59 protein-coding genes and 1 pseudogene (2 of these 60 running past the window's edge) are annotated in these 55,955 nt (G+C 66.6%); 39 read left to right on the forward strand and 21 right to left on the reverse strand.

The annotated features are described in order from the left end of the window. From K883_RS20035 to K883_RS20045, 3 genes are all read left to right on the forward strand, one after another. Positions 1–240: the 3' end of an NAD(P)H-dependent amine dehydrogenase family protein gene (locus K883_RS20035; protein ID WP_014711564.1), read on the forward strand. It extends 843 nt beyond the left edge of the window; 240 of the gene's 1,083 nt are visible here — the last part of the coding sequence; its start codon lies off the left edge, out of view; its stop codon occupies positions 238–240. A 1-nt stretch (position 241) separates the two neighbouring features. Continuing rightward, positions 242–1,060 (forward strand): mycofactocin-coupled SDR family oxidoreductase, encoded by an 819-nt coding sequence (locus tag K883_RS20040; RefSeq protein ID WP_036455750.1) that lies wholly within the window; start codon positions 242–244, stop codon positions 1,058–1,060. Between the two features lie 111 nt (positions 1,061–1,171). Further along, a complete protein-coding gene (locus K883_RS20045; protein WP_008256406.1) occupies positions 1,172–1,792 on the forward strand; it encodes a hypothetical protein in 621 nt (206 codons plus the stop codon). Between the two features lie 12 nt (positions 1,793–1,804). Here K883_RS20045 and K883_RS20050 read toward each other — a convergent pair whose 3' ends face one another. Further along, entirely contained in the window at positions 1,805–2,434 is a 630-nt protein-coding gene (locus K883_RS20050; protein WP_008256409.1) for a TetR/AcrR family transcriptional regulator, read from the reverse strand. A gap of 92 nt (positions 2,435–2,526) precedes the next feature. Between K883_RS20050 and K883_RS20055 the strand changes: the two genes are divergently transcribed. Then, the gene (locus K883_RS20055; protein ID WP_036455752.1) at positions 2,527–3,750 is read left to right on the forward strand and encodes a cytochrome P450; all 1,224 of its coding nucleotides are present in this window, start codon (positions 2,527–2,529) and stop codon (positions 3,748–3,750) included. 102 nt (positions 3,751–3,852) lie between these two features. Here K883_RS20055 and K883_RS20060 read toward each other — a convergent pair whose 3' ends face one another. After that, the gene (locus K883_RS20060; protein ID WP_179945108.1) at positions 3,853–4,521 is read right to left on the reverse strand and encodes a hypothetical protein; all 669 of its coding nucleotides are present in this window, start codon (positions 4,519–4,521) and stop codon (positions 3,853–3,855) included. A gap of 79 nt (positions 4,522–4,600) precedes the next feature. On the opposite strand from K883_RS20060, the gene K883_RS20065 reads away from it, so the two are divergent. The 5 genes from K883_RS20065 to K883_RS20085 all read left to right on the forward strand — a co-directional run bounded on the left by K883_RS20065 (position 4,601) and on the right by K883_RS20085 (position 9,694). Continuing rightward, complete coding sequence (locus tag K883_RS20065) at positions 4,601–6,118, forward strand: carboxylesterase/lipase family protein (RefSeq protein ID WP_014711567.1); 1,518 nt, start codon at positions 4,601–4,603, stop codon at positions 6,116–6,118. A gap of 18 nt (positions 6,119–6,136) precedes the next feature. Next, positions 6,137–8,140, forward strand: a complete 2,004-nt coding sequence (locus K883_RS20070; RefSeq protein WP_014711568.1) for a DUF7064 domain-containing protein — start codon at positions 6,137–6,139, stop codon at positions 8,138–8,140. Next, complete coding sequence (locus tag K883_RS20075; RefSeq protein ID WP_014711569.1) at positions 8,137–8,631, forward strand: gluconokinase; 495 nt, start codon at positions 8,137–8,139, stop codon at positions 8,629–8,631. The genes K883_RS20070 and K883_RS20075 overlap by 4 nt, the downstream gene beginning before the upstream one ends. 70 nt (positions 8,632–8,701) lie before the next feature. Beyond that, positions 8,702–9,091 carry a TA system antitoxin ParD family protein gene (locus tag K883_RS20080; RefSeq protein WP_008256419.1) on the forward strand — a complete coding sequence of 130 codons (390 nt, stop codon included), beginning with the start codon at positions 8,702–8,704 and terminating at the stop codon, positions 9,089–9,091. Positions 9,092–9,115: 24 nt separating this feature from the next. Then, positions 9,116–9,694 (forward strand): zeta toxin family protein, encoded by a 579-nt coding sequence (locus K883_RS20085; protein WP_014711570.1) that lies wholly within the window; start codon positions 9,116–9,118, stop codon positions 9,692–9,694. 9 nt (positions 9,695–9,703) lie between these two features. Here the strand turns inward: K883_RS20085 and K883_RS20090 are convergent, their stop codons facing one another. Beyond that, entirely contained in the window at positions 9,704–10,771 is a 1,068-nt protein-coding gene (locus K883_RS20090) for a DoxX family protein (protein ID WP_020822441.1), read from the reverse strand. Positions 10,772–10,866: 95 nt separating this feature from the next. Here K883_RS20090 and pncA point away from each other — a divergent pair, with 95 nt between their 5' ends. Together pncA and K883_RS20100 are read left to right on the forward strand one after the other, a co-directional pair. Beyond that, entirely contained in the window at positions 10,867–11,427 is a 561-nt protein-coding gene (gene pncA / locus K883_RS20095; protein WP_014711572.1) for a pyrazinamidase PncA, read from the forward strand. Beyond that, complete coding sequence (locus tag K883_RS20100; protein WP_020822443.1) at positions 11,427–12,227, forward strand: nuclear transport factor 2 family protein; 801 nt, start codon at positions 11,427–11,429, stop codon at positions 12,225–12,227. The genes pncA and K883_RS20100 overlap by 1 nt, the downstream gene beginning before the upstream one ends. A gap of 11 nt (positions 12,228–12,238) precedes the next feature. Here K883_RS20100 and K883_RS20105 read toward each other — a convergent pair whose 3' ends face one another. Next, positions 12,239–12,589: a DoxX family protein gene (locus tag K883_RS20105; protein ID WP_008256426.1), complete on the reverse strand. Its 351-nt coding sequence runs from the start codon at positions 12,587–12,589 to the stop codon at positions 12,239–12,241. A gap of 165 nt (positions 12,590–12,754) precedes the next feature. On the opposite strand from K883_RS20105, the gene K883_RS20110 reads away from it, so the two are divergent. The 6 genes from K883_RS20110 to K883_RS20135 all read left to right on the forward strand — a co-directional run bounded on the left by K883_RS20110 (position 12,755) and on the right by K883_RS20135 (position 18,963). After that, a complete protein-coding gene (locus K883_RS20110) occupies positions 12,755–13,726 on the forward strand; it encodes a sigma-70 family RNA polymerase sigma factor (RefSeq protein WP_020822445.1) in 972 nt (323 codons plus the stop codon). Between the two features lie 12 nt (positions 13,727–13,738). Beyond that, a complete protein-coding gene (locus tag K883_RS20115) occupies positions 13,739–15,064 on the forward strand; it encodes an ABC transporter substrate-binding protein (RefSeq protein WP_020822446.1) in 1,326 nt (441 codons plus the stop codon). Beyond that, entirely contained in the window at positions 15,061–16,029 is a 969-nt protein-coding gene (locus tag K883_RS20120) for a carbohydrate ABC transporter permease (RefSeq protein ID WP_020822447.1), read from the forward strand. Before K883_RS20115 ends, K883_RS20120 begins: the two co-directional genes overlap by 4 nt. A 34-nt stretch (positions 16,030–16,063) precedes the next feature. Beyond that, on the forward strand, positions 16,064–16,858 hold the full coding sequence (locus K883_RS20125; protein ID WP_014711574.1) for a carbohydrate ABC transporter permease: 795 nt from the start codon (positions 16,064–16,066) through the stop codon (positions 16,856–16,858). 2 nt (positions 16,859–16,860) lie between these two features. After that, positions 16,861–17,931, forward strand: coding sequence for an ABC transporter ATP-binding protein (locus K883_RS20130; RefSeq protein ID WP_020822448.1), 1,071 nt, complete (start codon positions 16,861–16,863; stop codon positions 17,929–17,931). A gap of 66 nt (positions 17,932–17,997) precedes the next feature. Continuing rightward, positions 17,998–18,963: a patatin-like phospholipase family protein gene (locus K883_RS20135; RefSeq protein WP_020822449.1), complete on the forward strand. Its 966-nt coding sequence runs from the start codon at positions 17,998–18,000 to the stop codon at positions 18,961–18,963. Between the two features lie 21 nt (positions 18,964–18,984). Here K883_RS20135 and K883_RS20140 read toward each other — a convergent pair whose 3' ends face one another. Next, positions 18,985–19,272 (reverse strand): DUF3349 domain-containing protein, encoded by a 288-nt coding sequence (locus K883_RS20140; protein WP_020822450.1) that lies wholly within the window; start codon positions 19,270–19,272, stop codon positions 18,985–18,987. 222 nt (positions 19,273–19,494) lie between these two features. Between K883_RS20140 and K883_RS20145 the strand changes: the two genes are divergently transcribed. From K883_RS20145 to K883_RS20190, 10 genes are all read left to right on the forward strand, one after another. Beyond that, on the forward strand, positions 19,495–20,328 hold the full coding sequence (locus K883_RS20145) for a DUF3097 family protein (RefSeq protein ID WP_020822451.1): 834 nt from the start codon (positions 19,495–19,497) through the stop codon (positions 20,326–20,328). A gap of 85 nt (positions 20,329–20,413) precedes the next feature. Then, complete coding sequence (gene efeU, locus K883_RS20150) at positions 20,414–21,982, forward strand: iron uptake transporter permease EfeU (protein ID WP_020822452.1); 1,569 nt, start codon at positions 20,414–20,416, stop codon at positions 21,980–21,982. 68 nt (positions 21,983–22,050) lie between these two features. Next, positions 22,051–23,229 carry an iron uptake system protein EfeO gene (efeO, locus tag K883_RS20155; RefSeq protein WP_179945117.1) on the forward strand — a complete coding sequence of 393 codons (1,179 nt, stop codon included), beginning with the start codon at positions 22,051–22,053 and terminating at the stop codon, positions 23,227–23,229. Between the two features lie 2 nt (positions 23,230–23,231). Then, positions 23,232–24,548, forward strand: coding sequence for an iron uptake transporter deferrochelatase/peroxidase subunit (gene efeB / locus K883_RS20160; RefSeq protein ID WP_020822454.1), 1,317 nt, complete (start codon positions 23,232–23,234; stop codon positions 24,546–24,548). A 163-nt stretch (positions 24,549–24,711) separates the two neighbouring features. Continuing rightward, positions 24,712–25,236, forward strand: coding sequence for an OsmC family protein (locus K883_RS20165; protein ID WP_020822455.1), 525 nt, complete (start codon positions 24,712–24,714; stop codon positions 25,234–25,236). A 24-nt stretch (positions 25,237–25,260) separates the two neighbouring features. Beyond that, positions 25,261–25,746: a cyanase gene (cynS, locus tag K883_RS20170; RefSeq protein WP_020822456.1), complete on the forward strand. Its 486-nt coding sequence runs from the start codon at positions 25,261–25,263 to the stop codon at positions 25,744–25,746. Further along, positions 25,743–26,810, forward strand: a complete 1,068-nt coding sequence (locus tag K883_RS20175; protein WP_020822457.1) for an acyl-CoA dehydrogenase family protein — start codon at positions 25,743–25,745, stop codon at positions 26,808–26,810. The genes cynS and K883_RS20175 overlap by 4 nt, the downstream gene beginning before the upstream one ends. Before the next feature lie 10 nt (positions 26,811–26,820). After that, positions 26,821–27,441, forward strand: coding sequence for an RNA polymerase sigma factor (locus K883_RS20180; protein WP_009954520.1), 621 nt, complete (start codon positions 26,821–26,823; stop codon positions 27,439–27,441). Continuing rightward, positions 27,438–27,707: a hypothetical protein gene (locus K883_RS20185; protein ID WP_008256475.1), complete on the forward strand. Its 270-nt coding sequence runs from the start codon at positions 27,438–27,440 to the stop codon at positions 27,705–27,707. The genes K883_RS20180 and K883_RS20185 overlap by 4 nt, the downstream gene beginning before the upstream one ends. Then, positions 27,704–28,618 (forward strand): formate/nitrite transporter family protein, encoded by a 915-nt coding sequence (locus K883_RS20190; RefSeq protein ID WP_020822458.1) that lies wholly within the window; start codon positions 27,704–27,706, stop codon positions 28,616–28,618. The genes K883_RS20185 and K883_RS20190 overlap by 4 nt, the downstream gene beginning before the upstream one ends. Positions 28,619–28,629: 11 nt before the next feature. Here the strand turns inward: K883_RS20190 and K883_RS20195 are convergent, their stop codons facing one another. Beyond that, positions 28,630–29,937 (reverse strand): acyltransferase family protein, encoded by a 1,308-nt coding sequence (locus tag K883_RS20195; RefSeq protein ID WP_020822459.1) that lies wholly within the window; start codon positions 29,935–29,937, stop codon positions 28,630–28,632. A gap of 96 nt (positions 29,938–30,033) precedes the next feature. Between K883_RS20195 and K883_RS20200 the strand changes: the two genes are divergently transcribed. Beyond that, positions 30,034–31,005 (forward strand): aldo/keto reductase, encoded by a 972-nt coding sequence (locus K883_RS20200; RefSeq protein WP_020822460.1) that lies wholly within the window; start codon positions 30,034–30,036, stop codon positions 31,003–31,005. Then, a complete protein-coding gene (locus tag K883_RS20205) occupies positions 31,005–31,982 on the forward strand; it encodes an NAD-dependent epimerase/dehydratase family protein (RefSeq protein ID WP_020822461.1) in 978 nt (325 codons plus the stop codon). Before K883_RS20200 ends, K883_RS20205 begins: the two co-directional genes overlap by 1 nt. Here the strand turns inward: K883_RS20205 and K883_RS20210 are convergent. From K883_RS20210 to K883_RS20220, 3 genes are all read right to left on the reverse strand, one after another. Beyond that, positions 31,979–33,079, reverse strand: coding sequence for an NAD-dependent epimerase/dehydratase family protein (locus K883_RS20210; protein ID WP_020822462.1), 1,101 nt, complete (start codon positions 33,077–33,079; stop codon positions 31,979–31,981). The two genes, K883_RS20205 and K883_RS20210, sit on opposite strands and share 4 nt — an antisense overlap. Before the next feature lie 6 nt (positions 33,080–33,085). Next, a complete protein-coding gene (locus K883_RS20215; protein WP_008256487.1) occupies positions 33,086–33,604 on the reverse strand; it encodes a nuclear transport factor 2 family protein in 519 nt (172 codons plus the stop codon). A 62-nt stretch (positions 33,605–33,666) separates the two neighbouring features. Next, positions 33,667–34,473 (reverse strand): acyl-CoA thioesterase, encoded by an 807-nt coding sequence (locus tag K883_RS20220; protein ID WP_014384661.1) that lies wholly within the window; start codon positions 34,471–34,473, stop codon positions 33,667–33,669. A gap of 125 nt (positions 34,474–34,598) precedes the next feature. On the opposite strand from K883_RS20220, the gene K883_RS20225 reads away from it, so the two are divergent. The 5 genes from K883_RS20225 to K883_RS20245 all read left to right on the forward strand — a co-directional run bounded on the left by K883_RS20225 (position 34,599) and on the right by K883_RS20245 (position 39,046). Beyond that, on the forward strand, positions 34,599–34,988 hold the full coding sequence (locus tag K883_RS20225) for a DUF1801 domain-containing protein (protein ID WP_020822463.1): 390 nt from the start codon (positions 34,599–34,601) through the stop codon (positions 34,986–34,988). 79 nt (positions 34,989–35,067) lie between these two features. After that, positions 35,068–36,315 carry an acyl-CoA dehydrogenase family protein gene (locus K883_RS20230; protein WP_020822464.1) on the forward strand — a complete coding sequence of 416 codons (1,248 nt, stop codon included), beginning with the start codon at positions 35,068–35,070 and terminating at the stop codon, positions 36,313–36,315. Next, complete coding sequence (locus K883_RS20235; RefSeq protein WP_020822465.1) at positions 36,312–37,178, forward strand: hypothetical protein; 867 nt, start codon at positions 36,312–36,314, stop codon at positions 37,176–37,178. Before K883_RS20230 ends, K883_RS20235 begins: the two co-directional genes overlap by 4 nt. Positions 37,179–37,255: 77 nt before the next feature. After that, positions 37,256–38,185, forward strand: coding sequence for a TIGR03564 family F420-dependent LLM class oxidoreductase (locus K883_RS20240; RefSeq protein ID WP_179945109.1), 930 nt, complete (start codon positions 37,256–37,258; stop codon positions 38,183–38,185). Positions 38,186–38,263: 78 nt separating this feature from the next. Then, complete coding sequence (locus K883_RS20245; RefSeq protein ID WP_008256510.1) at positions 38,264–39,046, forward strand: SDR family oxidoreductase; 783 nt, start codon at positions 38,264–38,266, stop codon at positions 39,044–39,046. Between the two features lie 74 nt (positions 39,047–39,120). Here the strand turns inward: K883_RS20245 and K883_RS20250 are convergent, their stop codons facing one another. From K883_RS20250 to K883_RS20275, 6 genes are all read right to left on the reverse strand, one after another. Further along, entirely contained in the window at positions 39,121–42,024 is a 2,904-nt protein-coding gene (locus K883_RS20250) for an MMPL/RND family transporter (protein WP_020822467.1), read from the reverse strand. Continuing rightward, positions 42,021–42,455, reverse strand: a complete 435-nt coding sequence (locus K883_RS20255) for an MmpS family transport accessory protein (protein WP_269147570.1) — start codon at positions 42,453–42,455, stop codon at positions 42,021–42,023. Before K883_RS20255 ends, K883_RS20250 begins: the two co-directional genes overlap by 4 nt. 300 nt (positions 42,456–42,755) lie before the next feature. Further along, on the reverse strand, positions 42,756–43,364 hold the full coding sequence (locus K883_RS20260) for a TetR family transcriptional regulator (RefSeq protein ID WP_008256516.1): 609 nt from the start codon (positions 43,362–43,364) through the stop codon (positions 42,756–42,758). Positions 43,365–43,554: 190 nt separating this feature from the next. Then, entirely contained in the window at positions 43,555–44,481 is a 927-nt protein-coding gene (locus K883_RS20265; RefSeq protein WP_020822468.1) for an alpha/beta hydrolase, read from the reverse strand. Positions 44,482–44,602: 121 nt separating this feature from the next. Beyond that, positions 44,603–45,271 (reverse strand): enoyl-CoA hydratase-related protein, encoded by a 669-nt coding sequence (locus K883_RS20270; RefSeq protein WP_020822469.1) that lies wholly within the window; start codon positions 45,269–45,271, stop codon positions 44,603–44,605. Between the two features lie 38 nt (positions 45,272–45,309). Next, complete coding sequence (locus tag K883_RS20275) at positions 45,310–45,939, reverse strand: TetR family transcriptional regulator (protein ID WP_020822470.1); 630 nt, start codon at positions 45,937–45,939, stop codon at positions 45,310–45,312. A 136-nt stretch (positions 45,940–46,075) separates the two neighbouring features. On the opposite strand from K883_RS20275, the gene K883_RS20280 reads away from it, so the two are divergent. Continuing rightward, positions 46,076–47,083, forward strand: a complete 1,008-nt coding sequence (locus tag K883_RS20280) for a CobW family GTP-binding protein (protein ID WP_020822471.1) — start codon at positions 46,076–46,078, stop codon at positions 47,081–47,083. 26 nt (positions 47,084–47,109) lie between these two features. Next, positions 47,110–47,934, forward strand: a complete 825-nt coding sequence (locus K883_RS20285; RefSeq protein WP_036455903.1) for an acyl-CoA thioesterase — start codon at positions 47,110–47,112, stop codon at positions 47,932–47,934. A 1,357-nt stretch (positions 47,935–49,291) separates the two neighbouring features. Here K883_RS20285 and K883_RS20290 read toward each other — a convergent pair. Beyond that, complete coding sequence (locus tag K883_RS20290) at positions 49,292–49,984, reverse strand: helix-turn-helix transcriptional regulator (RefSeq protein ID WP_020822473.1); 693 nt, start codon at positions 49,982–49,984, stop codon at positions 49,292–49,294. A gap of 21 nt (positions 49,985–50,005) precedes the next feature. After that, a complete protein-coding gene (locus K883_RS20295; protein WP_020822474.1) occupies positions 50,006–50,410 on the reverse strand; it encodes a nuclear transport factor 2 family protein in 405 nt (134 codons plus the stop codon). 826 nt (positions 50,411–51,236) lie between these two features. On the opposite strand from K883_RS20295, the gene K883_RS28625 reads away from it, so the two are divergent. Then, a complete protein-coding gene (locus K883_RS28625) occupies positions 51,237–51,419 on the forward strand; it encodes a hypothetical protein (RefSeq protein ID WP_020822475.1) in 183 nt (60 codons plus the stop codon). Positions 51,420–51,446: 27 nt separating this feature from the next. Next, positions 51,447–52,274, forward strand: coding sequence for a DUF1906 domain-containing protein (locus K883_RS20300; protein WP_020822476.1), 828 nt, complete (start codon positions 51,447–51,449; stop codon positions 52,272–52,274). A 359-nt stretch (positions 52,275–52,633) separates the two neighbouring features. On the opposite strand, the pseudogene K883_RS20305 reads toward K883_RS20300, so the two are convergent. After that, a pseudogene (locus K883_RS20305) lies at positions 52,634–52,874 on the reverse strand (hypothetical protein). Between the two features lie 356 nt (positions 52,875–53,230). Here K883_RS20305 and K883_RS20310 point away from each other — a divergent pair. Continuing rightward, positions 53,231–54,001: an aminoglycoside phosphotransferase family protein gene (locus K883_RS20310; protein ID WP_020822477.1), complete on the forward strand. Its 771-nt coding sequence runs from the start codon at positions 53,231–53,233 to the stop codon at positions 53,999–54,001. 294 nt (positions 54,002–54,295) lie between these two features. Here the strand turns inward: K883_RS20310 and K883_RS20315 are convergent, their stop codons facing one another. The 3 genes from K883_RS20315 to K883_RS20325 all read right to left on the reverse strand — a co-directional run. Beyond that, the gene (locus K883_RS20315; protein WP_020822479.1) at positions 54,296–54,904 is read right to left on the reverse strand and encodes an LGFP repeat-containing protein; all 609 of its coding nucleotides are present in this window, start codon (positions 54,902–54,904) and stop codon (positions 54,296–54,298) included. A 118-nt stretch (positions 54,905–55,022) separates the two neighbouring features. Further along, positions 55,023–55,712: a type 1 glutamine amidotransferase domain-containing protein gene (locus tag K883_RS20320; protein ID WP_020822480.1), complete on the reverse strand. Its 690-nt coding sequence runs from the start codon at positions 55,710–55,712 to the stop codon at positions 55,023–55,025. Then, positions 55,709–55,955, reverse strand: partial view of an SAM-dependent methyltransferase gene (locus K883_RS20325; protein WP_020822481.1) — the 3' end only. 710 nt of this gene lie beyond the right edge of the window; only the last 247 of its 957 coding nucleotides appear in the window; its start codon lies beyond the right edge, outside the window; the stop codon is at positions 55,709–55,711. Before K883_RS20325 ends, K883_RS20320 begins: the two co-directional genes overlap by 4 nt.

Below are 55,955 nucleotides of genomic sequence, written 5' to 3' on the forward strand. Positions count from 1 at the left end.
TTCCCGCCCGATGGCCACACCGGTGTGCACCGCGTCGTCGTGGAGGGCGAGCCGCGGGTGGAGATCAACACCCACGTATCCCACCCCCTTTACGATTCCACCGATGCCGGCTGTATCTCGACCGCCGGCCGGGCGGTCAACGCGATCGACTGGGTGTGCCGCGCGCCCCAAGGGCTGATCGGGGTCGAGGACATCCCATTGTCAGCGACGATGCGCGGGCTGATGTGGAACGAGCACTGAACTGACCACCCCGGCTCCAGGACGCGTTGCCGGTAAACGCATTCTGATCACCGGCGCCGCCCGCGGCATGGGTCGCGGCCATGCGCTGCGCCTTGCGGAGGAGGGCGCGGACCTCATCCTCGTCGACATCTGCCGATCCCTGCCGCAGATTGAATATCCCTTGGCCACCGAGGACGACCTCACCGAAACAGTAAGGCTGGTACGGGCTTTCGGTCGCCGATGCGTGAGTCGCGTTGTCGACGTCCGCGACGAGGCGCACCTGCGGTCCGCGGTCGACGAGGGAGTCGGCGAGCTGGGCGGCCTTGACGGCGCGGTCGCCAACGCCGGCGTGCTGACGGTGGCGCCGTGGGACAAGACCACTGCCGAACAGTGGCGCACGGTGGTCGACGTGAACCTGATCGGCGTCTGGAACACCTGTGCGGCCGCGATACCGCACCTGCTCGAGCAAGGTGGAGGCAGCCTGGTCAACATCAGCTCCGCCGGCGCCATCAAGGGATTCCCGCTCCAGACGCCCTACACGGCGGCCAAGCACGGCGTCGTCGGCTTGACGCTGGCCTTGGCCAACGAGCTGGCGGCGCAGAACGTGCGTGTCAACACCGTGCTTCCCACGGGCGTGCCCACCGGGATGGTTCCGCCGTCGTTCGGGCCTCTCCTGGGTGAGCAGCGGTCCGATCTCATTCCCATCTTCGTCAATGCGATGCCCACGCCGGCTGTCGAGCCCGCCGACGTCAGCAGCGCAGTGTTGTTCCTGCTTTCCGACGAGTCCAGATACGTGACCGGGCTGGAGTTCAAGGTCGACGCGGGCGTCACCATCAACTGAAGCGAAACTGGTCCGATGGCGATTTGCCCGCCGGCCCACATAGTTTGCGTGTTCACGCTGCGGGTGGCCCGGGTACGGGTTACAAATAGCTGACCTCACAAAGGAGGGCTCATGACAAAGGTCCGGACGTCCGCGGTCGGCCTGGCGGCCGCCGCGATGCTGCTCAGCGCCGCGATCGCCGGCTGCGGCGAGGACAAGAACTCGACGGCGCCATCGGGTCCGGCCGCGTCGTCGAGCGCGGCCATCTCGTCGAGCGCCCCGTCTTCACCCGGGGCGCCGGCGAACTACAGCTCCTTGCTCATCCAGGCCTCCGACGTCGGCCCGCACGCCACCGCTGACGGGCCGCCCAGCCAGAATCCGGGCGGCATCGTCGGCGTGGGGCAGGTCTTCAAGAACCCCGACGGCAAGCGCACCATCATCGACACGATCGCGGTCTTTCCCGACGCGGCGACGGCCGACAAGACGGCCGCGAACATGCGCGACGTCGTCGGCAAGAAGGTCAGCGGCGAGCAGCAGCCCATCGACGTCGGCACCAACGGATTCATGGTGATCGGGCAGAGCACCGACCCGGCGAATCCGATGGAGATCTCTGAGGCGGTATTCGTCGAGGGCAGGGCCATGGTCGATATGGAATTCGACTGTGTCATAGGCAATCCCACGCCAGCCGACATCCTGCTCGATCTCGCGCGCAAACAGGACGCCGCGGTCAAGGCGGGTCTGCCGGCCAGCTGAGCGGCCGTTCCTTCACAGAGGCCAGCCGTCCGGCGGCAGCGTGTAGCGCAGTTCGGCCGCCGGGGGCAATGGCCGCCGCTCATCGACCGATATGGCATCGACGACGAGGGCGACGTAGCGTCGCCAGCCGTCGCTGTCGGAATCCATCGTCGAGAGCACGCTGAAGAGCATGGCGATCAACCGAGGCAGGTCGTCGCTGACCAGGTCGGCGCGAATCCTGCCGAGGCGCTGGCCTTCCCGGGCAAGCTCGGCGAGCGCGGCATTGAGCGACATGGAGATGTCGGACGTGAGGGACCCGGCCCGGCGGGCGGCGGCCAGCAGGCTGTGTTCGCGCGCGCCGAGCGAGATCGCCGCTTCGATCAATTCGGTCAGACCGCGCAGAGGATCCTTCGCGCGGCGGGCGCCGTCGATCACCGGCGTGAGATCCTCGGCGATGCTCTGTTCCAGCGCCGCCAGGACGAGATCCGCCTTGGTCGGAAACCTGCGGTAGAGGGTTCGTTCGCCGACGCCGGCCCGGCGGGCGACCGCCTCCACCGGGGCGTCCGGGCCCAACTCGCCGTAGACCTCGCGCGCCGCGCGCAGTATGCGCTCGACGTTGCGCGCCGCGTCCGCCCGCAACGGCCGGTCCTCCACCGCGGTCATCGTGACAGCGTAACCGACAGTTGACTACCGACAACGGTCCCTTTACGCTCTACAACTGGCAGATAACTGACATTTAATGGGAAACGCGGCTTATGTCAATATCTTTCGAGGCATCCGACTCCTGCTCGGACGCGGAGCTTCCTGCACTGCCCGTGCCGCGTCCCGCCCACTGTCCGCTCGCAACGCCGGTAGAGTTCGCGAGCTGGCGGGAAGAGCCCGGGCTACGACAGGCGATGTTCCACGGCAATCCGGTCTGGGTGGTGAGCCGCTACTCCGACATCAGGGCGGCGCTGGTCGATCCGCGGCTGTCCGCGAAGACCATTCCGGACTCCATCATGCCCACCAACGCCGACAACGAGGTCCCGGTGATGTTCGCGCGCACCGACGATCCCGAGCATCACCGGATCCGGCGGATGATGACCGGCAACTTCACCTTCAGGCGTTGCGAATCGATGCGGCCGCAGATCCAGGAGATGGTCGACCATTTTCTTGACGAGATGATCGCGGTGGGGCCGCCTGCCGATCTGGTGCGTGAATTCGCCTTGCCGGTACCATCATTGGTGATCGCGCTGCTGCTGGGTGTGCCGCCCGAAGATCTCGAGCTTTTCCAGCGCAACACCACCGCCGGGCTCGACCAGAAGACGTCCGAGGCGGAAAAGGGACAGGCCTTCGGGGCGATGTACGCCTACATCCAGGAGTTGGTGCAACGCAAGGAGCGCGAACCCGGCGACGATCTGATCAGCCGCATGATCACCGAGTACGTCGCGACGGGTCAACTCGACCACGCGACCGCGGCGATGAACAGTGTGATCATGATGCAGGCGGGTCACGAGACCACCGCCAATATGATCTCACTGGGAACCGTTGCGCTGCTGCAACATCCGAGCGCCTTCGAGCGGCTCGGCCAGACCGACGATCCCGCCCTCATCGCGAACGTCGTCGAAGAGCTGATGCGCTATCTGAGCATCGTGCACAGCCAGGTCGACCGCGTGGCGACCGAAGATCTGGTGATCGGTGGCCAGTTGATCCGGGCAGGGGAGTTCGTGATGATGAACCTGCCCGCCGGAAACTGGGACACCGAATTCGTCGGCGACCCAGAGAGTTTCGACATCGATCGAAACACGCGCGGACACTTGGGTTTCGGGTACGGCGTGCACCAGTGCATCGGGGCCAACCTGGCCCGCGTGGAGATGCAGGTCGCGTTCGCCACCCTCGCGCGACGGCTGCCCGGGCTGAAGCTGGCCGTTCCGCCGGAGGAGTTGCGGTTCAAAGAGGCCGACATTTACGGCATGAAAGAGCTTCCGGTCACCTGGTGAACCCACCACCGCGTCGCACACCACCACCACCGCCGAACGTGGAGTTGTTGGTGTCGAATGCCGCGATTTCACGCAACAACTCGACGTTGGGCAATGAAATCCTCAGCAGCTGAACGCCGCGCCGACCCCGTCGGGCGGCGGCACCGACTTCAGGCAGCCGAACGGCTGAATGCCCGCGGGCGCAAAACGCGCCGCCGACTGATGCGCGTAGTTCACGCAATACAGGCCGGCTTGGTCCGCGCGGCACCGATAGTCGCCGAACGACAGCGAATCCCCATTCGCCAGCTCCGGTCCGTTGCCGTTGACGAAGGGGCCGGGGTCGGCCCGCGCGGCTCCCACCTGCAGGCGCATCCCGTCGAAGGTGACCCAACCGCCCTGCCATTCGCCATACGCGGTCGCGGGCGCCGGCGCCGGAGTCGCCAGGTTCACCAGGCAATTCAGCGCGCCGTCGGTGTGCGCGGCATCCGTCATGCAGGAGACTTTGCCGCCCACCGCCGCCAGGGCGATGTCGCTGCCCAGGGGTGTGGCCACGCCGTCGCGTATAGCCGTGTGGTAGCGGCCAGGATCGGCGGGCCGGGCCGCCTCTATCCACGCGATGACGTCGGAGACCGCGGCGCCGGCGGCCGGCGCGGCGGATGCTCCTGGCGTCTTGCTTCCGGACGGCCCAACGGAGGTCTGGGTGGTACTCGGTGTCGGCTCCGAATGGTTGCCCGTGGTGTGTGAGCAGCCGGCGACCAGTACCGACGCGGCGATCATCGCAGCTATCCGCATCCAGTCAGGCTAACCGCCGCGCCGGGCAAATAACGCGCTGCGCGCGCGTTAACGCCGTCATGTCGGTTACCGTCGGGTTATGCATGACCGGACTGTCCGCGCACGCACGGCCACCGGCACCGTCGAGGGTTTCACCCGCGACGGGGTCCATCGGTGGCGGTCGATCCCGTATGCCCGTCCACCGGTGGGAGACCTGCGCTTCCAAGCGCCGCAGCCGGCGGCGTCGTGGTCTGGGGTGCGGCACTGCCACGGCTTCGCCAATTGCGCACCCCAGCAGCGCCGTTACACCCTGCTCGGCCTGTCGGGTCTGGGCGGCCGCTATCAACCGATGAGCGAGGACTGCCTCACCCTCAACGTCGTGGCGCCCGAGGGTGCCACGGAGGGGCCGCTGCCGGTGATGGTCTTCATCCACGGCGGCGGGTACTTCCTTGGCAGCTCGGCGACACCGCTCTACGACGGCGCGGCCCTGGCACGCCGGGGATGCGTGTACGTGTCGGTGAACTACCGGCTGGGCGCGCTGGGATGTGTGGACTTCTCGTCGCTGTCGACACCCGACATCACCATTGACAGCAACTTGTATCTGCGCGATCTGGTGCTGGCGTTGCAGTGGGTGCGCGACAACATCGCCGGGTTCGGCGGTGACCCGGACAATGTGACGATCTTCGGCGAGAGCGCCGGCGCGTGCATCACCGCCTCCCTGCTGGCGGTGCCCTCCGCCAAAGGCCTGTTCGCCCGGGCCATTTCGGAGAGTCCCGCATCGGGCCTCACGCGGTCCAAAGAGGTTGCCGCCGAGTTCGCGAACCGCTTCGCCGGCCTGCTGGGCGTGCGCAAGCAGGACGCCGCCGACGCGCTGATGCGGGCGTCGGCCGCCCAACTGGTGAAAACCCAGCACGCATTGATCGACGAGGGCATGCAGAACAGGCTGGGTGCCTTCCCGATTGGTCCGGTCGTCGGGGACGACGTGCTGCCGATGGATCCCGTCGAGGCGATGCGGCGCGGTGACGCGCACCCGGTACCGCTGATCGTCGGCACCAACGCCGAAGAGGGCCGGCTGTTCACCCGGTTCCTGGCGATGTTGCCGACCAACGAGTCGATGGTCGAAGAGCTACTGGCCGAGGCGGAACCCGCTATCCGCGAACGCATTACCGCCGCGTACCCGGACTACCCCGAGCGGGCGGCGTGCATCCAGCTCGGCGGTGACTTCGCGTTCGGATCGGCGGCCTGGCAGATCGCCGAGGCCCACAGCGCGCACGCGCCGACCTACCTCTACCGGTATGACTACGCCCCGCGCACGTTGCGCTGGTCGGGTTTCGGCGCCACCCATGCCACCGAGTTGTTGGCCGTCTTCGACGTCTACCGCACCAGATTCGGCGCCCTGCTGACCGCGGCGGCCGACCGGCGCGCGGCGTTGCGGGTCAGCAACCAGGTGCAACGGCGGTGGCGCGCCTTCAGCCGCACCGGCGTCCCGGGCGAGGATTGGCCCCGCTACAACGCCACCGACCGCGCCGTGATGGTCTTCGACCGCAAATCGCGGGTCGAGTTCGATCCACACCCGCACCGCCGGATGGCCTGGGACGGCTTCTCACTCGCGCACTGACCTGGCACGCTAACCCTCATGCACGCCGAGACCGAGCAAGTCATCGAAACCCCGAGTGACCTCACCGCCTCCTGGTTGGCCGCGGTGATCGGCACCGGAACCATCGCCGATTTCTCGGTCGAGCGCATCGGCACCGGCCAGATGAGTGAGTGCTACCGCATCCGGCTCAACTACGCGCAGGCCGACGGCGGGCCCGAGTCGGTGGTGCTCAAGGTCGCGGCCACCGACCCGGTGAGCCGGCAGACCGGGCTGGCGCTGGGACTCTACGAGCGGGAGGTCCGCTTCTACGGCGACATCGCGCCTCGACTGGGCGGGCCGATCGCGCCCTGCTATCACGCGGCGGTCGACACCTCGACGGGCGTGTTCGACCTGCTGCTGGGCGACGCGGGCCCGGCCGTGGTCGGCGATGAAATCGCCGGCGCCACAATCGAACAGGCCCGCCTCGGCGCCGTCGAACTCGGACGGCTGCACGGCCCGCTGCTCGGTGACGTCTCGCTGGCCGAAGCGCCGTGGCTCAACCGCGAGGCGCCGCTGAACCAGGCGATGATCACCCCGCTGTACGCCGGATTCGTCGACCGTTACGGCGACCAGATCGCACCGGAGCACCGCGTGGTGTGCGAGCGCCTGGTTGCCGCGTTCGACGCCTACCTCGACCAGGAGGCCCAGGCGTCCGGGATACAGGGCCTGGTGCACGGCGACTACCGGTTGGACAACATGCTGTTCGGTACCTCGGGCGCCGACCGCGCGCTGACGGTGGTCGACTGGCAGACGGTGTCGTGGGGACCGGCACTGACCGACCTGTCCTATTTCCTCGGGTGCGCGCTGCCCACCGAGGACCGCCGCGAGCACTACGACGCGCTGCTGCGGGCATACCACGAGGCGCTGGGGCCCCAAGCGCCCCTGACCCTGGCCGACGTCGCCGACGGCGTGCGCCGGCAGAGCTTTTTTGGCGTGATGATGGCGATCGTCTCCTCGATGCTGGTGGAGCGCACCGACCGTGGTGACCAGATGTTCATGACGATGCTGCGCCGGCACTGCGATCACGTCCTGGACACGGACGCGCTGGCGACGCTGCCCGCCGCGGTGGCGCCCGAGCCGTTGCAACCCTCGCCCGAGGATGAGCTCGCCCACGATCCCACCGCCGAACCGTTGTGGAGCGAGAGCTGGTACGCCGACTTCGCCGACACCGCACAGGGATTGGGGGGCTGGTTCCGCCTCGGCCTGGTGGCCAACGAGCAGACCGCATGGGTGCACGTGCTGCTGTGCGGCCCCGACGTGCCGACCGTCGCCGTCGACGCGCAGGTTCCGCTGCCGGCGGACCCGTGGACGGTGCGCGCCGACGAGTTCGAGCTCGGCCATTCCGCCGGTACGCCATTGCGGAGCTATCGCGTCGACGTGCGCGCGCGGGGTCAGGCGTACGCCGACCCGGCGGCGCTGTTGCGCGGGGAATCCGGAACGCCGGTCGACATGACCATGAGCCTGGTCTGGGACACCGACGGCACGCCGTACAAGTACGGGGTGACGACGCGGTATGAGATTCCGTGCACCGTCTCGGGCACCGTCAGCATCGACGGGATCGATTACCGCCTCGACGCGGTTCCCGGCCAACGCGATCACTCCTGGGGGGTGCGCGATTGGTGGGGCATGGATTGGATGTGGAGCGCGCTGCACCTGGACGACGGCACCCATCTGCACGGCGTCAACATCCGCATTCCCGGGGCGCCCGCGTTCAGCATCGGCTACACCCAACGCGCCGACGGCCGGGTCACCGAGCTGCAGACCGTCGACTCGCGAGAGTCCTTCGACGGCAACGGGTTACCGCTGGAGGCGACGCTGACGCTCAACCCGGGGGAGATCACCGCCAACGTGGACGTCCGCGGCCAGGCGCCGGTCCGGCTTGTCGCCGCCGACGGGCGGGTCAGCCAGTTCCCCCGCGTCTGGGCCACGATCACCACCGCCGACGGGCGCAACGGTGTCGGCTGGCTGGAATGGAACCGCAACCTCGGCGAACAATCCGGGTGAGCCGAACGGCTCCCGTCGTCGTGATGGGCGTATCCGGATCGGGCAAGTCGACCGTCGGGGCGGCGCTCGCGCAACGTACGTGGGTCCCGTTCGTTGACGCCGACACGCTGCACCCGGCCGCCAACATCGCGAAAATGGCGGCCGGCGAACCGCTCGACGACGACGACCGCTATCCCTGGCTGGACAAGGTCGGCGAATGGCTCGCCGCTCACCGCGACGGCGGGGTGGTGAGTTGTTCGGCGCTGAAACGGACGTACCGCGACCAGTTGCGCGCGCACTGCCCGGGTGTTGAGTTCCTGCATCTGTCCGGTTCGGCGGAACTGATCGCCCGCCGGCTGGCGGCCCGGACCGACCACTTCATGCCGGCCGCGCTACTGCGCTCGCAATTGGACACCCTGGAGCCCCTCGGCCCCGACGAGGTCGGCGGGACCGTCGACGCCGGCGAAGACGTCGAGGCGATCGTCGACGCCGTGCTGCGGCAGCGCGGCTAGCAGGGCCAAACGCGCCGGTGTATCATTCTGCTACAGAACGTAACGACATGCTGCGCCCCAGGAGGAAGTCATGGCCGACGCTCCCGATCGTGTGACCCGGGTGGCGTCCGACCTGATGGACAGCGCGGCCTCCGAAGGCGCCCGCCAGAGCCGTTCGGCCAAGCAGCAACTCGACCACTGGGCGCGTGTCGGGCGCGCGGTGTCCAGCCAGCACACCGCCTCGCGTCGGCGGGTCGAGGCCGCGATGGCCGGCCAGCTGGCGACCGGCGAACTCACCGTCGAGGAAGGCGTGGTGTTCAACGCCGAGATCTCCGCGGCTATTGAAGAAAGCCTGGTGCACGCCAACTACGGGGCGACGCTGGCCGGGCATGGGGTCACCACGGTCGCCCTCAACGAGGACGGCGACATCGTCGAGCACCTGCCCGATGGCGCCGCCGTAATGCTGGCGCGCGGGCGCTGACCCGGCGTTCGCCGGCGCGGTCCGATGCAGCGACTTGACCTGGTGGTCGGGCCGAACGGTGCCGGCAAGTCGACCTTCATCGCGTTCACCCTGGCGCCGCTGTTGCCCGGCAGCCCGGTCGTCAACGCCGACGAAATCGCAAGGCAGCGCTGGCCGGGGGAGTCGGCGGGGCGCGCCTACGAGGCCGCGCAAATCGCCGCCGACACGCGCGCGAAGTTGATCGACCTGGGGCGGTCGTTTATCGCGGAGACCGTGTTTTCCCACCCGTCGAAGCTGGACCTCATCCGCACCGCCCACCGAGCGGGCTTCACCGTCGTCCTGCACGCGATGCTCATCCCGGAAGACCTTGCCGTCGAACGTGTCCGGCACCGCGTGCGGGCCGGCGGCCACGACGTACCGGAAACCAAGGTCCGAGAGCGCCATCGTCGCTTGTGGACGCCAGTCACCGACGCCATCGCGCTGTCCGACGTCGCCACCGTCTACGACAACAGCCGCCTTCGCGGGCCGCGCATCGTCGCCCGCCTCACCGGCGGCACGACGATCGGTTCACCGGACTGGCCCGCGTGGACGCCAGGGGCCTTGCGGTCACGCTGGGCGGACTAACCCGCGCAATTACCAGGACAGCTTGCGCCGACCGGTCTCGACCTGCCCGCCGACGCGCTCGCGTGCGGTGTCGGCCAAGTGGCTGCCGCGCTTGCGCGCGGTCTCGGCGAGTTCCTCGGAGCGCACCCGCGCCGTGTCGGCCAGCTTCTCACTGCGCTTGCGCGCCTTTTTGGCGAGCTTCTCGCTGCGTTTGCGCGCCTTCTTCGCCAGCGGTGCGGCCCGATCGGCGGCCTCTTCGGCCAGTTCTTCGCCGCGCTTACGCGCCTTCTCGGCCAGGTAGGCCGCGCGGTCGGCGGCCTCGTCGGCCCATTCCTCCCCGCGCTTGCGGGCCTTCTTCGCCAGCGGCTTGCTGCGCTCGGCCGCGGTGCTGGCCAGCTCGCGGCCGCGCTCCAGCGCGGTCTCGGCATACGGCGCACCGCGCTGCGCCGCCGTGCTGGCCAGTTCGCGGCCGCGTTCCAGCGCGGCTTCGGCGTAGGGCGCACCCCGTTCCGCCGCGGTGCTGGCCAGTTCGCGGCCGCGTTCGGCGCCGACGTGCAGGCCGTGCGCGATCCGGTCGCCCAGCTCCGACAATTCGCCGTCGAAGGCCGAATCGTCGGATCCGGGCCACGCCGACGACACCCGCTCGGAGAGCCGTTCGGCCGCGCGGCGTCCACGCCACCCCAGCGACGGCTTGCCCGCGGTGTCGGCGGAGGCGATCAACAGTCCGCCCAACAGGCTCAGGTCGGTCAGAAACTGCTGCCGTTTCTGGGCTTTGACCGCCGGATCGCTTTCGTTCCAGAACGAGTGCGCCCCAATGTTGGCCGGTAACACCGTCACCGCCAGCGCGGCCGAAGCGATGCGCGGAAGCTTCCCGCTGGCGAGCAGCAGGCCACCACCGATCTGGACGGCCGCGGTGATTTGGGCGACCGTCTCGGGGTCGCTCGGAATGTTGGCGCTCACCGAATCCGGCAACGCCTGCAAGCCGTCCACTGCCGGCGCCGCCGCCTGGGCCGCCGATTTGGGGTTGAGTAGTGAATTGACTCCTTGCCCGATGAATGCGACTGACAACAGGGGTCGCGCGATTCTCCTGATCACCATGGCCGGTGTATTACCCGACTGCCTGTCGAGCAAACCGTGACGCCGATTTGCGCAGCTAGGGCGGCGCTCTGGCCCAGCGGGATAGTGTGGAGCCCGTGCGAGCGTTGATCGTCGTCGACGTGCAAAACGATTTCTGCGAGGGCGGCGCCGTGCCGGTGGCCGGCGGCGCCGCCGTGGCGCCCGCCATCAACGCCTACCTGTCTAGCGCGCCGGGCTATCGCCACGTGGTGGCCACCCAGGACTTCCACATCGACCCGGGCGGGCATTTCTCCGACCGGCCGGACTATTCCTCGACCTGGCCGCCGCACTGCGTCGCCGGAAGCGCGGGCGCCGAATTTCGGCCCGACTTGGACACCGCGCGCATCGATGCCGTCTTTCGCAAAGGCGCCTACTCCGCGGGGTACAGTGGGTTCGAAGGTGCCGACGAGAACGGCACCCCCCTCCTGGAGTGGTTGCGGCAGCGCGGCATTGACGACGTCGACGTGGCCGGCATCGCCACCGACCATTGCGTCCGGCGGACCTCCGAGGACGCGGCGCGGGCGGGTCTGAGGACCCGGGTGCTCGTCGACCTGACCGCGGCCACAACAGCGGATGCGGCCGCCCAGGCGCTGGCGGAATTGGAATCCGTCGGCGTCGAATTGGTGGGGGGATCGTAATGGTGGTGCCGCTGGACCGGGAACGTCTACTCGCGGCGGTGGAGCGCTCACCGCAGGCGGCCGCCGCGCACGATCGGGCCGGATGGGTGGGGCTGTTCACCCGCGACGGCCGCGTCGAGGATCCGGTGGGCTCGCGGCCCCACGTGGGGCATGAACAGATCGGCCGTTTCTACGACACGTTCATCGGCCCGCGTGACATCAAATTCCACCGCGATCTCGACATCGTCGTCGGCACGACGGTGTTGCGCGATCTCGAGCTCGAGGTCGCCATGGGCCCCGCCGTGACCATGTACATCCCCGCATTCCTGCGCTACGACCTCCGAGAAGCCAACGGCGAGTGGCTGATCGGCGAACTACGGGCGTACTGGGAACTGCCCGCCATGATGGCGCAGTTCCTGCGCACCGGACCGGGCGCGGCGAGCCCGGCGCTGCACCTGTCCAAAGGCCTGCTGACCAATCAGGGATGGCGGGGGACCGCGGGATTCATGGCCGGATTCCGTCGGGCGGGGGCACGCCACCAACGGCTGGTGCGGACATTCCTCGCCGCCGCCGCGCGAGGAGACGCATTCGCCGCGGCACGCGCGCTGTCATCAACGGCCCCAATAACTTTGGGTGATCGCGATCCGCTTGAGCTGGCCGAATTGGTGGAACAACTGGACGGGGCCGGCGCGACCAAGACCAAGAGCGCCGGCCCGACGGTCGCGGTCTCCATCAACTCGGGCCACGGGCGCGCCATCATGTTCGCCGATGTGACCCGGCGCGGCAACGCGATCGAGCGGATCCGGTACTTTCCCGGCTGATCCGACGATGTTCAGTGGGCGACCATCAGCGCCAGCGACGTTGCGGACAGGCACAAGTAGGCCCCGGGGAACGCGATGTTGTACAGGACGCGCGCCTTCACATGCGTCAACACTGCGCCGACGAAAAACAGGACCAGGCCTGCGGCGGCGGCGATGCCCAGTTCGCGTGCGCCCAGCAGCCCGACCACGATCCCGGCGGCTCCGGCCAGCTTCACGGCGCCCAGCGCCGGTAACCACGAACGCGGTACCCCGACTTGGGCGGAGTTCGCCAGCACGAATCGAGCCGGAACGAAATCGGCGATGGCGATCGCGGCGGTGACGGCCGCGGTCGACAGGGTGATCACGACAAGTGCGGTGTTCATGTGGATCAATCCCTTGTCGCGCAGCGAGTTCCGCGGCGAATTGTCCGGTTACTGAGCGCGCCGCGGCGCACAATCGGTAGGGTCATGGTGTTGGTCTCCTTCGCAACAGGAAGTCCAGTGGATGCGGTCATCTCCTTGACGATTCCCGTGCAGAAAAGGTGACCCATGAGCGCAACAACGGATTTGGTGGCTCTCGCGGAGCGTTTCGACGCGGATCGGCGGCACCTGCGATCGGTCGCGTTCCAGCTGCTGGGTTCGGTGGCCGACGCGGACGACGCGGTGCAGTCGGCGTGGCTGAAGGCCAGCCGCGCGGACTTTCGGGCCGTCGACAACCTCTCCGGTTGGTTCACGACGATCACCGCGCGCGAGGCGCTGGACCAGCTGCGGGCGCGCAAGCGCCGCGCCGAGCAACCCCTCGCCGAACCCGACGAGCTGGACCGGCTGGCCGAGGCGGCGTCGGCGCCTGCCGACGAGGACGCGCTGCTTTCGGAGTCGGTGAGCAGCGCCCTGCTCGTCGTGCTCGACCGCCTCTCACCGGCACAGCGCGTCGCTTTCGTGCTGCACGACGTGTTCGCCATGCCGTTCGAGACGATCGCCGCGTTGTTGCATCGGTCGCCGGACGCGGCGAAGAAACTCGCCAGCCGGGCCCGCGGCCGGCTGCAGGCCGCCCCGGCCGCCCAGCCCCGCAGCACGGCCGGCCACCTCGAGGTGGTCGAGGCGTTCCTGGCGGCCTCCCGCGGCGGCGACATCGCCAGCCTGCTCGAGCTGCTCGCACCCGACGTCGTGCGCACGGTTGACCGCTCCCTGGTCCCCGCGGACGTGCCCACCACGGTGCGCGGCGCCCGGCAGGTCGCCGAGGAGACCCGCCGCTTCGCCCGGCGGGCGCGCGCCGGTGCTGTCATGCTCATCGACGGGACACCGGGCATCGTGATCGCCGCCCGTGGGCGCGCTCAGGTCCTGCTGGTGATCGGCATCGGAGCCGACGACCGCATCCACACGATCGACATCACCGGCGATGCCGAGCGCATCCGCCGGGCGGCGCTTACGCTGCCGGCCCGGCCGATCCAGGAACATCACAAGCTCGTCGGGTACCAAGGACGTCAGACACAACCGGCCAACGGCCGGGAACGCGGCTAGACCGGGAGAGCCATGCTCGACAAGCCGTTCGGACGGCGCAGCCTGCTGCGGGGCGCCGGCGCGCTGTCCGCCGTCGCGCTGGCACCGTGGTCCGCCGGCTGCGCTCCCGACGACGACGCGCTGACCTTCTTCTTCGCGGCCAATCCGGACGAGCGAGAGGCGAGGATGCGCATCATCGACGAGTTCGCGCGCCGCCACCCCGACATCAAGGTGCGTGCGGTGCTGTCCGGGCCGGGCATCATGCAACAGCTTTCGACGTTCTGTGTCGGCGGCAAATGCCCCGACGTGCTGATGACGTGGGAACTGTCCTACGCCGAACTCGCCGACCGCGGTGTGCTGCTGGATCTGAATCCTCTGTTGGCGCGGGACAAAGCGTTCGCCCAGCAGCTCAAGGCGGACAGCATCCCGGCGCTGTATGAGACGTTTGCGTTCAACGGAAGCCAGTTCGCCCTTCCCGAACAATGGTCGGGAAACTACCTGTTCTACAACAAGCGGCTGTTCGCCGACGCTGGGGTGCCCGCCCCGCCCACCACGTGGCAACGGCCTTGGGATTTCAGCGGATTCCTGGACACCGCCCGCGCGCTGACCAAGCGCGACGCCTCCGGGCGGGCGGCGCAGTATGGCTTCGTCAACACCTGGGTGTCGACCTACTCGGCGGGACTGTTCGCGATGAACAACGGCGTCCCCTGGTCCAACCCGCGGCTGAATCCGACCCACCTCAATTTCGATGATGCCGCCTTCCAGGAGGCGGTGCAGTTCTACGCCGACCTGGCCAACAAACACCGGGTCGCGCCCAACGCATCGGAGACGCAGTCGATGTCCACCCCCAACCTGTTCGCGGTGGGACGGGCGGCGATCGCGCTGGGCGGGCACTGGCGCTACCAGACCTACCTTCGCGCCGAGGACCTCGATTTCGATGTCGCGCCGTTGCCGGTCGGCCCGGCGCTCGCCAACGGGCGTCCGGCGTGTTCGGACGTCGGCACCACCGGGCTGGGCATCTCGTCGACCAGTCCACGCAAGGATCAGGCCTGGGAGTTCGTGAAATTCGCGACGGGTCCGGTCGGCCAGGCGCTGATCGGTGAATCCTGCCTGTTCGTTCCCGTGCTGCGGTCGGCGCTCAATTCGGAAGGATTCGCCAACGCCCATCGGCGGATCGGCAATCTCAGCGTGCTCACCGAGGGCCCGGCGTATTCGCAGGGTCTGCCGATCACCCCGGCCTGGGAGAAGGTGAATGCGTTGATCGACCGCAACTTTGGCCCCGTCCTGCGCGGACGCCAACCGGCCACGTCCTTGGCCGGCCTGTCCCGCTCCGTCGACGAAGTGCTACGCAGCCCATGACCGCGATTCATTCGGGTGGCGCGGCCACCCCTGCGCCGAAGGCGGGCGCAACGGTCCCGGAAAACCCGAGCCCATGGCGCCGCCACGCGTGGGCGGGCCGGCTGTTCGTCGCTCCCAATTTGGTGGCCGTCGCCCTGTTCATGCTCTTTCCGCTGGGCTTCTCGCTGTACATGAGCTTTCAGCGGTGGGACGTGTTCACACCGCCGAAATTCGTGGGGCTGAAGAACTTCGGGGAGCTGTTCACCGCGGATCCGCTGTTTTTGATCGCGATCCGCAACACGGTGATCTTCACCCTGGGGACCGTGGTGCCCACGGTCGTCATCAGTTTGGTTGTCGCCGGTGTGCTGAACCAGAAAGCCTGGGGCATCGGCATTTTCCGCACCATTGTCTTCCTCCCATTGGCCATCTCGTCGGTGGTCATGGCGGTGGTGTGGCAGTTCGTTTTCAACACCGACAACGGCTTGCTGAACATCATGCTCGGCTGGGTGGGGCTCGGCCCCGTCCCATGGTTGGTCGAACCCCACTGGGCCATGGTCTCGCTGTGCATCGTCAGCGTGTGGCGCAGCGTACCGTTCGCCGCCGTCGTCTTGTTGGCCGCGATGCAGGGCGTCCCGGAGACGGTGTACGAGGCGGCCAAAATCGACGGGGCAAGCGAGATAAGGCAATTCGTCTCGATCACGGTGCCGTTGATCCGGGGATCGATCTCTTTTGTGGTCATCATCTCGGTCATCCACGCCTTTCAGGCGTTCGACATGGTCTACGTCCTCACCGGAGCCAACGGCGGACCGGAATCGGCGACCTACGTCCTGGGCATAATGCTGTTCCAGCACGCGTTTTCGTTCCTCGAGTTCGGATACGCGTCCGCGCTGGCGTGGGTGATGTTCGCCGTCCTGCTGGTGCTGACCGTCGTGCAGTTGAAAGTGAGCCATCGACGTTCTTTGGAGACTTCGCGTGGGCTTAAGTGAGGGGGTCGTCAGGCGCACCGCCTTGCGCGGCGGCATGGTCTATGCCGCGCTGCTCGGCATCGCCTGGTGCGCGCTGTTCCCGATCGCGTGGGCGGTGTCGGGCTCGCTGAAAACCGAAGGCGAGGTCAGCGAGCCCACCCTGCTGCCGGCGCACCCGCGGTGGTCCAACTACACCGAAGTGTTCGCGCTGCTGCCGTTCGGGCGGATGTTCTTCAACACCGTGCTGTACGCGGGGTGCGTCACCGCGGGGCACGTGTTCTTTTGCTCGCTGGCCGGATATGCGTTCGCGCGACTGGATTTCCGCGGCCGCGACGCGCTGTTCGTAATGTATTTGGGTACGTTGATGGTGCCGTTGACGGTGACGGTGATCCCGCAGTTCCTCGTCATGCGGACCCTGGGATGGGTCGACACTCCGTGGGCAATGATCGTGCCGGGCTTCTTCGGTAGCGCGTTCGGCACGTACCTGATGCGGCAATTCTTCCGGACCCTACCGACCGATCTGGAGGAGGCGGCGATACTCGACGGTTGTTCGCCATGGCAGGTCTATTGGCGCATCCTGCTGCCCCACGCCCGGCCGGCGGTCATGGTGCTCGCGGTGCTCACCTGGGTCAACGTCTGGAACGATTTTCTCTGGCCGTTGTTGATGATTCAGCGCAACAGCCTGGCCACGCTGACGCTGGGGCTGGTCCGGATGAAGGGTGAATACGTTGCCCGGTGGCCGGTCCTGATGGCAACCTCGATACTCATCATGCTGCCGTTGGTCGTCATCTACGCGTTCGCGCAACGCTCGTTTGTCCGCGGCATCGCGGTCACCGGGATGGGTGGCTGATCGTGGCCTCGGTGAGCTTCGAGCAGGCGACGCGGCGCTATCCCGGAGCGGATCGCCCGGCGCTGGACAACCTGGATCTCGTTGTCGGCGACGGCGAGTTCGTCGTTCTGGTGGGGCCATCCGGATGCGGCAAGACCACCTCGCTGCGGATGGTGGCCGGGCTGGAAACCGTGGACTCCGGACGCATTCGGATCGGTGACCGAGACGTCACCCGTGTCGATCCCAAGAACCGCGACGTCGCGATGGTCTTTCAGAACTATGCGCTCTACCCGCACATGACGGTGGCCGAGAACATGGGCTTTGCCATGAAGATCGCCAAAACCCCGAAGGCGCAGATCCGTGAACGGGTATTGGACGCGGCGAAATTGCTTGACCTGCAACCGTATCTCGATCGCAAACCGAAGGACCTGTCCGGCGGCCAGCGTCAGCGAGTGGCGATGGGGCGCGCGATCGTGCGCCGGCCGCAGGTGTTCCTGATGGACGAACCGCTGTCCAATCTCGATGCGAAACTGCGGGTGCAGACCCGCAACCAGATCGCCGCATTGCAACGGCGGCTGGGTACGACCACTGTCTACGTCACCCACGATCAGGTCGAGGCGATGACCATGGGTGACCGCGTCGCCGTGCTGTGCGACGGCGTGCTACAGCAGTTCGCCCCGCCCCGGGAGCTCTACCGAAACCCGGCCAACGTCTTTGTGGCGGGTTTCATCGGGTCGCCGGCAATGAATTTGTTCACCCTGCCGCTTGTGGATTCCGCCGTGTCGCTTGGTGATTGGCCCGTCGCGGTGCCGCGGGAGATCGCCGGTGCCGCGGGGGAGGTCGTCGTCGGGGTCCGTCCCGAACACTTCGAGGTGGGCGGCCTCGGTGTCGAAATGGAGGTCGACGTGGTGGAAGAACTGGGTGCGGACGCCTACCTGTACGGGCGAATCACCGGCTCCGGCAAGGTCATCGATGCGCCGATCGTGGCGCGCGCCGACGGACGCAATCCACCGGCAAGGGGCAGCAGGGTGCGCCTGCACCCGGAGCCGGGACACGTGCATTTCTTCGGCGTGGATGGTCGCCGACTGTGTTGATCGTGCTCGCGGTTTTCGGCGTGCCGCGCCGGGACAGCCCCGCCCGGTCCGGCTAGGCTGGTGGCAGTGAGTGACGTGCGTGCCGACCTGGTGTGCGAAGGCGGCGGTGTCCGGGGGATCGGACTGGTGGGAGCGGTGGACGCGCTCGACCAGGCCGGGTACCGGTTTCCCCGGGTCGCGGGAAGCAGCGCGGGCGCGATCGTCGCCTCGCTGGTGGCCGCCCTGCAGGTCGCCGGTGAGCCGATCAGCCGGTTGGCCGACATCATGCGCTCCATCGATTACCGGAAGTTCCTCGACCGCAACCTGATCGGGCGGGTTCCGCTGATCGGCGGCGCCCTGTCCCTGCTGACGTCGGACGGTGTGTATCGGGGGGCCTACCTCGAGCAGCTGCTCGCCGGGCTGCTCGGTGATCTGGGCGTGCGGACGTTCGGCGACCTGCGCACCGGCGAACAGCCCGAACAGTTCGCGTGGTCCCTGGTGGTGACGGCCAGCGACCTGTCACGGCGCCGGCTGGTGCGAATCCCCTGGGACCTCAGCACGTATGGCATCGACCCCGATGACTTTTCGGTCGCGCGCGCGGTCCACGCGTCGTCGGCCATCCCGTACGTGTTCGAACCGGTTCGGGTCGCCGGCGCCACATGGGTGGACGGCGGATTGCTGTCGGACTTTCCGGTGCAGTTGTTCGACCGGCCGGATGGCCAACCACGGTGGCCCACATTCGGAATCCGGCTGTCGGCACGTCCCGGCATCCCGCCCACGCATCCCGTCCACGGCCCGGTGTCGTTGGGGCTCGCCGCGATAGAGACGCTGGTGAGCAACCAGGACAACGCCTACATCGACGATCCCTGCACCGTCCGGCGCACCGTCTTCGTGGCCGCCGACGAAGTCAGCCCGATCGACTTCGACATCACCGTGCAGCAGCGTGAGGCCCTCTACCGACGAGGATTGCAAGCGGGCGAACAGTTTCTGCAGACCTGGAACTACGCCGACTATCTCGCCGCGTGCGGCGGCCCGGTGCCTAAAACAACATGAGGGCGCTGAATTCGGACGCGGCTACCCGCGCGAGCATCGAATCACATGAACGCGACGCTGGACACGCTCGACGTCCTCCGGTGTCGGCAGCTCGTTGGTGATCCGGGTGATCTCCACCCCGATGTCGATCGGGCTGATCGGCCAGACGCGACGCGCGATGAGATCGCTTGCGATGGCGCTGATGTCGTGGCCGCAGAGTCGTCGGCGCGTCAACGCCACCAATGGCACGTGACCGGGGGCCGGCATGCCGGTGGGGTAGCCGGCCCGCACAAACGCGACAATGCTTGTCACCCAATGCGACAAGTCCATACGTCCACCTCGCTAACCGCCGCAAGTTGCGCATGAGCGGCAGTGCTTGCCTTAGCTAGCAACGTACCATCGCCGACGCGATCAGCCAGGTAACGCCACACAGTTAAACGCATGTTTTTGCGGCGTGCCCGCGCTGGTGCCCCGAGAGTGATCTTGCCGACTATCGCCACACCCTGGCGCGCCCTAACACTGTTTGGGCGCAAGGCTTTCTAGGATTGCCGCGTGGTGGATCGTTATGGGAGCGATGTGCTGGCCGCGGGGGGACGCAAGCCGCGCTCGACCGAACACCCGGCCGACCTGGGCCTGGTTGTCGAGGACGTCGAAACCGGCTACGTCGGCGCGGTGGTGCGCGTCGAATACGGTCGGGTGGACCTGGAAGACCGGCGAGGTCATGTGCGCGGCTTTCCTTTGGGCCCTGGGTATTTGCTCGAAGGCCGCCCCGTCATCCTCACCGCGCCGCGACGGGCGGCGCCCGCCGCCGCGACCAGGACGGCGTCGGGCTCGGTCGCGGTGCCCGGTGCCCGCGCACGGGTCGCCCGCGCCAGCCGAATCTATGTCGAGGGCCGTCACGACGCCGAACTCATCGCCCAGGTGTGGGGCGAGGACTTGAAGATCGAAGGCGTCGTCGTCGAGCAACTCGGCGGCGTCGACGATTTGGTGGACATCGTCGCCGAATTCGCTCCCGGGCCGGGGCGGCGTCTCGGAGTGCTCGTCGACCACCTCGTCACCGGCTCCAAGGAAGCCCGCATCGCCGACGCGGTGCGGCGGGGCCCGGGTGGCGCCGACACCCTCGTCGTCGGTCACCCCTACGTCGACATCTGGCAGGCCGTGAAGCCGCAGCGGCTGGGGCTGGCCGCCTGGCCGGACGTGCCGCGGCAGGTGGACTGGAAACACGGCGCGTGCCAGGCGCTGCGCCTGCCGCACGCCGATCAGGCCGACATCGCCCGGGCGTGGCGGCATATCCGTTCGCGGGTACGCGACTGGAACGATCTGGAGCCGGCGCTGATCAGCCGGGTCGAGGAACTCATCGACTTCGTGACGCAGCCGGCCCGCTGACCTCGGCGCCCGAACGGCCAGGCCGCTAGGAGCCTTTCGGGTCGGCTACGCTAAGCCGCAGATCGGCGGGACAGAAACAGGGCGCATGCAGGGCGTATTCGGCGTATTCATAGGCACGTTCCTCATCGGCCTCCGCGAAGGCCTCGAGGCTTCGCTCATCGTGAGCATCGTCGCCGCCTTCCTCAAGCGCAACGGCCAGACGATCCGCCCGATGTTCGCCGGTGTGGCCTCGGCCGTGGTGCTCAGCGTCGCGGTGGGTGTCGGCCTCGACCTGTTCGCCGCGAGCCTGCCGCAGGTCCAGCAAGAGATGATGGAAACCGTCATCAACGCCATCGCCGTGGTGTTCGTGACGTCGATGATCATTTGGATGAACGGCAACGCCGCGCAGCTCAAGGGCGAACTCGAGCGCGACGCCGGGCGGGCGGTCCATCGTGGCGGCGCGCTGGCGCTGGCCGCGATGGCGTTTCTCGCCGTTCTCAAGGAGGGCTTCGAGACGTCGGTGTTCCTGCTGGCCGCCGCCGAGACGTCGCACGGGAACCGGTGGTTCGCCCTGCTCGGCGGCGCCGCGGGTATCGCGGCGGCGATCGGGCTCGGCGTGGGCCTGTACTTCGGTGGCGTGCGACTCAACCTCGGCCGATTCTTCCGAGTGACCGGGGTGTTCTTGGTGCTGATCGCCGCCGGGCTGGTGGTGGGCGCCCTGCGCACCGCACACGAGGCGGGCTGGGTGAGCATCGGCCAGCAGCAGGTGCTCGACCTGTCCGGGTGGATACCGAGCAATTCCGTCCTGGGCGCGGTGACCGCCGGCGTATTCGGCATCCCCGCCGACCCGCGCCTGATTGAGGTGCTGGGCTGGCTGCTGTATACCGTGCCGGTGCTCATCGTGTTCCTGTGGCCCGCCGGCGTCACCGCCGCCCCGCGAGCCCGGAGCCGGCTGCTGGCGACCGCCTCGACACTGCTGCTCGTCGCGGCGGCAGGGCTGGCGATCATGGCGCCCGCCGGTGGCTCGTCGCCGAACGCGCGGCCGCGCACCGTCACCGACCGTTCGGGCCACACCTCCGCGGTGTCGATGGGGACCGGGCCGCACGGACGCGAGCTGACCGTGGCCCCCGCGGGCGCCGCGACCGTCCACAGTGTCGTGCTCGTCCCGGCGGACCACCAAACCGTGGACGGCGTGCCCGTACAGGTATGGCAGGCTTCCGAGGCCGCCGGTGCCGATGGTGCGCCAGAGGTCACGCTGGATCAGTTGCTGAGCATGACGGGGGGTCGGCTGCCCGTTGGTCTCGGGGTCGGCCGCACTCCAGGGCCGTTTCAGGGTCAATGGTCGACGACCACGGTGTACACCGTGCTCGCCCGGGGTGATGTCGTGGTAAGTGCGCAAGCGACGAGCAACCGCACGGCGATCTTGACCGGCGGCGGGCTGACCGGCGCCAAGACCGTCAGTCTGGGCGGGCTGGCGACCGACTGGTCCACGTCCTGCGCCGAAGACCACTCGACCGCGGCCGAGATCGCCACGAGCGGACGCAATCGCGCGGACCGGCAGCTCTGGAATGTCTGGCTTCCGTTGGCGCTCGGCGGTTTCGCCCTGCTCTGCGGTCTCGGCGCTATAGCCTCGATGCGGCGCCGGCACGCCGGCCACACGAGAGGGAACGATTGATGGTGAAGCGTACCGCGAGGCACCACACCTTTGAGATGCGTTTGGCGGCAACGGCTTTGGTAGCCGGCATGCTGTCGGCTACGACCGGCTGCAGCCACCCGGGCACTAACTCGGGCCCCGCGACGCAACCGAGGCCGGGTGGCACCAGCGCCGTCAAGGTCACCATGACCAACGACGCCGGCAAGGACGGCTGCGCGCTGGACACCGCCACCGTGCCCGCCGGCCCGGTGACCTTCACGGTGGCCAACACGAACGCCCCCGGGATCAGCGAAGTCGAGTTGCTCAGGGACCAGCGGATTATCGGCGAGAAGGAGAACCTTGCGCCGGGCCTGGACCCGGTGTCGTTCACCGTCACGCTGGACGGCGGCGCCTACCAGCTCTATTGCCCGGGGGCGAGCACCGAATACCAGACCCTGACCGTGACGGGTACCGCGCCGGCGACGCCGACGGGCACCGTGGCCGGCATCCTCAGCCAGGGCACCAAGGACTACGCGGCCTACGTCGTCAACCAGATCGCCCAACTCAACGACGGCGTGAAGGTCCTCGACGCCGCGGTGCAGTCGGGCAACCTCGACGCCGCGAAGACGTCCTACGCCAAAGCCCGGTTGTTCTGGGAGCGTTCGGAGTCCACCGTCGAGGGCTTCGTGCTGCCAGGCTATGCGGTCGGTGACAATGCCGGCAGCCTCGACTATCTGATCGACATGCGCGAGTCCACCCCGGTCGACGCCAAGGTCGGGTGGAAGGGTTTCCACGCCATCGAGCGTGACCTGTGGCAGGGCGGGGCGATCACCCCCGCAACGAAGGCGTTCAGCACCGAATTGGTCGGCAACGTCGGCAAATTGAACGGCATCGTCACCACCCTGACGTATAAACCCGAGGACTTGGCCAACGGCGCCAGCGACCTGATCGAAGAGATCCAGAACACCAAGATCACCGGCGAGGAAGAGGCGTTCAGTCACATTGACCTGATGGACTTTTCGGGCAACGTCGAAGGCGCCCAGCAGGCGTACGCGTCGCTGCGCCCGGGCCTGGACAGGATCGACGCCAATCTCGTCAAGCAGATCGATCAGCAGTTTCGCAACGTGCTCGCCACGCTCGACGGGTACCGCGACCCCACCGCCCTGGGCGGCTACCGGACCTACACCCCCGCGCTGAGGGCCAGCGATGCGCCCAAGCTGACCGCGGTCATCCAGCCGCTCCATCAGAGCCTGTCCACCGTCGCCCAAAAAGTCGTCGCGGGCGGCTGATCGTGACCGACGACACCACCGGTTTGGCCGACAACGGCCCGGACGGCATTGGGGCACAGCCGGACTCGGCTGCGGTGTCGCGCCGGCGCGCGCTCGGCGGCGCCATGCTGGCCGGGCTCGGCGGCGCGGCCCTCGGCGCCGTCGGGGGAGGCATCGCCGGGCACGCGATGACGGCCGGACAGCGCGGCGGCGACGACGACACCGTCGACCTGCGTCGCAGTTACCCGTTCTACGGGCAGACGCACCAGGGCGGAATCGACACCCCGCCACAGCGTTACGCCATGTTCATGTCGTTCTCCCTGGCCGACGGCGCCGGCCGCGCCGAGCTGCAAACCCTGTTGGCGCGATGGTCGGCCGCGGCCGCGATCCTGCAGCAGGGGAAGCCGGTCGGTACCGTGCAGCCGCAGGTCGATGTACAGCCACCCGCCGACACGGGGGAGGCTTACGGGCTGAGCCCGGCCAGCCTGACCGTCACCATCGGCCTGGGCCCGGCACTGTTCGGTGACCGATTCGGACTGGCCGCGCGACGCCCCACCGGATTCACCGACCTGCCACCGCTCAACGGGGACAACCTCGATCCCCGCCTGCACGGCGGCGACCTGTCCGTGCAGGCGTGCGCCGACGACCCCCAGGTCTGCTACCACGCCGTGCGCAACTTGGCCCGGCTCGGACGCAACATCGTCTCCCCGTTCTGGGCGGTGCTGGGATTCGGCCGCGCCTCAGCAGGTCCGGGCCAGCACACGCCGCGAAACCTGTTGGGATTCAAAGACGGAACCCGCAATGTCGCCACCGACGCCGAATACCACAAATTCGTCTGGGTCGATAACAGCGACCAGCCCTGGATGAACGGCGGGACCTACCAGGTCGTCCGCAAGATCCGGATGCTGCTCGAAACATGGGACGTCGACCGGATCGGCAACCAGCAGAGGATCTTCGGCCGAACCAAGGACGAAGGCGCACCGCTGAGCGGCAAGGCCGAATTCGATACACCCGACTTCACCGCCAAGGGCACCGACGGCAACCCGCTCATCGATCCGATGTCCCACGTCGGCCTGGCCGCCCGCGAAAACAACGACGGCATCATGATCCGCCGGCGGTCGTACAACTACACGGACGGTCTGGACGCCAACGGCCAACTCAATGCCGGTCTGCTGTTCATCTCCTACCAAAACGATCCGCAAGATTTTATCCGCCTGCAGAACCGCCTGGGCGCCCACGACCTACTCAACGAATACATCCGCCACATCGGATCAGCTATCTTCGCGGTTCCTCCCGCGCCCGCTGAAGGCCACTACATCGGGCAAAGCCTGTTCCGCTGAGCAAACTTCGCCGCGCCGTGACGGCCGCTGAGCGCCGCCGCGTTTCACCCATGTGACGTTTCGTGGCGCGCGGGTAAATCAATCCCACCCGCCGTCACGCATCGGTGCCCGCCAAACACTAACTCCGTGAAACCGCACAATCAGCGAGAAACGGAGAACACCCATGACCGACGCGCTCGTCATCGACGCCGAAGGCCTCGACCGGCTGTCGTGTAACGCCAAGGCCAACCCCGAGAGCGGCAAGAAAACGCTCAAGGCCAAGACGGTGTGTGAGACCGGATTTCGCAACATGACCTACGTCCGCGACCTGGCGCCAATGCTGGTGGGGGAGCCGCCCGCGCTGCTCGGCGACGACTCGGCACCCAACCCCTCCGAAACCGCCCTGGCCGCGCTGGGCTCATGCGTGTCCGTGGGACTGTTGGCCAACGCCACACATCGTGGCGTGACCCTCACCAAAATCGAGGTCGAGATGGAAGGCGACATCGACATCTCCGCGGTGTGGGGCGTGGGGGACACCCCCGAACGAAAGCGCCTCGGGTTCAGCGAGGTCCGTTGCACGGTGAGCCTCGCCGGCGACGCCGACGAAGCCACGCTCAAGGAGATCCACGACAACGCCATCGCGTGGTCGCCGGTCGTGAACACGTTTCGCAACCCGGTGAGCCTTGAATCGACGCTGCACACCGGATAAGCATCGCAACCTCAAACCAGAACCATGGCAAAGACATTGAGCAAATCCGACCTTGCCGAGACGATCAGGCTCGCCCGCGTCAAGCGCGGACTGAGCTGGGCGAAAATCGCCGAAATCATCGGCAAGGACCCGGCATGGACCGTCGCCGCGCTGCTCGGGCAGCATCCGCTCTCGGCCGGCGACGCCCGGGCGGTGGCGTCGCTCCTCGGCCTCGACGAGGAGGCGGTGGCCGTTCTGCAAATGATGCCGCACCGGGGATCCGATGCGACCATAGCGAAAGATCCGACGATCTACCGGTTCCACGAGGCGCTGGCGGTCTACGGTCCGGCGATCAAAGAACTCATCCATGAAGAATTCGGGGACGGCATCATGAGCGCGATCAACTTTCAGCTCAGCGTGCAGCGCCGTCCGCACCCCCAGGGCGACAGAGTCGTCGTCACATTCGACGGCAAGTTCCTCGATTACGCGTGGCAACACTCCGCCGAGCAGGCGCAGGAGGTGGCGAAATGACGGCGACCCTGGATCCCGCGGCCGGCCGGCTGGATGTCGGCCTGTTGGAAGACATTCGGGCCCACGCCGCGGCATTGGACGGCGGCGAGCACCGGTCCCGCCGCAGCTTCACCGCGCTGGGGGAGGCCGGTCTGCTCGGCATTGGCGCCCCGGCCAACGCCGACGGCCGGCTCCCGGCGATGGCCGAGGTGATCCGGTTGATCTCGGGGACGTGCATGAGCACAGGCTTTTCGCTGTGGGCCCATCGCATGGCGGTCGAGTATTTGCTCACGGCCGCAACACCGTTCGGCGCGGCCGCCGCCGACCGGCTGCTTTCGGGAACCGTGCTGGGCGTCACCGGCATGGCCGCGGCGTTCAAAGAGGCTGCGGGCTGTGGCAGCGTGGAGTTGACCGCCACACCGGTGGCCGGCGGCTACCGGGTGTCCGGCCCGATCAGGTGGGCCAGCAACCTCTATCCCGACTCGACCATGGTGACGGCGGTGCGCACCGATGCCGGCGAGAGATTGATCGTCGCGTTGACGTTGGACACACCCGGGGTGCTCCTGGGTGAGCACTTCGAGCTGTTGGCCATGGGGAGCACGGCCTCGTCGTATCTGAACCTGGACGCCGCTCACGTGCCCGACGGCCAGGTGCTGTCGCGCGATTTCGAAGGCTTTTTGCACGCGGTCCGCCCGACTTTCCTTGTGCTGCAGTCGGCGATGTGTCTGGGACTGGCCAGGGCGGCAATCGAGCAGGCCAGGCTGGGGCTCGGCGGTGTCAACGCGGTGTTCGGCACCGACGTCGACCGCGTCTCCGAGAGGCTCACCGACGCCGAGGCGACGTTGGCCCACTTAGCCGCCGCGGCGGGCGGCCCCCGGTCGCCGGCCAAGAAGGAGCTGCTGTCGCTGAGGCTCACCGCGGCCGAATTATCCAGCGCCAGCACTGATTTGGAGATGCGAACCGCTGGTGGGAAGGGTTATGCGAGCCGGACCTCGGTGAGTCGCCGCTACCGGGAGGCCGCGTTCATCCCCGTCCAGTCGCCGTCCGAGGGCCAGCTGCGCTGGGAGTTGGCCCGATGCGCCTGAGCATGGACCGATGGTGACCCCGGTGGCGGTGCCGCCCGAGGGCACCCGATCACAGCGGCTGGTCGGCGGGGTTCCGCTGGCCAGCCTGGTGCGCGACTACCACCGCCCCATGGTGAATTTCGCCCGGACCATGGTGGATTCGCCGGCCGTCGCCGAAGAAGCCGTGCAGGAGGCGTGGGTGCAGGTGCTGCAATCGCCGGATTCGTTCCAGGGGCGCTCGTCGGTGAGCACCTGGCTGTTCGGGATTGTCAAGCACACCGCGTCGCGCCACCGGCGCCGGGAATCGCGGATCCGTCATCACGAGATGCTGGCGACCGCGGATGCTGACCCCCTGTCGGGCCGCATGCACCCCGACGGCCACCCCGACGCCGGACACTGGCGCGAGCCGCCGTCGCGGCGCTTTCTGCCGGAAGATCACACGGTCCAAAGCGAACTCGTCGGGTACGTCCGTGCGGCGCTGGACGCCTTGCCCGAGCGGCAACGGCAACTGGTCATCCTGCGCGACATCGTCGGCGCCCCCGCCGACGAGGCGGCCGAGCTCCTCGATCTGACCGCCGAGGCGCAGCGGGCGCTGCTGTACCGCGCCCGCGGAAATCTCCGAAACGAACTGGAAAAGCGGTATCAACGATGACCGTTCACGACAACACCGTCCCCGCCATCGATTGCGTCGACTTCGTCCGCCTGGTCGACGACCTCGTCGACTCCGACCCGCGGCAATGGGGACCGATCGTGGCCAAGCACCTCGACGAATGCCCCCCGTGCCTGGTCTACCTGCAACAGATGCTCGACCTCAAGATCCTGCTCAGCCACGTCTTCGACGGCGAGCGCCTCACCGAGGACCACGTCTCTGGAGTCCTCCACGCGATCAACACCTTACGGAAAGGCGAACACGGATGACCATCAACGCTCCAGCGCAGCCGCTGCCGAGCTCGGCAACGGCGGGCACGGTCACCGCGTTGCCCACCGGCGTCGTCACCACCGACCGCGCGCCCGAGGATCCCTTCGAGCCGCTGACGGTGGGAGCGATGGTGGATCGGGTAGCGGCCATGGCAGTGGAAAAAGCCGCGCATCCGTGGGCCTTTCTGATGCGCTCCCTGGTCGGTGGCGTGATGGTGGCGTTCGGGGCGCTGCTGGCCCTGGTGGTCAGTACCGGCGTCAAGACGCCCGGGGTGGCGAGCCTGTTGATGGGCCTGGCGTTCGGCATGTCCTTCGTCCTCATCCTGGTGTCGGGCATGTCGCTGATCACCGCGGACATGGCCGCCGGTTTCCTTGCCGTGCTCAAACGCACGCTCAGCGTCGGTAACTACGCCCTCCTGGTGACCATCGGACTCATCGGAAACATCGCCGGCGCACTGATATTCGTCACCATTTGCGCCGCGGCCGGCGGTCCCTACCTGGGCGCCTTTGCAGAGCGCGCCGCGACCGTCGGTACCCTCAAGGCCGGCCAGCCCTTCTGGACCGCGCTCCTGCTCGCCGTCGTCTGCACGTGGTTCCTGCAGACCTCGATGTGCATGTTCTTCAAGGCCCGCAGCGACGTCGCGAGGATGACGTTCGCGTTCTATGGCCCGTTCGCATTCGTGATCGGCGGCACCCAGCACGTGATCGCCAATGTCGGATTCCTCGGTCTTCCGTTGTTGCTCAACCTCTTCCATCCGACCGCGCCCCGCGGCGCGATCGGCTGGGGATTCGGTGCGCACGGCTTGCTCACCAACATCGGCATCACCACCGTCGGCAACCTCATCGGGGGAACGGTTTTCGTGGCGCTGCCGTTCTGGATCATCGCGCGGCTGCAGCACCGCCAGATCTGACTGCCGGGTCGTCATAGAGCGTTCGCGCGGCGGGCCGTGGGGCGCAACGCCGCGAAGAGCGCCCCGGCGGCGAAGACCACCGCGATCACCCACGGAAACCGCCCGTCTGGGGCGAAGCCCTTGGCGGCGACCACGGCGAGGGCGTAGGCGGTCATCGCGGCGCCGGCGAGCATCACGGGCTCGGCCCGGCGCTCGCTGAGCGGGACACCGAGCAATGGCAGGGGAGCGGCGAAAATCCTTCGCGCCCACCATAACAGCGCGATCTCGGCTGCCGTCACGACGCTGAGGATGGCCACCCATTCCAGCCGGGCCAGCCACCAGGCGGCGCTTCCTTCCGGGGGCTGCGGCAAGAGTCTGGCCGGATATCCGACGATCGCCACGATCACGACGGGAATCATGTGCCACAGATAGAGGGCCATGATGTTGTTGTTGGCGATGGACAGAGCCCGCTCGACGCGGGCCGCGCGCAGCGCGCGGTTGAGCATGGGCGCGAGCGCCATGACGATGCCCGTTTGTGCGCCACCAAAGGCCATCAGCGCCACGGTAGGCGGTGTCGTGTTGTCGATGGTCTGTCCGGGAACGCCGATCATGCTGACCGGATAGACCCGCAGCCAGATCAACCCCGCCAGCCCCGCCGCCGAGGCACCGGCCAGCAACCAGGGCCTGTGGCCCGTCAATAGACCACCGCGCCAAGCGATTCCGAGCTGATACAGGGCTCCCCAGCCCAACAGGTAGTTCAGCCAGTCGAGGTAATGCACGTGAGTGCTGAGCCTGGCGGCATCGACGACCGCGACCCCCAACACGAGCGCCGCGGGCGCCCGAAGGCCCCAACGGCGGTGTGCGGCAATCCCAATCGGCGTCAACGACACCACCACCAGATACACCGCCAGGAACCAGAGGTGCATCGCCACCGCCCAGCCGGCGTACTCGAGCACCGAACCCGCGACACCGCACGCGTCCAGCACAACCACCGCCACCGACACCAACGCGGTGTATGCCGCGGTCGGCCCGAGCACCCGGGCCAGCCGGTGCTGCAACCAGGTCTGGCGCGAGACTCCGCCGGTGTCGCGCCGATGCGTCCACGACACCGCGCCGGCGTAACCCGCCACCAAAAAGAACGTCGGAACCGCTTGGAAGGGCCAGGTCAGCCACTGGGTCCAGGGCATGTCGACGAGCGGGTTCTGCCGGCCGAACTGTCCGTCGTGGTAGGTCACCGACCCGGCCAGCCAGTGTCCCAGCACGATCAGCACCACTCCGGATACGCGGTAATAGTCAACCGCCAGATCGCGGGCCGGGCGCGGGCTGATTGCGCCGCCCATCAGATCGGGGGAAGCTCGATGCGGGACACAGCGCCACGGTACCGTCCAGCGCTCAGCGAGGCCTCGCTGAACCACGTCAAGAACAGGAGAAGGGCCATGAAACAGGCTCAACTCGGTGAGCTGCGGGTCGGGCGCCTGGGACTGGGCGCGATGGGAATGTCGGTCGCCTATGCCGGCGCCGGAAGCGACGACGCCGAATCGATCCGCACCGTCCATCGCGCCATCGACCTGGGTGTCACCCTGATCGACACCGCCGAGGTTTACGGCCCTTACGTCAACGAGGAACTTCTGGCGCGTGCCCTGCGGGGCCGTCGCGATCAGGTGGTGGTGGCAACCAAGTTCGGTCTCATCTCGCATACCGGCCGTGACGGGCTCGACAGCAGCCCCGCCAATATCCGCCTGGCCGTGGACGGTTCGCTGCGGCGGCTGGAAACCGATTACATCGATCTGTACTACCAGCATCGCCTCGACCGCCAGACCCCGATCGAAGAAACGATGTCCGCGCTGGCCGAGCTGGTTTCCGAAGGAAAGATCCGGCACATCGGCCTTTCCGAAGTCGGCGTCGACACCATCCGCCGCGCGCACGCGGTGCATCCCGTCACGGCCGTCCAATCGGAGTATTCGCTGTGGACGCGCGACCAAGAACCGGCGATCTTGCCGTTGCTGCGCGAGCTGGGCATCGGTTTCGTCGCCTACTCACCGCTGGGCCGCGGCTTCCTCACCGGTACGGTCCGCTCCACCGAGGAGCTCCCCGACAGCGACTACCGTAAGATCAATCCGCGGTTCTTCGACGAGAACTTCCAGCACAACCTGCGATGCGCGGACGAAGTGCGCGAGATCGGCGCTGACGTCGGCGCCACGGCGGCCCAGGTCGCATTGGCGTGGCTGCTCGCGAAAGGGCCCGACATCGTGCCCATCCCGGGCACCAAACGGGTCACCCGCCTGGAAGAAAACGTCGGGGCCGACGCGCTAGAGCTGACCCCGGACCAACTGGCGCGGCTCGACCGCCTCACCCCACCCGTGGGAGGGCATCACGCGCAGGCGCAAATGGCATGGATAGATCGCTAGTGGCCGACAAGAAGCTGGTGATCGGCGCGAGCGGGTTTCTGGGATCGCATGTCACACGGCAACTGGTGGCGGCGGGTGAAGACGTGCGAGTCATGGTGCGCCACACCAGCTCCACCGCGGGCATCGACGATCTCGACGTCGAGCGCTGCTACGGCGACGTGTTCGACGACGCCGCGCTGCGCGCCGCGATGGCGGGCTGCGACGTCGTCTACTACTGCGTCGTCGACGCCAGAATGTGGCTGCGTGATCCGGCGCCGCTGTTCCGCACCAATGTCGAGGGCCTGCGCCATGTTCTGGACGCGGCCCTGGGCGCCGACCTGAAGCGGTTCGTATACACCAGCACCACAGGCTCTTTGGCGATCAGCGACGGCAAGCCGGTCACCGAGGAGGACCCGCACAACTGGGATCAGGGCGGCGCCTACATCGAAGCGCGGGTGGCCGGCGAAGACCTGCTGCTGTCGTACGCGCGGGACAAGGGCCTGCCGGGCGTGGCGATGTGCATCTCCACCACCTACGGGCCGGGCGACTGGGCGCCGACCCCGCACGGTGCGCTGCTCGCCCTGGTCGCCAAGGGCCGTTTTCCGTTCTATTTCGATTACTCGTCCGAAGTGGTGGGCATCGAAGACGCCGCCCGGGCAATGCTTCTCGCCGCCGAGCACGCGCGCGACGGCGAACGCTACATCGTGTCCGACAGGTACATGAGCATCCGGGAGCTGCATGAGATCGCCGCCACCGCCGTCGGAAGGCGATCGCCGCGCATCGGCATCCCGATGTCGGTGCTGCGGGCCGGGGCGCGGGTGAACGACGCGGCGGCTTGGCTGCTGGGCCGCGACCTGCCGTTCGCCTACGCGGGAATCCGGATGGCCGAACTGATGTCGCCGCTGGACCACTCCAAGGCCACCCGCGAACTGGGATGGACGCCCGAACCCGTCGAGGACTCGATCCGTAAGGCCGCCGTCTGGTTTGCGTCGCGCTAGTCGACGCTGGCCAATGCCGCTGTGCCGTACTTCTTTTCGATCAATCCCCAGGGGTCGGCGTAGGGGCCGCGCCCTTCCAGCCGGCGCTGCACCACGAAGACGGCGCGCAGAATCGGCCGCAATAGCGGGCCGAGCAGCCGCAGCACGTTGCGCATAGGGCCCTGCGAGTCGGCGAGCCAGGCCACCGTCTGCTGCCAGTCATGCTCTTGAAACTCGAGCAGCGCCTGCGCTTCGGTGGTGTCGTACCAGCCGGTGAAACTCCAGCCGCGATCGTCGCCCGGGTCGCCGGGCAGGCCGGCCGAGGGGCCGAGCGGGCCCAGGCCCGCCGCGGTCATGAGGTCGTCTTGCAGCCGGTGCTGCAGCATCACATACGTTTCGTTGCCGCCGATGAGCAACACCTTGCCGGAGATGGCCGTTTCGCGGTCGACGCCGTTGGCGAACGCCAGTGCCACGTCGCGCGCATCCACCGCGTGAATGCGGTTATCGCTCGGCATCGACCGCATCAGGACGAGGTAGTCACCGTTGATACCGGCCTGGGTGTCCGGCGAGATGACACCCGCGAGCCGGTAGAGCGCGTAGGGCAGGCCACTGGCACGGATCGCCGCCTCGGCAAGCACCTTGTCCTGGCCGTATTGATCGATGGGATTCACCGGGGTATCCGGGGTGATCCGCTCGGGCTGGCGGAAGGGATTCCGCGATCCGTACACCGCTGCGCTGGACGCCATGAGGAACAGCGGTGGGCGCGGGAGCGTGGCGCAGGCGGCCAAGAGATTCTCGGTGCCGCCGACGTTGACGCGCCGGGCCAATGCGGGGTTGCGATACGACGGCGGGGAGACGATGGCGGCCAGGTGGACGACGGCCCCGGGACGGTGGGCGGCGAGCAGATCGCGCACCGCGTCGGCGTCCAATAGATCGGCGTAGGCGGGGATCAGCGTCCCGGATTGGCCCGCGGCGGCCAGTTCTTTCTCGACGGCCACGGTGTTGTCGTTGCGCAGATCCATCGCAACGACGGTGTGCCCCCGGTCGAGCAGGAGCTGCGTGCAGCGCCTACCGACTTGTCCGAATGCGCCCGTGACCAGAACGGTGTCGACAGCCACGACGCGTCACCGATCCATCAGCCGGCCGGCGATCTTGGCGATCGCCGTGCGGATTCGGGGGGACACGTAAATCGAGAATAGCGGGGTCACGATGTCCTCGCGGAGCCGAGTTAGCTTGGAGCTCTTGATAAGCCATCGGCCCGCGACGTTTTCATAGGTTTCGTGGTAATGGCCGTAGCCGACCAAGGTTGCCCCGGGCCCGAACCGAACGACGTCTTGCAGCGCCCATATCCCACGCGCCGTCGTTGCCGACGTGAGCTCGATTTCGGGGGTGTGCACCTGGTGCGCGGTGGCCTGAGTGGGTCGGCCCAGGGCCTGGCGGGTGAAGGCGACGAAGTCGTCGGCGCCGGCGATCACCTTGCCGCCCGCTTCGGAGGTGTCACTGACGAAGTCGTCGGCGAAGATCGTTCGCCAGGCCGCCCAATCCTTGGTGTCCAGGTAGCGGCAGTAGCGCGCTTTGAGCTGCTTGATGGACTCGATCGCCGGCAAGCCGTCGGTGACCAGGTTTTCCGCGCGCTCTGTCATTGCGGCTCGATTCTGTCCGTAAGGGCCCCGGCGTGACGTTTCACTGGCGAAGTGTAAACCTGTCAGCCTTTGAAGTAGACGATCTGATGTGTGGTGGCCAGCAGCCCGCCCGCCCGGGTCCACACCTGGGCGCTCTGATCGAAATAGCCGTTTGCGAAGCGGTTGGCGTGGGCGGTGGCCAGCACGAAGTCGTCTCCGACGGCCTCGAGTTGCTGCTGATCGGCGTGAAAGTACGTGGTCAGTGAGATCGTTCCGGACGGGAGGAAGCCGCCGTGACGCAGGAACACCCGCGGGTAGAAGATGTCGCACAGCGCCGCGAGCGCCGCGTAGTCGACCGGGCGGCGCGCGCGGTCGCGCACCCACAGCGTGGTGGTCGAAGAGGGGCTGGGGTCCCCGCCTTTGCCGGGCATCGCCCCCTCGACGTAGCGCGTGTCGTAGAGGCCGGTCCATCGCACGAGGCCCGGATCGACGGCGGACAACTGCTCCGGGGCCGGCGCGCTCGGCGGGTGCGCTTCCGTGTCGGCCCAGCTCTCGCGCCGGATCGCGAAGATCGCGGTCGCCGTGGTCTTGACCACCCCATCCTGGCTGAGCTCGACAATCCAATGCTGGTTGGTGCGGTTGGTGCGCGCGGCCCGAAGCGCGATGTCGAAGTCGCCGTCGGCGATCGGTGCGGCGAAGTTGACGGTCAGGGCGAGCGGCTCGCCGATGCGGTCGGGCTGCCCTTCGACGGCGGCCAGCATGACGGCGGCCGTGATCCCGCCGAATGGCCCGACCATGTTGGCCCACTCCGCGTGCGTGCGACCGCGTCGGACGTCCGCGCTGACGGTGTCGAGGCGGACGGCTTCGTCGAAGGGATGTGTGTCGGTCATGTTGGTCGACGGCAGACTACTTGCGGTCGAACTCGCCGCTGGACACGGGGTCGTTGCACCCGACCGGCGATTCACCTCCCCTGATACGGTCCGGCGAGCGACAGCCTGAACGAAAGCGAACCGCGATGACCAACTCCAAGCACGAAGCCGCAGCCAACTCTCCCGCCGAGTTGATCGATGCCAGGATCGAGGAACTGGGGGATTGGCGCGGCGAGACGCTCGCCCGGATCCGGCAACTGATCAAGGAGGCCGTCCCCGACGTAATTGAAGAGTGGAAGTGGCGTGGCGTTCCGGTGTGGTATCACGACGGGATGATCTGCACTGGCGAGACGTACAAGAACGTCGTGAAGATGACCTTCGCGAAGGGGGCGTCGCTGCAGGATCCCGCGAGTCTGTTCAATTCGAGCCTCGACGGCAACACCAGACGCGCAATCGATTTCCACGAGGGCGACACGATCGACGAGAAGGCGTTGACGGCGCTCATTCGGGCCGCGGTCGACCTGAACAGGTCGTAGGGCGCCACCTGTACAGCGCCGTCGCCGTTGCTGTACAGTCGCCCAGCACAAGGACGACGGTCGAGTGAGAGGCCAGCCGGTGACTTCCGAGTCGGTCGAGGAATTTCGGCGCCGGGCCAGGGCCTGGCTCGCCGCGAACATGCCGCGACTCGATCCGGCCGAGGCGGTGTCGCTTCAGCGAGATCAGCTGCCGGCCTGGCACCGGGCCCGCGAATTGCAGAAGCTCCTGTGGGAGGGCGGATTCGCCGGTATCTGTTTCCCGCGTGAGTATGGCGGCCTGGGGCTGAGCTACGAATACAAGAAGGCCTTTGACGCCGAGTCGCTCGGCTATGAGACGCCGCTTCTGCTCAACGTCCCGTCCTTCGCCATCTGCTGCGCCACGATCCTCGATATGGGAAGCGAGGAGCAAAAGCAAACCCACATCCCGGCCGCGCTGCGCGGCGACGAGGTACTGGTGCAGCTGCTCTCGGAGCCCAGCGGGGGATCGGACCTGGCGGGCGTCATCACCCGCGCGGAACGCCGCGACGGCCGGTGGATCATCAACGGCGCCAAGACCTGGAGCACCTGGGCATTCGCCGCCGATTACGGCCTGTGCCTGGCCCGCACCAACTGGGACGTGCCCAAGCACGACGGTCTCACGATGTTCCTGGTGCCGCTTGCCCATCCCGGCATCACGATCAACCGCGTTGAACAGGTCAACGGGTCGATCGAGTTCTGCGAAGAGTTCTTCGACGACGTCGACGTGGGGGATGACGCCGTTGTCGGCGAGCCGGGCAAGGGCTGGGAGGTTGCGTCGCGCCAGCTCTACCACGAGCGCCGCAGCATGGGCGACGGTTCGGAGTACACCAGTGGGCCGGGAATCGCTGAGGCCGAAGATGTTTCGGTCGACCTGCTGGCATTGGTCGACAAGACCGACCAGCACGACAGCGAGCGGGTCCGGGAGACGATCGGTCGGGCCCTGGTTCACCGCACGGTCCACGGCCAGCTCAGCGAGCACGTCTTTCATGCCGTCGCCGGCGGCGTCCTGCCGCCAGCCGCGGGATCGATCATCCGGCTATCCATGGCCGCGGTGCACGACGTCGAAACCGACACCGCCCTTGCCGTGTCCGGGACGTCGGCTGTGGTCGCGGACGACGGTGCACTCCTCGATATCGGGACGCGCTATCTGGGCCGGCAGACCGCCAGCATCGGCGGTGGCACCACCGAGATGGCGCGCAACGTGATCGGCGAGCGGGTGCTGAACTTTCCGCGCGAGCGCGCCGATGACCGGGGCGTGCCGTTCAATCAGGTGCGACGCGGCAAAAGCCCGGGAGGAGAACGGAATTGAGCGACCAGCTTCGTGACATCCGAGAATTGGCCGGGGACACCGACGCCTACCGCGACGAACTGTACCGACGCTGGACGGGCCTGCTGAGCTACCGCTACATCGGCCGCAAACACTCGTCGATGAATCTCGGCGAGACCGACGACACCGTCACCATCCGCCGCGACATGCGCAACGAGGCGGGCGGAATCATGGTGGCGCCGTTGGCCATTTCCTCCCCCGAGGGTTGTCAGACCGACATGGTCGCCGTGCCCAACCCGGTGATCGCGTCGGTACAGATCGTCGACCCCGGCTACGACGTGACGCGGGTGGAGATCGTCGGGTCGGGCATCGTGCACCAGGGCCGCACCATGGGCTACGGGCGCTGCACGATCGTCGACGCCGATAACCCGCAGCGCGTGATCGCCTTCAACGAGGGGCAGGGAGCGATCATCGGCATCCCGCCCGAAGGCCTGGACAGGATGGATGTTTCGGGCACGGAGCTGGTGATCGAGGACTCACCGGATCTGCCGCCGCTGTGGCGGGCCTTCGGCGCCAGCCGTCGCGGCGACGGCCATTGGGTCCTGCCCGAGCTCAGCACCGAACTCGCGTCACCGGATGCGGCCTTGCACATCGGACCCCAGCACGTCGTTCTCGAGACCGCCGCAATCGATTTGGCCGCCGAGGTCGCGGGAAGCAGAAAGCTGCAGGTCGTGAGCTGGCACGTGATGTTCATGTCGCGCGGCAAGGTGGGTCCATTCCGGGTCGAGGGCACCGCGCATCCTGGCGGGCCCGGGCGCGTCGGCGTGCGCATGCTGCTGCACGACGAAGGCAACGCCGACAAGGCCTTCACCTCCGCTGCCGCGGTCTTCGACATCGTCGGCTGAGCCGGCTCGGCGACCTCCGCTCGGGTGCGCCCCGGGGAGGGGCGATAACCTTCCCGAAGGCGACGCGAAGGAGCGTGATGGTCATGCAGATCTCCATGTTCGGGCAACTCAGCGGATCGGGCGGTCAATCGCCGATCGACGCGACGATCGCCAACCTCGAAATGCTGCGCGAAGAGGGCTTCACGCGGGTGTGGATGAGCCAATTGCCCTATGAGCCAGACCTTCTCACGATTCTGGCCATCGCGCTGCACGAGGTCGACACGATCGAGGTGGCCAGCGGCGTGGTGCCGATCCAGAATCTGCATCCGATGCTCATGGCGCAGCGTGCCCTCACGTTGAGCCTCGCCTCGGGTGGCCGGTTCACGCTCGGGCTCGGCATGACCCATCAGGCGGTGACCGAAGGGATGTGGGGCATCCCGTGGGACAAGCCGGTGCGCAGGCTTAACGAGTACCTCGACGGGTTGTTGCCCCTGCTGGCCGGTGAACCCGCCGCCGCGGCGGGGGAGACGGTGACCACCCGCGGTGCCCTGATGATCTCGGGGGCGCCGAAGCCCGACGTGTACATCGCGGCCCTGGGTCCGCAGCTGCTCAAGATCGCCGGCCGGCGCACGTCGGGCACCTGCACCTGGATGACCGGCCCCAAGACGCTGGCCGAACATGTCGGCCCGACGCTGCGGCGGGCGGCGGCCGATGCCGGCCGGGAGGACGAGGTGCGTGTCGCCGCGTCGTTGCCCGTCAGTGTCACCGACGATGTCGACGCCGTCCGCAAGCAGGCGGCCGAACAGTTCGCCATCTACGGCGAGTTGCCGTCGTACCGCGCGATGCTCGACCGCGAGGGCTACGCGGGGCCGCAGGATGCCGCCATCATCGGCGACGAGGACACCGTGCGCGGCCGGCTCGACGAGCTGCGCGCCGCGGGCGTCGACGAGTATGTTGCGGCGGCATTCGATCCGTCACCGGAGGGCCGGGCCCGCACGCGGGCGCTGCTGCGCGCCTACGACTCCTGACCCGGCGTTTGGCTATGGCCATACATTGCCTCCGGAACGTATGGTGCAGAGACGAACTCAGAGGACAGGAGAAGCGCAGTGGCAGAACGGTTGGCGGGAAAGGTCGCGCTCATCAGCGGCGGCGCCCGGGGGATGGGTGCATCGCACGTGCGGTCGCTGGTCGCCGAGGGAGCCAGGGTGGTGTTCGGTGACATCCTCGACGACGAGGGCAAGGCGGTGGCGGCCGAGGTCGGGGACGCGGTCCGCTACCTGCACCTCGACGTGACCAAGCCGCAGGATTGGGACGCGGCGGTGGCGACCGCCCTGGGCGAGTTCGGCCGCATCGACGTGCTGGTCAACAACGCGGGCATCATCAACATCGGCACGCTGGAGGACTACGCGCTCTCGGAGTGGCAGCGCATTATCGACATCAACCTGACGGGGGTGTTTCTCGGCATCCGCGCCGTGGTGAAGCCGATGAAGGAAGCGGGCCGGGGATCGATCATCAACATCTCCTCGATCGAAGGCATGGCGGGCACCATCGCCTGCCACGGCTACACCGCAACCAAATTCGCGGTGCGCGGGCTGACGAAGTCGGCCGCACTGGAACTGGGGCCCAGCGGAATCCGGGTGAACTCCATTCACCCCGGGCTCATCAAGACCCCGATGACCGATTGGGTCCCCGACGACATCTTCCAAACGGCGCTGGGCCGGGCCGCCCAACCCGTGGAGGTCTCCAACCTCGTGGTCTATCTGGCCAGCGACGAGTCCAGCTACTCCACCGGCTCGGAGTTCGTCGTCGACGGCGGCACCACCGCCGGGCTGGGGCACAAGGACTTCGCCAACGTGGAGACCGACGCGCAGCCGGACTGGGTCACGTAGGAGTCATCTGCCGCGCAAGCGCAACTGCCGACGGGCTTCCCGAGTGGGACCGTCGGTAGTTGCACTCTCGAGCGTCAGGCGTCCGCGGTTACGGATTCGCGCTCTTTGGCGGCGGGTTTGGGCCACGGCGAGGGGACCGGCCGTTGACGCACGTGCTGTGGCCACCAGAACCACTTGCCCAGCAGCGCCGCAATCGATGGTGTCATCAGCGACCGCACGATCAGGGTGTCGAACAGCAGACCCAACCCGATGGTGGTCCCCACCTGGCCGATCACCGTCAACTCGCTGACGGCCATCGTCATCATCGTGAAGGCGAACACCAGGCCGGCTGAGGTGACCACCGAGCCGGTGCCGCCCATCGAGCGGATGATGCCGGTGTTCAGGCCGGCGTGGATCTCTTCCTTGAACCGCGCGACCAACAGCAGGTTGTAGTCGGCGCCCACGGCCAGCAGGATGATCACCGACATCGCGAGCACCATCCAGTGCAGTTCGATGCCGATGAGGTGCTGCCAGATCAGCACCGACAGTCCGAAGGACGCGCCCAGCGAGAGCAGGACCGTCCCCACGATGACCGCCGAGGCCACCACACCGCGCGTGATGAGCAGCATGATGATGAAAATCAGGCACAGCGAAGCGATGCCGGCGATCAACAGGTCGTAGGTGTTGCCGTCGCTGAGGTCCTTGTAGATCGACGCGGTGCCCGCGAGGTAGATCTTGGAGCCCTCCAGCGGCGTGCCCTTGAGCGCCTCGTAGGCGGCCTTCTTGATCGCCCCGATGTGCGAAATGCCTTCCTGCGACATCGGATCGCCGTCATGGCTGATGATGAAGCGCACGGCGTGCCCGTCGGGGGAGATGAAGTTCTTCATGCCCTTCTTGAACTCTTTGTTGTTGAAGGTCTCCGGGGGCAGGTAGAACGAGTCGTCGTTCTTCGAGGCGTCGAACGCCTTACCCATGGCGCTGGAGTTCTTCTGCGCCTCTTTCTGCTGATCCTGCAGACCCTTCTGGGTCGAATACATGGTCAGCATCGTGGTTTTCATGGCCTTCATGTTTTCGATCATGGAAGGCATCAGCGCCACCATCTGGGGCATCAGGGTGTCCAGGTGGTCCATGACCGGCAGCAGACTTTCGATGTCATCGGTCATCGTGTCGATGCCGTCGAGGCCGTCGAACACCGAGCGCAGCGACCAGCACGCCGGGATGTCATAGCAGTGCTTTTCCCAGTAGAAGTAGCTACGCATCGGCCGGAAGAAGTCCTCGAAATCGGCCATGTGGTCGCGTAATTCGTTGATGTCGATGGTCATGTCGTGCATCTTCCTGACCATGACGTGCATGTCGTTGGCCATCTGCACGGTGATGCTGGACATCTTCTCCATGCTGTCGATGGTCGTCTGCATCATGTCGGCCTGGTGCAGCATGTCGGCCATCTGATCTTCTTGGTACTTCTGGCTCATCTGCTGGCTGACGCCCTGCATGCTGATCTGGAAGGGAATCGACGTGTGTTCGATCGGCGTGCCCTGCGGGCGGGTGATCGCCTGCACGCGCCCGATGCCCGGGACCCGGAAGACCGTCTTGGCGATCTTGTCGATCACCAAGAAGTCCGCCGAATTCCGCAGATCGTGGTCGCTTTCGATCATCAACACCTCGGGGTTCATCCGCGCCTGCGAGAAGTGCCGATCCGCGGCCGCATACCCCTCGTTGGCCGGCAGGTCCGTCGGTAGGTAGTTGCGGTCGTTGTAGTTGGTCCGGTACCCGGGCAGGGTCAGCAAGCCCACCAACGCCACGCCGATGGTGAGGACCAGGATCGGGCCGGGCCAGCGCACGACGAGCGCACCGACCTTGCGCCACCCGCGAATGCGTTGCGTGCGCTTGGGTTCCAGTGTCTTACCGAAGCGGATTACCACGGAGATGACCGCGGGACCCAGCGTCAACGCCGCCGCGACGACGACCACCATGCCGATCGCCAGCGGGATACCCAGCGTCTGGAAGTAGGGCAGGTTGGTGAAGTGCAGGCAGAAGGTGGCGCCGGCGATGGTCAAGCCCGACCCGAGCACCACATGCGCGGTGCCCTTGTACATCGTGTAGTACGCATCTACTCGGGACTCGCCGATAGAGCGGGCTTCCTGATATCGGCCGATCAAGAAGATCGCGTAGTCGGTGGCGGCCGCGATCCCCAAGGTGACCAACAGGTTCGTGGCGAACGTCGAGAGCCCGATGAGCTGGAAATAGCCTAGGAACGCGACCATTCCGCGCGCGGCCGACAGCTCGAGCACCACCATCACCAGCGTGAGCAGCACCGTGATGACGGAGCGATAGACCAACAGCAGCATCGCGATGATGACGGTGAACGTGGCCGCGGTGATGAGCTGCATGCTGCGGTCGCCGGCCTCGTGCTGGTCCGCCGACAACGCCGCGGGACCGGTGACGTAGGCCTTCACCCCTTTGGGTGGGGTCACACTCTTGACGATGTGTTGGACGGATTCCACCGACTCGTTGGCCAAGGCCTCGCCCTGGTTACCGGCGAGGTAGACCTGGACGTAGGCGGCCTTGCCGTCGTTGCTCTGCGCGCCCGCTCCGGTGAGTGGATCGCTCCACATATCCTGTACGTGTTCAACGTGTTTGGTGTCTGCGTCGAGCTTCTTGACGATCTCGTCGTAGTAGGCGTGCGCGTCCGCGCCCAGCGGATTCTGGCCCTCGAGGACGATCATCACCGAGCTGTTGGACTTGTACTCGTTGAACACCGCGCCCATGCGCTTGGTCGCGACGACCGACTGCGCGTCATCCGGTGCCATCGACACCGAGCGCATCTTGCCGACCTCCTCCAGCTGGGGGACGGAGACGTTGAGCACCGCGATGATCGCGATCCAGCCGAGGATGATCGGTACGGCGAACGTCCGGATGAGCCGGGGGATCTTGTCCCGAACGGGTTCGTCGACAACGGGGATGGTGTCGGTGCGGGAATCGTTGAACGTTGTGCTCATGCGGATTTCACCATGCAGAAGGTCAGGGCGTGTACGCCGTGGGTGAGGTTCTCGTCCTTGACTTCGTCATCGATGGTGATGCGGCAACCGAGGGAGTTGCCGTCGCTTTGTGCCGAGAGGTTCGGGAACACCGAAGGGGCGGTGGTGCTCAGGACCAGCGTCCACGGCAGTGGCGCGCCGTCGATCCGCTTCGGGTCGGCGGACAGATCCAGGTAGTTCACGTTGGCTTGGGCGGCCGAGCCGAAGACCTCGTATTTGACGACCTTGGGCTTGAACGGCTTGGACTCATCGAGTCGCGGGCTGGTCATGACGCCCGTGTCGTGCGCGCCGAAGAACGACTTGACCCGAACGACGGCAAACCCGCCGACCAGCACCACCGCCACGATCAACAGCGGCAGCCAGGCGTTGCGCACAAGTCTCGATATCTGCACCTGGGTGATCCCTTCCTCATCACGCGGACGTGACGCGGATCAGCGTTTGCGCGACTGGAGGTTGTGGACAGGTGAGTGCCCACAGTCGCACCGATCAACAACGAATTGCGTGGATTGCCTTGGTTCGTGCGCGCAAGACCGTCAAACGCGGTGAAAGTCGCCCATCCCCACTGCTGACGTCCCCGGCGGCGACACCCGGCTCACCTTGTTGCTGAAGCCTCCCCGGGTAACGCCACCAGCGCATAGTACATGATGTGCATACCTTGCAGTGTATGCAACATTTGCTGCTGGTGTTTCAGGTCACTTCGTGAAGATGCTGTTCACCAGCGCGGCGGCACGCTCAACATAGGGCATCGGCGTGTCGGCGGTTTCACTCGCCTCACCGCTCGCCCAGCGTTCCAGGCCTGACCGCACCGCCGTCAGCGCCAGCGCGGAAATCAGCGCGGCCATCTCGTCGTCGGGCTGCATCGCCTGGCGGCGGACGATGATGTCCGTCAACTGGTTCTGGAATCGTTCCAGATCGGCGAGGAACGCCGCCAGGACGGCGGGCGAAGTCTTCGCGAGTTCGAGCATGTGAGCTGCGTGTTCGCGCCGAGGGGGGACGTCGCGCAGGTGGTGTGCCGCCAGGGTGATCAGTTCCGCGAGGACGACCGAGTAGGGGGCGGGTCCGGCGGCGACGAAATCCTCGGCCAGCTCGGCGGGTATGTCAGAGGGGCCGTAGGCGAGTGCGGACTCTTTGTTGGGGAAGTAATTGAAGAACGTGCGGGTCGAGACGCCGGCTTCGGCGCAGATTTCGTCGACCGTGACCTTGTCGAATCCCCGTTCCAGCGTGAGGCGCACGGCGGCGTCGCGGATGTCGGCGCTCGTCTGCCGGCGGCGGCGCTCGCGTAGCCCCAGGGGATTGGCCATACTCATATAGTTGCACGTTGTGCACAGTTTGCAGTCAAAAGGTGCCATCTTGGCGGTGCGGAGGCGAGGCTGCCCGGCACCGGCCAGGGCGAGCGGCGGCGTTCCGCGTTCTCGGCACCTCGCACCAGTCCTGTTCTAGCGCAACATCATTCGACCAGCCGCTGTGGTGCAAGAGGTGGGTTCGGGCGGGTCATCCGCTGGGGGTGAGGGCGCCCCGCAAATAGTCGCATTGGCTTTGGAAGAACTTCGCCGAGATCGCCGCCTTGTCGGCGATCTGGTCGAACGCGTGAAACGCGCCCGGAACGATCTCCTCCTGCACCGGGACGCCCGCCTCGCGCAGGCGTCGCGCGTACTCAAGACTCTCGGAGTAAAAGAGGTCCAGCGTTCCCACGCCGATCCAGGCGGGCGGCAAGTCCGACAAATCCTTGCGGCGAGCCGGTGCCGCCTCTTCGGGATCGGCCCCATTGAGGTACCACTGCCAGGCCAATTGGTTGTCGGATTCGGTCCACATGATCCGCCTGGGGCCGTCACGCCGGGCGCCGGTGCGATCGTCGAGCATCGGATACACCAGCATTTGGAAAGCGATTTTGACGTCCTGGCGGTCGTGCGCCCGCTGCGCCACCGCGGCGGCGAAATGCCCGCCGGCGCTGGCGCCGCCGACGGCGACTCGATCCGGGTCCACCCATGGCTGGCGCGCCAGCCAGAGCAGGGCCGCATAACAGTCCTCGACCGGTATCGGGTAGGGGTGTTCGGGGGCTAGCCGGTGTTCGACCGCCGCGATCGCGACGCCGGTGAGCTGAGACAGTTGGCGCAGATACTTGTCGTCCTGGGCGGCGTGGCCCATGATGGTGCCGCCGCCGTGGATCCACAGCAGCGCCGGTGCGTGGCCGGCAAGGCCGGCCGGACGGTGCAGGCGGACGCTGACGTGCTCGTTGACCGCGGCCACCGGCACCGTGCGGATGCGCCCGGCGTTGCCCATCAGGTTCATGATGGCGCGCTGCAGCTTCAGACCGCGGTGCAAGGCGTAGCCCCGGGGCAGAAATCGAGCCACTTTGCGAAGACCGGGATCCAAGACCTGGGGCGACGTGTAGGCGTTATTGGGAAGGCCGTTTGCCATCGGATGCCTCTGTTCCCTCGCGCCGGCAGACATGCTGACCATACAGGACGGACGTAGTGTCTCGCGTGAATCACGCCTAGCATCGGTCCGCCGATGCATTGGCCAAGCGGCACAGCCCGTTTCAGAGCGCCTCGTCGCTGTCGGTCAGTGCGCGCACGACGTGACCGAACATCGTCTGTTTGATCGCTCTGAGCGTGCCCGGGTCCTTGCCTCCCAATGGGCGAATCTGGTCGACGGCCGTGCCGGTGACCGCGTCCGCCGGACAGGCGACGTCGACGATGCCGAATTGTGCTGCGTCGGGCCCGCTGAACCGACGGCCCGTCGTCATCGAGGCCACCGCGGCGCGAGGAGTGAGTTTGGACTGGATGAGCGCAGCCATGCCCGGGTTGAACGGAATGCGGATGTCGACCTCGGGAAAACAGAAGTACCCGCGATCGTCGCGCATGGCGCGAAAGTCGTGCGCGATCGCCAGCATTGCTCCGGCACCGAACGCGTGACCGACCACGGCGGCGGCGGTGGGAACGGACAGCGTCAGCACGCGCGCGAGCAGCCGGTGCACCCGATTGATGTACCACGGTCCCCGGTCGGTGTGGGCGCTGAGCCAGTCCAGATCCAACCCGTTGGAGTAGAACTTGCCGCCGGCGGTGGTGACCAGCCCCAGGGCGCCGTCCGAGATGACCTGATCGAGCGCGGCCTCAACGTCATCCAAAAATGCTGGGGAGAAACGGTTCTCATCGTCGCCCAGCCGGATGATGGCGATCTTGTCGTCGTAATCCAGTTTTACAGCCATGTGTTCCCCTGACTTTCTTTCATGGTTCTCACGATCGGTCAGCCGCGTCGTTGCCGCGGGGCGGGAGGGCCGATCTCCAGCACGGCGCGCACGGCCGCACGCAGATGCGCTCGCGCTGTGGAGCTTCCGAGGCGATCTCGCCGGAGCAACAACGCGGTGGGCAGGTCGACGACGCAGCTGGTTATCGTGTCCACCGCCGCCGCGTCCTTGCGCTCCCACACCGCGACCGCAAGCCGCACCATCAAATCGACGAGAAGTTCGTCGAGGCGTCGCAATTCGTCGGCAATGTCGTCGGGGACATCGTCGGCAAGCACTTCCTCGCGGCGCACACGCAACAACAGCGTCGATGAGCCGGGATATTGCTCGGTGAAAACCACCGGCGCGTCGGCGGCGGCCACCACCGCTTCGATGGGACCGCCCGGGTCGGCGCCGGTCGCGGCGTCGTCGACAAGTGCCGTCTGTACCGCCAGGAAACGCCGGCCAGCCCGCAGCCAAGCCTGGCCCATCAGCCCGCCCCGCGATGTGAACGTGTGGTACACAGCGCCGTTGGAGACACCCACGGCCGCGCCGACCGCCCGGATGGTCACCGCGCTCGGGCCCGACCGCGCCACCAGGTCCTCGACGGCGTCCAGGACGGCGTCGGGATCATGTAGGCGAGGCCGCGGCATGCAACCACCATAACAGAGCGGGTGCTCTATTACGCGCCGGGGCGTGAGTATCTCCCTGTGCCGCGGGGCACGATCCGACCGTGATATGGCGCCGGTTAGCATCGGACGTCCGGATGTCGGTGCGGAAGGTAGGGCATTGGCTGCGATACCCGTCATCGCGCTCACCGGTCATCTCGGCGCCGGCAAGACGACGCTGCTCAACCACTTGTTGCGCCATCCCGGCACCCGAATCGGTGTCGTGGTCAATGATTTCGGTGACATCAACATCGACGCTTCCCTGGTGGCCGGTCAGGTCGACGAACCGGCCTCGATCGCCGGCGGATGCATCTGTTGCCTGCCCGATGGCGGTGGGCTCGACGACGCACTCATCAAACTCGCGGATCCGGCCCGGCGCCTTGATGCCATCGTCGTCGAGGCCAGTGGTCTGGCCGACCCCGTGGCGATCGCGCGGATCATCGGTTTCAGCGAGATACGGGGGGTCCGGCCGGGCGGACTCGTGGACGTCGTCGATGCGGTGAACCATTTCGACACCGTCGACTCCGGCACGCTACCGCCGGTCCGCTATGGTGCGGCGTCGCTGATCGTTGTCAACAAGCTCGACCAAGTGCCTGACTGCGAGCGGTCGGCTGTGGTGCAGCGCGTCACACAGCGTGCGGCGCAACGGAACCCGCACATTCATGTCGTGGGCACATCGGGTGGCCGGATCGACCCGGAGCTGCTCTTCGACGCGTCCGGCACGTCCGGACAGGTTGGCCAGCTCTCGTTCCTGGACTTGGTGCCCGAGCACGAGCATGACCACGACCACGCCGATGCGGTCACCGTGGCCGGCGCTGGTTGTGTCGACCCTGACGCCCTGGTCGATCTTCTCGAACAGCCGCCTCCGCGGGTGTTCAGGATGAAAGGCATTGTGGCTGTGCGGGAGCGCGCGACCGTGCGCGAATACGTGATCAACTTGGTGGGTGGCGCCGTCCACATCGCGAAGGCGCCGTCGGGAGCAATGGCCAATTGCCTCGTGGCGATCGGGATGCATCTCGACATCCCCGCCGTACGCGCGCGGCTCAATGACGCGCTGCAGCCCGTGGCGGGGTCGGCGTCGGCACCGGCGTTGCGGCGGCTGCAACGGTACCGGCGACTCAGCGCGTGAGCGAGTATCCGGCAAGATACGTCGTGATGTCATCTTCGCTCGGCGACGTGCTCGCCACCTTGGAGCTCGACCGAGTCGATCAGTGGCTCTTCGTCGGGCGGCAGCTTCCCGCGCCCGCCAACCATATACTCGGTGGGCACATCTCGGCTCAGGCTTTGTTGGCGGCAAGCCACACCGCACCGGGCCGAACGCCGCACAGCGTCCACACGTACTTCCTGCGGCCCGGCGACTCGCGTCACCCGGTTGATTTCGAAGTCGTCGACCTCCAAGAAGGCCGGACGTTTTCTGCTCGACGGGTCACCGCACGCCAAGACGGAAAGATTCTGATGGAGGCCATGTCGTCGTTCAAAGTCGCCGATACCGCGCCCGCGCAGGTCGTCTATCAGCCACCGATGCCGCCGGCTTCCAGCCCGGAGTCCCTGCCGTGTGTTGCCCCGCATCTCGCGGAATCCGACGAGAGCGCCCAAGGGCGGTGGGCGAGCCTGCGCTGGTTCGAGCGCCGGATCATCGACACCGAGGCAGCTCCGCCCGCACGCGCGCCGATGTGGTGGCGACCCGACGGGCGAGTTCCCGATGACCCGGTGCTGACCGCCAGCTTGGTGGCGTACCTGTCGGCGGTGACGTTGACCGAACCGGCATATGCCGCACGCGGCGGTGTCGGGGCATCGGCGCAGCGCGACCATTCGGTGTGGTTCCACGGTCCGGCGGCATTGTCGGATTGGCTTCTCTACGACCGGTCCTCGCCGAGTAGCGCCGGTTCGCTGGCACTGGCGAGTGGGACGATGTTCAACCGCACCGGCGAACTGGTGTGCAGGGTGAAACAGGAGATGTATTTTCCGACGCACAATTGATGGGACAGTCACGGTGCACGTTCCGATGGTTCATTATCGCAACGCGTGATATCGGACCGTCTCAATATGGCTGCGCCGCAACGCAATTCCGTCACAGTGACGTAATTAGGCCATAGGGTTTTCCACGGTGGGGAAGGGGATACGGTGGTCGGGTGCGGTCTGTAGCGCGACCCGGTGTCCCTTCTGCGCCATGTCCTTACACTGTCTCGTGGTGATCGGAGTCTCGTGGAGCTCTCTGCGCCCGACGAAGGAGTCGTAAGCCGAGCCGGCCACGATGTGATCGCAGTAGCGGCTTACCGCCTTGCATAATCGTCACGGTGACGAATCGGGCGGGTCGGGGATTCCCACCCACCTCGCGGGGGCCCGGAAGCCGCTGCGTAAAAGTGCGAGGTAGTGATTGCGAGGCCGCCGGATTGGGTAGTCGGTTTACACTCACGCCCAGCTAAAGTCTGGACGCCTGCGATGGGAGGGCTCGATGAGTGTGTTCGTTCGTCGCGTCGTGTGCACCGTGGCGGTGGCATTAGGACCAATGGCCTACGTGGCGGCGGTATCGTCCGGCGTGGCCTCCGCCCAGCCCCCGGATTGCGGTGCCGGCAACTGGTGGAACCCGGGGGCCAATGCATGCCAGCCGGTGGCGCCGCCGCCCCCTGATTGCGGTCCTGGCAATTGGTGGAATCCCGGGGCCAATGCGTGCCAGCCAACGGCACCCCCTGATTGCGGTCCGGGCAACTGGTGGAACCCGGGGGCCAACGCGTGCCAGCCGGTGGCGCCCCCGCCGCCGGAGTAGCGCCTCCCGCTGACGTACGTACCCTCGCCGAGCGCGGCGAGGTGGGATCGGGGCCGTAGCGCGTCCGCGCCCAGCATCGGACCCGCATTGCCCGCACATTGGTGCGAGCCTTATGTGCCGCCGCCACAACGCAATTCGTCACTGTGACGTAATGATGGCGGTAAAGGCCGGTCAGGCGAGCGAGGCCGAGGATCACTCAATGGGCTGCGCGCGATGTCGTGCGGAGGGCGCTCGATTAATTCGTCGCGGGACTGGCGCGTACCCACGACAGATTTGCCAACTGAGCGTTCTGGGCTTGCTGCCATGGGAGGCAGTGGACACGGGGGCTCGTTTTAGCCCCGACGCGACGCGCTAGCCGCTTTGCGCCGGTCAACATTATGCCGATAAGCAACATTATGTCGGGTAAAGTACGCCGTTTTCACCAGATGAATCAGCTTCAAACCAATCCTGTTGTCCTGTCGTGATATATCTGGCGGGATTCGCATTTGACCAACGGTTCTCACCCATCGGGATATCCGGTTCGCAGCAGACGACGCACCGCGACATGCATGCGGTTGCGGCTCGGGAGTGTCACCCGAGCCGCCGAGTGCGCCAGCGCGAGAGATCCGCGTCGAGCACCGCAGGATCGCGTTCGGGAAACACCTCTCCGGTGATCTCCAGGTGCCGGATGCGGCCGAGGTGAAATCCGCGGATGCCTTCACGCAGCCGACACCATCCCACGAACATCCACGAATCACCTCCGCGCAGCAGACCCATCGCCTCCACGTCACGGGTGGTATGGGTCTCGCCGTCCTCGGACGTGTAGTCCAGCCGTATGACCCGGCGCGCGGCGATCGCCTCGGGAATCAGCGAGATCGCCGCCTCTGACGGCGACTGGGCGTCGATGACGAACATAGACGCCAACGCCTCATCGACTGGCGCGCGGTGATCCTCGCGGCTGATCGACAGGACCTTGGCCCGGGCCCGCCGCGCCGCCGCACCATATGGCGAGTTCTCCAGCAAACCAAGCCCCGCGAGCACCGCCAGCGATTCCGCTACCGAGAGATTCAGCGGCGGCAGGGAGTGCTCCCTCAGGATCGAATACCCGCCCGACACCCCGTAGTCCGCATAGATCGGGACCCCCGCGAGCTGGAGCGACTGGATGTCACGCTCAATCGTGCGCTTCGATACTTCGAACTCCTCAGAGAGCCGAGCGGCCGACAACGGCCGGCGTGATCCCCGCAGCAGATCGACCAGTGCGTACAGCCGCTCGGCTCTCCTCATGAACGTGAGTCTGCCCCCGTCCTAGGTGCGGTGCGCGCGCGTCCCGCCGACCGACCACACCTCTTGGATCAGCCCATCCTCGGTGAAGTCGAAGACATCGATCCCGCCCGCAGCCACCTCCCCGTCCCGCACATTCCACAGCATCCGCCCGTGCGGGCCGTCGAGGGCCCGCGCGACCTCGGTGAATGCGACATCCGGATGCTGTTCGCGATACCGATCCAGAAACCGAGCGAAACTCTCCGCGCCGAGCACGTCGTCGCCTGGGTTCGACCCATCGGTATCGGAGTTTAGGAAATGAATCCGGAAATCGTCACTGCAGATCTGACGAGCGATGTCACTGTCCGTGTTCCACATCTGCAACCACACCGCGAGCGCCGCATCCGCAGCGACCGTGTTTGTATCCACCGTGTTCGTGTTCTTGTTCATGGCACCAGCGTCAGACAGCGTCGCGACAACCGTATGTCGGTGTTCATGTGCCAAGGCAAGGGGCACGACACAACCCGGAGAGGCCGCCGCACGGGCTCCACGGGTTCCACCCCCGCGACAAAGGCCATCTCACACCTTCGACCGATACCCGCCTCGACCAGTGGCGCACGCCCGAGCCAAAGCCACAGGCCGCCCACCGCTTGAGCCCAAGGGCGGCGGCAAGTTAGAGCGCCGCCAGCCCGACGCTTCGACTCTCACTCCTCAATTCCGCGGTCCCTGCCGCTCACAAACTCGGACCTCCAACCGACAATCGCTACGCCGCTCCCCTGCGGCCACGGCACTCCAGCACATGGCGCAATACGGCGGAAAAGAATATGGCGGGTTACCAGTAATTGGGAGAAGGCGCACGATCTCTTCTTCCGTGAGTCTCGGACGCGGCTTCGCTTCAACGCGAACGGTGTCGCTTGGGCAACCATTTGCGTTCACTTTTGCGACCGCCAAAAGGAGATCGTCATGCCCGTCGGCCGCGTCTTTGTCGATTGGGTCGTGCGCGGCGACTGCGGTCGTCATATCAGCCCCCGGGACGCCGATAGGCGTTATTGGACGGTCGAAGCTTCGGCTTTCTCGTATATCCGAAGATACGAGCGCGAGATCACGATTGCGGTAACGATCCTTAGCGGCCACAGCACAGTCGTGCTCCTGCACTGCGCGGCGAGCAGGGTGAGCCGCGGTGAAGTTGCCATCGTGACTAAAGACCCTCCCTGCTGCGGCGCGGGAGGGATATGCACCAATCCAATGTGGATGTTTACCGGCCGATGCTTCGGCTATGCCCACCATCACTTCCGGCAACACCAACGTGCCGACCATGCGCATCGCCGAGCGCGCAGCGCGGGCGATCGTCGGTAGGTCGTTCTCCCGTATGTTCTTTCGCGGTGATAGCCGAACGATCACCGCTCGGTATCTATTTGGGCATGCAACCGCGTTTCGACTGGCGCAGCACTATCGGTAACAACAGTCACATGTTTAACCTTGCGCCGTGCGCAATTTGCCCTCTGCCGCCACCGATGTGCCATTGCGCACTGTCTCCCGGCGCGACGCGCTGCGCTACGCCGCCACGTTGGCCGGTCTGGGTGCCGCATCGGTAGCCTGCGGCATGCCGAGAGCGACTGCCGCCGCTCCCCCTCAGCTGATCGACTTTGCCGCACACCAGATTCCGGCGCAGCAGATCCGGGCTGCCGGCTATAGCGGGGTGGTCAACTACGTCTCGTTGTCACGTCCGGGCTCCTCGTTCGGCGCCAAGCCCATCACTCGGTCCTACGCCGACTCACTGACAGCCGCGGGTTTGGTGATTGTCAGTAACTACCAATACGGCAAGCCGGGTGGGTCGACGCCGTCAGACTTCACGCGGGGCTACGCGGGCGGCGTCGCGGATGCGCGCACCGCCTGGCGTTTGCACACCGCGGCAGGCGGCGGCCAGAGTGCGCCGATTTTCTTCACGATCGACGAGGACATCAACCGCAACACCTGGATTCACACCGCGCTGCCGTGGTTTCGCGGAATCAACTCAGTTCTTGGGGTTCAGCGCACTGGGGTCTACGGAGGTGTCAGGGTCTGCCAGTGGGCCGCGGCCGATGGCGTTATCGGGTCTTCGAGCACACCTGGCCGCCGGTGGGCCTGGCAAACTCGAGCCTGGTCCGGTGATCAGGTCCACCCCGCCGCTGTTCTCTACCAGCGCGTCGTGAGCACCGCGTCCAATCCCGGGCCGAAGGTCGGCGGATTCGAAGTGGACGTCAACGACGTCCTGGCCCCGGACTGCGGCCAGTGGAACCTCCATGCGGGTCGTCCAAGCGGCGACGTGCGATAACGTGTTGCCGCCACTTCCGGCAACACCAACGCGCCGCTCATGCTCGTCGCAGAGCACGCAGCGCGAGCGTTCATGGAATAAGTCGGTTAAGCGCCGACATCAAAGATGTTGCGGTGCAATCTGACCCAGGGCTGGTGTGGGCTTATGCGCCAGACGGCAGAACTACGCCGGGTTCATCTGATGAATCAGGCCCGCCGGAGGCCGTGCTCACCGAGGAGGATCTGAGGCAACCAGCTCGAGAATCTAATCCCGTGTGCACACTGCACCACCAGCTTTTGCATGGTGGAATGTGCCCATATGCAACCGCTGAAAAGCGCCTCACCCTGTGTGCGGGTTGACCGATCAGTGAGCGCCGGTCGCTAACTCATCGTCAAGGCCGTGCCCACGGCGACGCTGATCACCACCATGAGGGACACCCAAATCACCGTAATCGACACGCCCACGATCTCTTCTTCCGTGAGGCGCCAACGCGGTTCGTCGACAAGAGCGGTTTTCCCTTAGGGGCGCAACCGCGTTCATTGCTGCGACCGCCAAGAGAAGATCGTTCGCGTCGTCCGCATCCTTCTCGATTGCCTCAAGCGCGGCGATTGCGGTCGTCATATGAGCCCCCAGGATTGCGGTCGCCAACAGGCGTTATCTCGTATACCCACGGTAAGAGTGCAAGATCAAGATTGCGGCAACGCTCCTTAACGGTCGCAGCACAACCTCCCCGCTCCAGGAACAATGGACCATGCGCAGCGCCCGTCCCCTCGAAATCGCGCTCGGCATTGCGCTGGCCACTCGGCGATTCTGAAGGCATGACATCGGGACTGGCGCCCCGGACGGTTCCGCTATCACACGGCGCGGTTAGCGTTGGTGGCCTGAGGCAAGCATTGGCCATGACATCAACCCCTTCTGATGTCGAATTAATCCGCCTCGGGTGATCGACGGCTCGGCCCGTTCGACAGGATAAGGCGATGCCGCCGTACGGATTCGACATTGATGATGAGTTGCACGATCAGTTGCGTGCTCCAGTTCCACCGGGCGTACTGGCATGGGTTGAGCGCCAGACAAAGTGTCAGGTCATTGCGCAGCGGCCGTTGGAAGGCGGCCAGTCCGCGGCGATTCACCGTCTTGTTCTCGATGACCGAAGCGATGTGATCCTGCAGCGATTCGTCTTGGACTGGATCCGCGACGAGCCGTGGGCTCCTCCGAACGAGGTACTGGTCTTAGATCTTTTGGCCGATACATCGGTTCCAGCGCCGAAGGTGATTGCCGCCGACCCGCACGGGCAGGACACCGGTGTGCCCACCGTACTAATGACCGCACTGCCAGGCGCCGTCGTGTGGGACCCACCAGAGCTGGACCCATGGTTGGACGCCGTCATCGACGTCATGATGACGATTCATGGCATACGGGCGCCGCAACAGTTACGCCGGTGGGAGCCTTACCCGCCGGAGAACGCCCCACCGGCGTGGACCCGCTACCGGTGGGCATGGGAAGGCGCCGTCACCACGTACCATGATGTGCGCCCGAGCAGCGACCGAGTGTTCTTACACCGCGATTTTCATCCCGGCAACATCTTGTGGCAGCAAGGCACAATATCCGGAGTTGTCGACTGGGTCTCGTCGTGCGCCGGACCCGTCCAGGAGGATATCGCCCACTTCCGCGTGAACCTGGCCATGCACCACGGACAAGCCGTCGCATCGCTTCCTGCGGCGCTGGATGCACGCCAGCGGCCAGTTTGAGTACCACCCCACCTGGGATCTGCTAACTGCGGTGTCTATGGGCGGCGACGAACCCAACCACCAACTCGACGAATTCATCGCAGCCGCCGCCCACCGCCTCTGACCGCGTTTCCTGATCGACGCCTCCCGCCGAGGCGATCACCGCCACAACTCAATGTCCGGGAAGCAGGAAACAGATCACCCATCCACAGGAATTGACAATTCCTCAGCAAACAGGCGGAGGGGTGTTATTCAGATCAACATTCGTCTGTTGGCGCCAGACGATGGCCCGTGGCTGGGAGCTGGGGCCCCGGGCTACAGCCCGGATGGTACGACGTTGCCGTTTACCGTCACCTCGACCTGGCCGGTCTTCGGGTTGTACTCGATTTTGCCGTGCTCGAAGTTCGATACAAGCAGATCGCCAACGGTGTTCACGTCGCTGGTCGGAAAGCCCAGCGGTCCCGCCGACCCGTTATTGCCGGTGATTGCGGGCGCGCCGTTCGGGTCGCGCGGAACATTCCATGCCTCCCGGATCTTGCCCGTGGTGATAAACGCGGGTGTACCGGCCGCGTCGTTCCTGGCGGTGATCACGCCGCCCTGGAACTGCTGAAATACCAAGCCGCTCTCCCGTTTTCCCGCGTTGCGGTCACCCGTCAGCGGTTTGCCGAGGGCCTGCTTCTGATCCTGGGTTGCCGACGAGTACTTGGCGGCGATCGGGCCGGTCAGGATCACCTCGACGTTGCCCTCACCGATGAGCTTCACCTCCGCGGGCGGCGCTGGAGCCTTAGATGTGGTGGTGGCGTTCACCCCTGCGTGAGGCGGTGCCGACGCGTCGACGCTCTTGCCATTGCCGCAGGCCGCGGTGATCAATGTGAGCGCGGTCAGGCCGACGGCCGCCGCGTGGCGGTAGGCGATCGTTCTCATGAGGTTCCTCTCGCGTCTTCCTGAGGCAGGCGGTCGCGGTCGTCGTGGCTCCGAACGAACTTACCCGCGGTCATCGACGGCGAGCCAGGGCACCTAACGGAGGATCACCGCAGCTTTGTCAGCTGCCCAGCACCGAGACGATCTTCTTGGCGGTAGCCTTGGCCGATCCCGGATTCTGGCCTGTGACCAGCCGCCCATCGACAACGACGTGCGAGGCGAAGGGGATCAGACCCTTAACGTAGCGGGCGCCGCGCTTCTTGATTTCCGCTTCGGCGTTATAAGGCACCAACTTGTTGACCCGGGCCAGGACCTCCTCCGACCAGGCGAACCCGGTGAGCTTGCGCCCGGCAACCAAGAGCGATCCGTCCGACAGCTTGGTGTTGAGCAGGCCGCAGTAGCCGTGGCAGACCGAGGACACGACTCCCCCGCGCTCGAAGATCTCGCGCGTGATGCGTTGCAGGCCTTCGCTATCCGGGAAGTCATACATGACCGCGTGGCCGCCGGTGAAGTAAATCGCGTCATAGGCCGTCGAGTCGATCTCATCGGGTGCGGCGGTGCGGGCCAGCAGCTCCATCTTCGTATCGTCGGCCTTCCAGGCCTTGGCGCTCTTGCCGAAACTGGGGAACTTCAACGAGCGCGGCTCCAGCGGTGAAGTGCCGCCTTTCGGGCTGACGATCGTCTGTTCGTAACCCGCTTCGGCGAAGACGTCATAGGCGTGCGTCAGCTCGGAGAGCCACAGCCCGGTCGGCTGGGTGGGGTCGTCGTAGTGGGCGACGTTGGAGACGACGTTGAGGATGCGCTTGGTCATCCTCCCAGGATTCCACTGATAGCCCGCCCTGTGCCCAGCGTCGACGTGTAGTAGGTGACACCGTTCATCGTTTGTCGATTGTCGTCGGTCTGTGGGATCGACCCCAACTCGTGGTCCGCGAGCAGTCGACCCATTGGAGTTGCGACCGATGTCCAGCCGCGCGCGTCGAGGTACGCGCCGACGTCGTGGCGCTCGCCCTCGAACTCGATCACGGTGAAGTCGGGTTCAAAGCCGTGCCGGCGC

It is taken from the genome of Mycobacterium sp. TKK-01-0059, from assembly GCF_000709305.1.
GTDB lineage: Bacteria > Actinomycetota > Actinomycetes > Mycobacteriales > Mycobacteriaceae > Mycobacterium > Mycobacterium intracellulare.

What these genes read in the sequence shown, in the direction of transcription:
- K883_RS20045 (WP_008256406.1), top strand. Translation starts at nt 1,172, where the DNA reads ATGACAAAGGTCCGGACGTCCGCGGTCGGCCTGGCGGCCGCCGCGATG.
- K883_RS20050 (WP_008256409.1), bottom strand. Translation starts at nt 2,434, where the DNA reads ATGACCGCGGTGGAGGACCGGCCGTTGCGGGCGGACGCGGCGCGCAAC.
- K883_RS20055 (WP_036455752.1), top strand. Translation starts at nt 2,527, where the DNA reads ATGTCAATATCTTTCGAGGCATCCGACTCCTGCTCGGACGCGGAGCTT.
- K883_RS20060 (WP_179945108.1), bottom strand. Translation starts at nt 4,521, where the DNA reads ATGCGGATAGCTGCGATGATCGCCGCGTCGGTACTGGTCGCCGGCTGC.
- K883_RS20065 (WP_014711567.1), top strand. Translation starts at nt 4,601, where the DNA reads ATGCATGACCGGACTGTCCGCGCACGCACGGCCACCGGCACCGTCGAG.
- K883_RS20070 (WP_014711568.1), top strand. Translation starts at nt 6,137, where the DNA reads ATGCACGCCGAGACCGAGCAAGTCATCGAAACCCCGAGTGACCTCACC.
- K883_RS20080 (WP_008256419.1), top strand. Translation starts at nt 8,702, where the DNA reads ATGGCCGACGCTCCCGATCGTGTGACCCGGGTGGCGTCCGACCTGATG.
- K883_RS20085 (WP_014711570.1), top strand. Translation starts at nt 9,116, where the DNA reads ATGCAGCGACTTGACCTGGTGGTCGGGCCGAACGGTGCCGGCAAGTCG.
- K883_RS20090 (WP_020822441.1), bottom strand. Translation starts at nt 10,771, where the DNA reads ATGGTGATCAGGAGAATCGCGCGACCCCTGTTGTCAGTCGCATTCATC.
- K883_RS20100 (WP_020822443.1), top strand. Translation starts at nt 11,427, where the DNA reads ATGGTGGTGCCGCTGGACCGGGAACGTCTACTCGCGGCGGTGGAGCGC.
- K883_RS20105 (WP_008256426.1), bottom strand. Translation starts at nt 12,589, where the DNA reads ATGAACACCGCACTTGTCGTGATCACCCTGTCGACCGCGGCCGTCACC.
- K883_RS20110 (WP_020822445.1), top strand. Translation starts at nt 12,755, where the DNA reads ATGAGCGCAACAACGGATTTGGTGGCTCTCGCGGAGCGTTTCGACGCG.
- K883_RS20115 (WP_020822446.1), top strand. Translation starts at nt 13,739, where the DNA reads ATGCTCGACAAGCCGTTCGGACGGCGCAGCCTGCTGCGGGGCGCCGGC.
- K883_RS20120 (WP_020822447.1), top strand. Translation starts at nt 15,061, where the DNA reads ATGACCGCGATTCATTCGGGTGGCGCGGCCACCCCTGCGCCGAAGGCG.
- K883_RS20125 (WP_014711574.1), top strand. Translation starts at nt 16,064, where the DNA reads ATGGTCTATGCCGCGCTGCTCGGCATCGCCTGGTGCGCGCTGTTCCCG.
- K883_RS20140 (WP_020822450.1), bottom strand. Translation starts at nt 19,272, where the DNA reads ATGGACTTGTCGCATTGGGTGACAAGCATTGTCGCGTTTGTGCGGGCC.
- efeU (WP_020822452.1), top strand. Translation starts at nt 20,414, where the DNA reads ATGCAGGGCGTATTCGGCGTATTCATAGGCACGTTCCTCATCGGCCTC.
- efeO (WP_179945117.1), top strand. Translation starts at nt 22,051, where the DNA reads ATGCTGTCGGCTACGACCGGCTGCAGCCACCCGGGCACTAACTCGGGC.
- K883_RS20165 (WP_020822455.1), top strand. Translation starts at nt 24,712, where the DNA reads ATGACCGACGCGCTCGTCATCGACGCCGAAGGCCTCGACCGGCTGTCG.
- cynS (WP_020822456.1), top strand. Translation starts at nt 25,261, where the DNA reads ATGGCAAAGACATTGAGCAAATCCGACCTTGCCGAGACGATCAGGCTC.
- K883_RS20175 (WP_020822457.1), top strand. Translation starts at nt 25,743, where the DNA reads ATGACGGCGACCCTGGATCCCGCGGCCGGCCGGCTGGATGTCGGCCTG.
- K883_RS20180 (WP_009954520.1), top strand. Translation starts at nt 26,821, where the DNA reads ATGGTGACCCCGGTGGCGGTGCCGCCCGAGGGCACCCGATCACAGCGG.
- K883_RS20185 (WP_008256475.1), top strand. Translation starts at nt 27,438, where the DNA reads ATGACCGTTCACGACAACACCGTCCCCGCCATCGATTGCGTCGACTTC.
- K883_RS20190 (WP_020822458.1), top strand. Translation starts at nt 27,704, where the DNA reads ATGACCATCAACGCTCCAGCGCAGCCGCTGCCGAGCTCGGCAACGGCG.
- K883_RS20195 (WP_020822459.1), bottom strand. Translation starts at nt 29,937, where the DNA reads ATGGGCGGCGCAATCAGCCCGCGCCCGGCCCGCGATCTGGCGGTTGAC.
- K883_RS20200 (WP_020822460.1), top strand. Translation starts at nt 30,034, where the DNA reads ATGAAACAGGCTCAACTCGGTGAGCTGCGGGTCGGGCGCCTGGGACTG.
- K883_RS20215 (WP_008256487.1), bottom strand. Translation starts at nt 33,604, where the DNA reads ATGACAGAGCGCGCGGAAAACCTGGTCACCGACGGCTTGCCGGCGATC.
- K883_RS20220 (WP_014384661.1), bottom strand. Translation starts at nt 34,473, where the DNA reads ATGACCGACACACATCCCTTCGACGAAGCCGTCCGCCTCGACACCGTC.
- K883_RS20225 (WP_020822463.1), top strand. Translation starts at nt 34,599, where the DNA reads ATGACCAACTCCAAGCACGAAGCCGCAGCCAACTCTCCCGCCGAGTTG.
- K883_RS20240 (WP_179945109.1), top strand. Translation starts at nt 37,256, where the DNA reads ATGGTCATGCAGATCTCCATGTTCGGGCAACTCAGCGGATCGGGCGGT.
- K883_RS20250 (WP_020822467.1), bottom strand. Translation starts at nt 42,024, where the DNA reads ATGAGCACAACGTTCAACGATTCCCGCACCGACACCATCCCCGTTGTC.
- K883_RS20260 (WP_008256516.1), bottom strand. Translation starts at nt 43,364, where the DNA reads ATGGCCAATCCCCTGGGGCTACGCGAGCGCCGCCGCCGGCAGACGAGC.
- K883_RS20265 (WP_020822468.1), bottom strand. Translation starts at nt 44,481, where the DNA reads ATGGCAAACGGCCTTCCCAATAACGCCTACACGTCGCCCCAGGTCTTG.
- K883_RS20270 (WP_020822469.1), bottom strand. Translation starts at nt 45,271, where the DNA reads ATGGCTGTAAAACTGGATTACGACGACAAGATCGCCATCATCCGGCTG.
- K883_RS20275 (WP_020822470.1), bottom strand. Translation starts at nt 45,939, where the DNA reads ATGCCGCGGCCTCGCCTACATGATCCCGACGCCGTCCTGGACGCCGTC.
- K883_RS20285 (WP_036455903.1), top strand. Translation starts at nt 47,110, where the DNA reads ATGTCATCTTCGCTCGGCGACGTGCTCGCCACCTTGGAGCTCGACCGA.
- K883_RS20290 (WP_020822473.1), bottom strand. Translation starts at nt 49,984, where the DNA reads ATGAGGAGAGCCGAGCGGCTGTACGCACTGGTCGATCTGCTGCGGGGA.
- K883_RS20295 (WP_020822474.1), bottom strand. Translation starts at nt 50,410, where the DNA reads ATGAACAAGAACACGAACACGGTGGATACAAACACGGTCGCTGCGGAT.
- K883_RS28625 (WP_020822475.1), top strand. Translation starts at nt 51,237, where the DNA reads ATGCCCACCATCACTTCCGGCAACACCAACGTGCCGACCATGCGCATC.
- K883_RS20310 (WP_020822477.1), top strand. Translation starts at nt 53,231, where the DNA reads ATGCCGCCGTACGGATTCGACATTGATGATGAGTTGCACGATCAGTTG.
- K883_RS20315 (WP_020822479.1), bottom strand. Translation starts at nt 54,904, where the DNA reads ATGAGAACGATCGCCTACCGCCACGCGGCGGCCGTCGGCCTGACCGCG.
- K883_RS20320 (WP_020822480.1), bottom strand. Translation starts at nt 55,712, where the DNA reads ATGACCAAGCGCATCCTCAACGTCGTCTCCAACGTCGCCCACTACGAC.